Source organism: Caballeronia sp. LjRoot29 (assembly GCF_964252755.1).
GTDB lineage: Bacteria > Pseudomonadota > Gammaproteobacteria > Burkholderiales > Burkholderiaceae > Caballeronia.
On record NZ_CAXUPU020000021.1, the window covers coordinates 1 to 57,671 of the forward strand.

Consider the following 57,671-nt stretch of genomic DNA (forward strand, 5'->3'; position numbering starts at 1 on the left):
TTAAATTGGTTTATCGCAAGTCGGGGATGTTCTTGTTCAATGTCTTGCGCGAAACGCACTATATTAGAGGCTGGTATTTGTCACTCAAGGAGTCCGAGTATGAAAGTCCGTATGTATCGCCGCACTGTTGCAGGCATCGCAATTGCAATGTTGTTACCCTTTTCAGCCGCTCACGCGCAGCTCGGCAATTTGCTGAAGGGAGGCGGAAGCTCCGATGGTTCATCGTCTACGGGGCTCAGCAGCCTGGGGAGCATGAGCGGTATGACTGGCGGGTTGACCGGGTCATCGCTGACATCGGGTAGTACGAGCAATGTGGCCGGTGTGCTGCAGTTCTGTATCAAGAACAACTATCTCAGTGGGAACGGGGCGTCGTCGGTCAAGGACTCGTTGATGAGCAAGCTGGGCGGGACGTCGGCTGCGTCGTCGGATAGTGGGTATACCGCCGGGGCTGCGGGGCTGTTGAAAAGTGGCGATGGGAAGTCGGTGGATCTGAGCGGCGGTGGGTTGAAGCAGCAGGTTACAAAGCAGGTTTGTGACAAGATTCTTTCGCAAGGGAAGTCGCTGGTGGGTGGGGGGTAGGGGTTGGGTTGTTTGAATGGTTGGTTGATTGTTTGATACTGCTCGGGCAACTTGATGAGTTGTTTGGGTTGACTGTTTTTTGCTGTTTTTAACCTCGGTGGGTCCTGCGATTTTTGTAGGGCCTGTCGGGGGTTAGCTTGATGTATCGCCCTCCTCTTTGGTTCCGATTTTAATTTCAACTCCAGTTCCGATGAGCGACGCACTGCCCACGTTTGAGACTGGTCGTCTGTTGATCCGCCCGCGTACCATGACGGACTACGAAGCATGTCTGGCGATGGATCGTGATCCGCTGGCACTCAGTTTATCGATGGGCCTTGGCACGATGCTGAAGCGCATGAGCGGTTTTTGAAGCATCGTCTTCGGACATCGTTCGGTGATGGGTTGGGGTATTGGTCTATTTTCCGCAAAGACTCTCCGATGCGGTTCTTAGGATGGGTGCTTTTAATTCCCCGCGATGCGATTGGCCCGGAGATTGAGATTGGGTGGCGACTTTGTCGCGATGCTTGGGGTTATGGGTATGCGTCGGGGGGTGCGCGAGTGATTGTTGAGCACGCGTTTCGCTCGCTCGAATTGCAAAGAATTGTCCCGGATATTCGTCCGGGTAACGTTGCTTCGATGAAGGTGGCCGAGAGCATTGGAATGAGGTTCACCGATATCGACGGGCATGGCGACAGTCCGCGCACGTCTTACACGATGGGCCCCAAGGTTTTTTGGGGGAGCGGTGAACGGTCCGAGATAGGTGCGAGAACAGTTGCTGGGAGATTGTGGCCACCGGGACGCCGTCTACTACAATTGCCTATATTCCGTACTCTTACTGATCGGCTATCAGGAAATGACAATTAAACCGAACGTTAAACTCTTGAAGAACAATGATGAAAACGGATGAAATATTAGCGGATCTCGCTAGTTGCGAACCGTACAAGCTTGCGAAAGGTCCGTTCATGACTCGGTCACGAAAACTTTCATGGCTTCTACTTGGACTCGGTGGGTTATGTCTATGCATGCTTGCCGTATTCGGGTTTTGGTACAAGAAGGCTCCATCGACACCGTTGGCATACACCGGGATCGCGTTCTATGTTTCGACTATGCTACTGAGCGCATCCTCACTACTCGTTGAGCCTATCGCTGGATTTATGTTGATGCGTCACTGGAAGGAGGAAACGCTGAATACCATTACAAAGGAGATCGCGAATGACGAGTCGCATGTGCGACGTTTAATGCGCTATGACGATAACACGCTTAAGTATGTACAGCACTGGCTGCAAATCAAGGTAAGGCGTCTGGATGCTCGAATTGTGCTTTTCTTCGGTGGAAGTACGGCCGTTTATACGTTGCTCGCTCTGACTCTGTCCAACATCAAGGACGCAGGTGGCTTACCGTGGCTCAACCAAACATTCGCCAGCGGATTTGCCCCCGGCAACCTGATGAACACCATCATTCTCTGGGGGATTGCCCTGATATTCGGCGTATCAATTGGAGCAATGTTGATGAAGGTTGTCCAGGGACGTTACACCTATCATCTCGAACTGGTCGAACTATCAATGATGCGTAGATCGATCGAGCCGAAAGGCTAATCCGAAACCCATCAAAGACGCAGCACGAGTCGACTCAAGTTAGCCAACTTGAGAGTTGCGACTGTGCCAATACAGATCCATAACAGCTTTTTGAAATCGCACGAGTCCGGTCGAGCCGCCCCCATCCCCTTCTCCGAAGCAGATATTCGTTTGGATTGCAAGACCGGCTAGAATTATGATCAACAATCCGAGCATAGGACTAAGTCCGTCACCACCGATGAAGCTACGCCTATAAATGCGATTGTTAATCTCGCGTCTGCAGTCGCGCTATACCTGCCTCTCAGACCGTCGTGCTGTCTGCTATCGGGTTGCTACCAACCGAGGAGGTGCCTTAAAGCCGCAAACACCAAGCTAAGAAAGTGCCGGCGCAACGTCATACTCATGAATGTCTCGGTCATGAATGAACGTAATGAGTCATCGACGGATGAGGATCACGGGTGAAAATATCGGGCTTTATCGAGAACGTGTGTCCGCGAACATTAAAGTCGCGCTCGCGCAGGTAGTGTTCGTTAAGCAGGCAATAAAGTACGCGTTAGCCAGTGATTTGCGCCGCATGCCGGAACTGCACTAGGTTGACTGCCGATAAAACTTAAACCACACGCTTGAATCTATGAATCGGGACGTTTGCGCTACATATAAACCTGCGTTGCAACCGGTCCATTCGTCGACTGGCGTAAAGCGTTCTATCGATGCGATCAGAACGGAAAGCCCAGTATCGAACCCGGGCGGCAACCGCAGTAATCAGGCGTTAGGCAAGGCAGCGTTCACAACGCACGAAGAGGCTACGGGCTCCAATATTGGCACCGCACGGGTCACTACCCCCGTGCGAGCCGATGGCGAGCCGGCGCGCCACGACAAGTTGCGTGGTGCGCGTTGCACGGCACCGCGGGTTCATCCGGACAACAGAGCCACCCCGGCGAGCGCGCCGCTTCCTGCTCAGTCGGTTTTTCATGAAGCGTGGTGGCTCGACCTCGCGACCGACGGCAACTGGCGCGCGGCAACTGTACGGCGGGGTAACGAGATCGTCGGCGAGATGCCGTATTCGGTGGGACGCAAGGGACCGTGGCGCACGTCACAGATGCCGCCGCTCACGCGCACACTTGGACCCGCCCTAAAACCGTTCGCCGGCGATCCGGCGCACGCGATGCTCGAGCGTATCGACATCACCACGCAGCTCATCGAGCAGATTCCGGAAGTCGACAGCTTTTATCAAATCTTCGATCCGCGCGTGGAAGATGCCCTCGCGTTCGGGCTGAACGGCTTTACCGTATCGACGCGCTACACGCTGCAGTTCGGTCAGGAACGCGACATAGAGCAACTGTGGAAAGGATTGAACGGCAAGACCCGTAACGTGATCCGCACAGGACAAAAGTTTCTGCGGGTTGCGCCTATCGAGTCGCCTGCCGAATTCAACCGGTTCTACGATGCCAATCTCGCCGTGCGCCACCGCTCGAACATCTACGGCACGGAGCTGATGCAGCGGCTGGTCAGCGCGTTTGTCGAGCGTGACGCGGGATACCTGCTTGGCGCCTACGACACGAACGGTCATCTCGTGGCGGCGATTGGCGTGACCTTCGATTCGCACGCGGCGTACTACCTGCTGTCATCCCGCAGTCCGAGCGCTCATAGCGGCGCGATCAGCGTGCTGATCTGGGCGGCGATCCAGGATGCGATGAAGCGAAAACTCACCTTCGATTTCGACGGCATCCCCAACGCGAATACCTTGCGCTTTCTAAGTGGCTTCAATCCGACGCTTAAGCCGAGGCTCGTGGTCGAGCGGCATAAACCCGTCTGGTCGATGGCTAAAGCTGCCCGATGCTTAGTCATGCCAAGGAAACCCGGATGGTTCTTGTCGACTATGTGAGGGGTGGTGGGTAGGGGGTTTTTGGTGGCAGCCTTGCCGGGGCCTCTATCGCGATTGTCCCAAGCTGCCGTGAGCCGAGCGAAAGAGGCTTTTGCAGCCTGCTTCTCCGCTTCAGGCTTCGCCAAGTTCCGGCGCTTGCGCCATGGCGATTGACGGCCGTCTTTCAGCGATGTCTGGAGCAGCTGCCTTTGCAATCGCCGCGGCATTATCGGCGGCTTTGTCGGCGTTGGCTGACGCCCTCTCCGCGCGCATATCGACCAGCTTTTTCGCGAGACTCTTGGCGTGGAACGCCATTTTTCCCCACTGCGTCGTAGCAATCTGAAAGCTGGTGTTCGGCAGTACATTGCCCCGACTCCAGTACGCTTTGAAGTCTTCCGTGCCAACGCCGAGGTCGAGATCCATCCGATTTTCCCAGGCCCACTTGACGCAGCGTTCTATCATGATCGACCCGGGCGCAAACTTCGAAAACTTCGAGTCGAAGGCCCCGATCAAACCGTTCACGCACGTATGCCCCAACCCCACGATGTTGGCAGCGACCGGCATGCCGTCAAGCGTCATCACGAAGACTATTCCCATCGGCTGCGTGTGCGTACCGTCGACGAGACTGACCAGAAAGTCCCGATAACCCTGCGAATTGAGCCAAGGGCCGTCCTTTTCGACGCGTTCTGCCCACTCGCGTTTACGCGCGAGCATCCAGTCCACCCATTGGGCGTGCGCCTGCGTATCCCCAGCTTCAAGCGTGCGGATTTCCAGGACGCCCTCCTTTTCGAAACGCCTCTCGCGCGCGCCGGGCTTCTTCTTCGACAACGTGCCCAGCGTGCTGCAATAAGCCGACCAGTCCGGCTCCTTGCGCAGTAAAGCCGTCGCGGAGACATCCTGCCTCGCTGCAACCAAGCCCGCGTGTCGCGAGACCAGATCGTAGAGCCCGGCATCCTTTGCGACATACGGAACAGAGAAGATATCGGCGCGGCAATCTCGGGTCGCGGCGCGCCAGGCTGCATTAAGCGCTGCGCTCGCACCGGCGGCTGCGAGGATGCTCGTGTGTTCAGCGGTACCGGGCGTAAGTGGTTCTAGGACGCTGCAGAAGAACCGCCGATGGCTCACAAGCGGCCAGACGAGCACGAGTTCGCCGTCCTCCCTATACACAATGCAATGCAGCCGCTGACCGCGCGGCTTTGCCACCTGAGTCCAGCATTGCCAACAGACATCGAACGCTTGGTGATGGCGTCCATCGGCTTGCGACCAGAGCGCATTCCATTCGTCTCGAAGCGCGAGGAAAGCGTCCGCATCAGTGATGATCTCGAGGCCGGATTGCTGGTTGCTCGCGTTGTCTTCAGATCGCTTCATGGAGGTGCTCAGGCTGGTTCAAGTGGGCGGTCTCGCCGCTGTCCTCGCGGCATCGCTCGACGCGCTTGGGCGTGCGGGATAGCAGGCCCCGGATTCGCGGTCTGCCACACTTTGAGGCTTGAGACAGATAGCGTCGGTGCGGTGGTCAACACACCTTTTAGCGCGGCCGGCTGCTGCCGGTATCAGCGCAGCTGTAAGGTCCACGAAGTGTCGAACCTGACGACCGAGACCTGGCGAAGGTCGTGCCTCGATGGGCCGTATCGGTGTGGTCGGCACGGTTGTGAGTTAAACACCGTGAAGCAGGGCATCCGATTGTTGCAAGGCAGCTTTGCTTCGCTTCGCAACCGAACGCGTGCCTTTGACTCTGGCGCCAACTAAAAACCGGCTAACCTTGCGTACGGGTTTCCACCGAGCCAGATCGTTGTCGATTTCGCATCCCGTCGCGCGTCGTGTGGATGAAAACGAAATTATCATCTGGCATCGAAGCCACATCATTTGAAGCGCTGACGGAGACGTTTATGACGAAGATAAGAGTTGCAGGGTTTGGTGTGTCACTCGATGGCTTTTCCGCGGGAACCGATCAAGGTCTGGATCACCCGCTTGGTGTGCGAGGCGAGGAAATCTTCCAATGGTTTTTCCCGACGCGGACTTTCCGTCAGATGCTGGGAAAGGAAGACGGTGAAACTGGCCTTGACGACCAATTTGCCCGGCGAGCAATGGAAGGTTTCGGCGCATTCATCCTCGGGCGCAACATGTTCGGCCCTATTCGCGGGGAATGGCCGGACGATCAATGGAAAGGCTGGTGGGGTGACAATCCGCCGTACCATGCGCCAACCTTTGTACTCACGCATCATCCACGGCCGTCAATTGAGATGCTGGGCGGCACGACATTTCATTTCATTTCTGGCGGCATTGAGGAAGCGTTAAAAAAGGCGCGCGAAGCGGCGGGCGGAAAGGACGTCAAGATTGGCGGCGGTGTAGAGACTGTGAGGCAGTACGTCCAGGCCGGCTACGTGGATGAGATTCACCTCGCCTTTGCTCCCGTCGCGCTTGGCCAAGGGGAACCGCTCTTTAGCGGTCTGGATCTTCGCGCTCTGGGATATCGGACAGTCGAGCATGTACCAACGGACCGGGCCACGCACATTGTCTTAGCGAAGTAGCGTTGGGGATGGATTGATTGTGGCGCGCCAGAGCGCCACAAAGGAACTATCCCAGTCCGTTTGAATATGTCGTTTTAGTTAGTCTTCGATTTGAACCATAGGCTACTTTCCGATCTCAGCAAAAATAACCCTGCGACAGTTTCTGCGGCAATGCTTATTAGACCCACGACGTTGTTCCGCTCGGAGGACAGCCCGTCCGCAAACAGATGATAGAGGGCCGTCATGATGAGCAATGCCGTCAGAAAAAGCGCAACGTTTCTTGCCCACAGCTTTCCAGCTGAAAGCCGCATGATAGTAAATGCATAGAAGATCAAAATTGCGAAGAGCAGTCCAAACACCGTGATCGCCGCGCCCATTTCCCGGGGAGCACTGAAAGGCGGAACGCCCACTCCATGAATGATACGGACAAAAAAAACTGCAAACGTACTCCAATAAACTGCGATTGCGGCTCGAACCAAGTTGGGAGTATTGTTGCCCGGGAAAAAGATGAATTTGGTTTCCGCTCGCAAAGGAACCTCCGTAAATTTCGATTCAGAGCCGCCAGGTTTGCCGATCATAGTCCTGGTTCAACGCTATTTCTAGCAAGAAATGCGAATGTCGAGTCAGGAGAGAGTCGCATGGATCTACTCAGGCCCCTTCGCCTCCGCCCTCGCTCGCTCCACGACATGCAGCAACGTACGCGCAAAGAAACACCCCATCACCGCCGACAGAATAATGAAAATAGAGGCTGCATCGACCAGCAGTCCGAAGCGGATGAAGATAAAGAAGCAGCATAGAAGGTTCAGCAGATGCAGCACGACGCCCAAAATAGTAGAACCCTTAGGCACGTCTCTTAAGAACGCCGCAAACCTTGATTGCGTCCGTGGCACATACCAAATGATCAGTAATCCAAACATTATAATAAAGCCACTTTCCGCCCACTTCAACCAAGCTGGACGCCGCAGAAACCTTCCCTCAAAAATTGTCTCTATCACCTGCGCCTGAATCTCAATTCCGGGCACCAGTTCCCCCAACGGGGTCGTACGCATGTCCGTCACGCCAGTACCCGTCAGTCCGATCAACACCAATTTATTTCGAAACCGTTCTGGATCCACCGTTCCCTGCAGGATCTCGCGCGCCGACACATAGCGGCTCAGCGACGATCGAATAGAGGCGAAATGCAGCCAGATATCGCCGCCGGATTGGGTAGGCACTTGCACATCCGCGACACCCACCGCCTGCACGCTCGATGTATCGGCAAAGACAGAGATCGCCGATGAATCCGTGGCAACGCGGAACATTTCCATCGGCAGACCGGGAACCAGTTTGTCCCCCAATCCCATGATGAGGGGAATATGACGGACCACGCCTTGTTCGAGCGCCACGCTGAGCATCGCCTGCCCGTGGGCCGCCGCCTGCAATTCCGGCAGGCTCGCGAGCACATAGTCGAACCGTTGCACGCGGCCAAGAGGATCAGTGCCATGCACGAGGATCGGCGCGCTACGCATATCGGTGCTCGCGGCGAAGGTGGGATGGTCAAGTGCTGCAGCACCCAGTATGGTCGGCGCTGCGCGCAACGAACTCGCGAGAATAGCTTCATGACTGGGAAGCGTCCGCAAGCGGGCAGCAAGATCCCCGGCCGTTTCCGGTAGATTACCGGCCACCTTGTCGGGCGAAGTCTGGTCCGGCTCCGGCATGTAGATGTCGAGACCGATAGCCAGCGGTTTCAGCGCCGCAATGGCATCGACCAGACTGGCGAGCCGATTCCGCGGCCAGGGCCATTGCCCGACGGCTGCCAGTGTCGGGTCATCAATCTCGACAATGGTCACGGGCTGCGCGGTCGGTACTCGCGGAAAGCGACGTTGATACTGATCGAACAGAAGTTGCCGGGCCGTTTTGAAAGAATCCGGAAGTGCATCGTCGAGGTCGGCCACGAAAGCGGGACGCGCTATGTCGCTGGGCCATTCGCTGGACAGGTTGACGAGGCTCAGGCCGAACAACACCATCAGCGCCATCGGGCGCCCCTGGGCCGCCTTGTTCAGACGCTTGATCCGGGCACGCCATAGGTCGTAGAAGCGTTTCATCGAAGGGATAGGCCGTTCACCGTCGATGACTCGCGCGGATCATTGGATGGTGATGACGACGCGTCGGTTCAAGCGGTTGGGGACACCATCGGCAGTGTGGACCGCCGGCTCGCGCTTGCCTCGTGCAGCGATCTCTATCTGTTGGGCGGGAATGCCTTGCCTGACCAGGAATGCTGCCACCGTTTGCGCTCGACGCTTGGACAGGTTGTCATCGAAATCCTGCGAGCCGGCCAGATCAGTGTGACCGACCACTACAAGCTGCGGCGCAGGCCAGTTCGCCAGCACCGCTTTTAACTCTTTAACCGTAGCGAGCGATTCGGGAGCCAGGTCGGTGGCCGAGTCGAAGAGAAAGAAGATCGTAAACGTCCTGGGACGCGGAGGCCGGGCCGCGAGTAGCTGGCTGTATCGCGTCTCCACGCTGGACTGGCTATCCATCGTTTTTTCGATAGCGCCGCCCTGGCTGACGTCGACCCCGGCGTATGCCTTGTTGATGGTTTGCTGTCCGGTGGCGCTGTGGACGATGACAGCTCCGACCTTCCCCTCCGGATCCGGCAACAGAATGATTTTGTCCGGAGGCGTGCTGCACGCAGACAGCAAAACCAGCGTGGCGAATGACGCTGCAAATGCTCGCTCGTGACGTCGGAATGCGGCCTTCACCGGGCACCCTCCCCGCTACCGCCAACTTCGATAATAAACGCAGTGCCGCGCACGCCGAGCGTCGTAGTCGGCGTGCTGAAACGCACGGAATCCGGATTCGCCTTCGCCAGTTTTCCGGAGATCACTGCCAGGGAACCGCGTTTGATCGACGCATCGAGCACCCCGTCATGGGTCGTGGTATTGAACGCGAATTTGTTGAGCTCGAGGATGGAATTGGCGCCTGCGGAGAGTTGGGTGTCGTCACGCAGCGTGATCCCGACTGAGGACTCGGGGCCGGTCACTATGCGATCGCTGCCGTACACCTCGCTGCCAATGGCCGCGCCCGAACTTGCTCCCGCCCGCTCGACCTGCACCGTGCCCTTGACGGTCTTGACGACGCCGGCTGCATCGGCGGCAAGCGCGTCAACGGATGCCATGGACCCGCAGGCAAGAATCAAGGCATAGCTGATGGCTTGGAGACGCATCGGTGGCACCTGATTGCGTAAGCGTGTGTCAACGCTGCTTGCGCGCGGCAGCGTGGCTCCCCTGGCAATCCGACGTTGCGAGGGATCATTCCCCGATAGCTAGTGGAACTGAGGCTTTATGAAAGACTTACAGAAATGCGGCGCGTGACTCAGATCGAGACGGTTTTGCGCTAGCGAACAAAGTATGGTCCTCAGCCCAAATCTCTCTGTGCGCTTTCGCGCATATGGCCACGAGACACTTTTTTGGCAACTGGTTTGCGATTACAAAGGAAAAGATTCGGCATGCGATCCGCGGGACGACTGATGCACTCGCGTTTCATGCGCTGATGACCCAACGTGGAACGACATCGCGACAAATCAACCGGTACCGAGGTTGCCGAATGGATCAGGCAGCATGTCGCTTTGGTGGGCATACTACACTCCGCGATTTCGCCGAACCGTTCGTTTTGCTGCGGAAATCTTCTTCGCCGGAAAGCACGCTCGCTGAAGCCAGTCGTTTTGTGACAGGCCTCAGTCAAGCGCGGGATCAGTGACTTGCGCGACGCCAAGATGCACCACCATGGCCGTGCGGGACCGGCTCTTACCATCGACCAGCCCCGCTACGCCAGCTCACTCCTTAAGGGGCGAAAGTATCACCCAACACCACGCCCTCCCGGCGCGGGTCCGTGCCACCCTGCAGGACGCTCGACTGATTAATCCCCGTACGAAGGATCGTATTGACGCCACTCGCCTGAGCCGCCGTGGAAACGGTGTGACCCAAAGCAACCAGTCCCGTCAGCAAGGGATCGTTCGCGCCACCATTCGAACTGTTGATGTTCGGATGCTCGCCGCCGAGAGTCGTGACCGGGCTATTGCTCGCGCCAAAGTCGACCAGATTCGCGGATTGCTGCGCGTCCAGTCCCCAGTCAAGCACACCAACAATCGTCTTCACCACGTACTGCGGAATCGTGCCGCCGCCAGGTGAACCCGTTGCCATCACGAAGTCGCCCTTCGACCCATCGGCGGCGATCTTGAAGACTAAAGTAGGCGCCATCGAACTGCGCGGCCGCTTGCCAGGCTGCACGCGATTCGCAACCGGAGCGCCCGTGGTGTCGGTCGGATTCGCGGAGAAATCCGTGAGCTGGTTGTTCAGCAGGAAACCGTTCGTCATGTGGAACGAACCCATGCTCGACTCAACCGTCGTGGTGGCGGTCACCACGTTGCCGCTGCCGTCCACGATAGTGAACTGGTTCGTGCCATGCTCGATCAGCGTTTTATCCACGCCAAGCGGAACCGCGCCAAAGTTACCCGCAGCAGCCGTACCCATGCTCTTGTTGACGTTGATCAGGGCCGCCCTGCTCTGCAAATAAGGCTTGTTCAGCAACGTGTTCCAGGTGCCATTTGGCGGCGGAATGAAATCGGTATCGGCTACATATTTGTCGCGGTCCGCATACGCCATCCGTTCAGCTTCGGTAATCAGATGGACACCCTGAACGGTAGGCTTGCCGCCTTCGAGATCGATAGCCGTTGGCTTTTGCTGTTGAAGATTAAAGTTCTCGAGAATGCCCAGTGCGGACGCCACCGCAATTCCACCGGACGACGGCGGCGGCATGCCGCAAATCCAGTAGCTCCTGTAAGTCGTGCAAATGGGATCGCGCTGTTTCGCCTGATAGTTCGCGAGATCGGCGACCGTCGTTTTGCCCGGGGTGATTACTGAGCCATCGGCGCCCGTGGTCGTCGCAATCTTCGCCACAATGTCCTGTGCGATCTGGCCGGAATACAGTGCGTTGGCACCGTTGCTTGCCATCGCCTTCAGCGTATTCGCGTAAGCCGGATTTTTCAGCAGCGTGCCCAATGCCTTGGGCGAGCCGTCCGCGTTAAGAAAGTAAGCAGCGGCTTCGGGGTCGCGTTTCAGGCTGCTCGCATTCGACGCAATTGCACCAGCAAGCCGTCCACCGATTGGAAAGCCATTGGTTGACAGCGTGATCGCGTCACCAAACAGATCCTTCCACGCAAGCTTGCCGTGATCGCGCTGCAGCGCCTCAATAAGCCGCGGTACACCAATGGTGCCGATCGAGCGACCGCTCGCACGCGCGCTTGGCTGCGGCGCGGAACGGTCGTTTGTATCGTCGACATAACGAAGATAGTTTTCGGTCGCCGCGCTCGGTGCCGACTCGCGGCCGTCGTACGCCTGCACCGTCTTTTTCGATGCGTCGTAGTACATCAGCACGCCTCCTGACCCGAGCCCCGTTGCTTCGGGAACTGTCAGGCCAAGCACTGCCTGCACAGCGACTGCGGCATCGGCCGCGGTCCCGCCTTGCTTGAGCACGGCGCAGCCTGCGGCGCTCGCATACGCATTCGATGTGGTGACCATATAAGTCTTCGCGTACACGGGCTTCAGACCCGTGCGATAACCCGAAGCGGCTTCGGGGAGTGAAGGGTCGCCCGGGAGATTCGAGCCAATGACGACGCTCGACCCGCTGCTGTTCACCGCGAGGCAACTCGAGTCTTGCGCGGGGGTTGGGGAGGCGGACTGGTGGTCGTCTGAATCACCGCCGCAGGAAGCGAGCAGAAGCGTGGAGGCGGATATTGCCGCCACAAGTGTGAAGTAGGGGTTGCTTTTCATCGTGCTTTCTACAAGTCCTTTTATTGTCGAATTCTCATGACCGGGAAGCAGCGGCCCGGGGGATGCTTTAATCGGAGCCATGTGTGACCCGCATTAAGCCGACAAAATGCTATCTGAAATATTACTAAATATCTCTATAAAAATAATATTTGGAGATATTTTGAAAGAATGATCGGCACTTGGAACGGGATGAGAAATGGATGAAAAAGGATGAAAAACAGATGAGAGGCGGGAGGATTTGACTAGGAGCGGAGGCGTAGCAGAAGGGAATGCGATAAGTTGAGGAGTTGAAATCTAGGGGTATAGGCGCTTAAAGATTTGCGACGCGGCCAAGCGCCGGCCTAAGCGTCGCTTAGAAGCCGCAGCAACAAAACGACAGCGCTCGTAATAACCGACTAGCGCCAAAAACGCGTTCGAAAATCGACGCATTTCTTCATTTCAGCGTCGGGGAAAACTTCGACGAATGTTCATTGCCATTCCCCGCGCCTATCGCGATCCCGCTAAGCCCCATTCCAGACAACAGGAAAAAGTGGATGCTCCATCGGAGCGCCCTCAGGCAGCGTCTCCGCAAGCCCTGGAAACTCTGGTGAGGTATGCCAACGGCGCGGCGCATGCCGGACATCGTCGCCAATAAACCGAACCGAGAACGCACGCCGCCGTGTCTGTCCGCTCACACCACCTGACGCATGCAGCGTCAGCATGTTGAAGCAGACCATATCGCCCGGCTCAAGCGCCCACCCGATGATCGGATACGCACCCCTGTCGGCCTCAATATCCGGCAGATCCGTGAGGCTGCCTTCGGGAAACCACTTCGCCTGATTGTCCATGAACGTACGCGGCATCAACCACGGCCCAAGGTGCGAGCCCGCAACAAACTCCAGCCTCGACTCCTGCGAAACGGGATCAACGGGAATCCACATGCTGACGTTATCGTGGCCGGTGATGTTGTAGTAAGGCTGGTCCTGATGCCACGGCGTACGCTGCCGGGTACCCGGCTCTTTCACCAGCAGGTGATCGTGGTAAAGCCGTATGGTCTCGCTCCCCAGCAACGCTGCGGCAACCGCGGGTGCGGCCGAATGAAAAATAAACTGGCGATATGATTCGTTATCCTGCCAATTGCAGAAGTCTTCGAAGAACCAGCCCGGATCGTCGGGACGGCTCGCAACTTTTGCGCGCGGACTGGGCGCTTGCAGGTTGCTATCGATACCCTCACGCAGCAAAGCGACCTCTTCCTGCGTGAATATCTGGCGAATACAAACCGCGCCATCGCGATGAAAGTCTTCCATCAATTGCGGCGTGACGGCCCGTTCAAGACGGGCGGTGACGGTCTCCAACATACCTGTCTCCCTACGAGAAAAAATGAGCCAAGTCCTGACGCTCAGTCGCCATAAATATCGAAATTAAAGTACTTCGCGGCGACCTGTTGATACACGCCATTCTGACGTATCGCGGCAATGGCCTGGTTGATCTCAGTCTCCGTTGGCGTGTCGCCCTTTCGTATGCCAATGGCAACATCGCCCGCCACGCGACTATCTCCCACCGGCTTGCCCACCAGCCCAAAACCTTTACCTTGCGGCGTCTTCAGAAAACCGAAATCTGCTTGTACGGCGGCCTGGAATGCAGCATCGAGACGGTTCGTCACCAAGTCCTGATAAATCTGGTCCTGCGTCTGATACGACTCCACCGTCACGTTCTTCGGCGCCCACTCCGCTTTCGCATAGCTCTCTTGCGTCGAGCCCTGCACAACGCCCACGCGTTTACCCTGCAAAGCCTGCGCGGTCGGCTGAAGGTTCGAGCCCGTGCGCGCTATCAATGCCGAGCTGCTGTTGTAAAGACGGTGACTGAAATCGATCTGCTCACGCCGTGCCGGTGTAGCAGACATCGCTGAAAGTATGGCGTCGAACTTGCGTGCCTTGAGCGCCGGGATCATGCCGTCGAAGTTCTGCTCGACCCATACGCACTTCTGGTGGAGCTGCGCGCAGATCGCGTTGCCCAGGTCGATATCGAAACCCGTGAACGACCCATCCGGCGCCTTCGACTCGAACGGCGGATAGCTGGGATCAACGCCAAAGCGAATGGCTCCTTTATCCTGTGCGAGAACAGCAAGGGGCAACATCGCCAGTGCGCAAAGGGCTGAAAGCATTACGTGTTTCATGGAGTTCCCCGTCGGTATTGAATCGGTTTGAGCGGATGGTGAGCCAGCTTGCGTCATGCCATTTTTAGCGCTGCGATCGTCCGGAGCGCACACGAATGCGATGTCGCAACCGAATCGTTTCGTCGCGGCTGGCGAGCATGTCGATGGAAGCAGTCATTCGCGTGGCTCCGTGCATCGCGTTGGAACTTGATCGGGTGACGCTACCGTAGCGCGACAGAAAACGGGGCGGGAGAGCTAGAATCGTGAACGTGGCAACCAAAGGTGAACGCCCGGCGCGAACGCGTCTTTTCATTGAGAGCTTATGAAACTTCACCAACTCCGCACGCTCATCGCCATTGCCGAAGCCGGCGGCGTGCGCGGCGCTGCGCGCGTCTTGAAGGCTTCTCCGGCGGCTATTACCAAGAGCCTTCGCCAGCTTGAAGAAAGCGTGCAGATGTCGCTCGTGGTGCGCACATCGTCAGGCGTCACGCTCACGGAGAGCGGCCAGGCGCTCCTGGTTCACGCCCGATCAATCTACGGGCAGATGACACGCGCTCAAGACGCCATGAGCGCGCTGCGGGGCGCCGCGCAGGGCAAGCTCACGGTTGCTGTCACCCCATGGATCGCCATGACGTTCCTGGCGGACACGGTCACGCGTTTTTGCGAGCGCATGCCCGAAATCCGCCTGGAATTCTTCGAAGGATTGTTGTCAGTCGCTAATCCGCGTCTGCGCGACGGCAGCCTCGACTTCTTTATCGGCCGGCCGGAGCCTGGGGCATTTGGTGTCGAGTTTCAGTATCGGCCGCTGTTTTCATCGACTTGCGCGCTCGTCGCCCGTGAAGGACATCCGCGAGCGAACTGCCACTCGCTCGCGGATATGAGCGATCTGGACTGGATCCTCACGTGGGACCCGTTGAACGAAAACGCCCTTGTCGACAACGTCTTCACTCGATACAACGTGCCCGTTCCGCGAAAGATTCATCTGACGCATTCGCTTTCGATAGCCATCGCATTGCTCAAGAAGACCGACATGGTCAGCGTATTTCCGTGGCCGCTGGTCGAGGTCAGTGCAGCCAAGGAAGGGCTGTGTGCCATTCCGTTGCGCGAGCAACTCGACGACGCAATGGTCAGCGTCATCTCGCGCACGGGTCATCCCACGAGTGCCGCGGCTGAATGTTTTATTGAATGCATGATCGAAACAATCCGCGAGGGATGCGAATCGAGTCTGCCGGAAACACGCCACGTGTTGCAGTCAGTCGAACTGTTGATTTAAGAGCATGCCGCCACCATAAAAAAACGGCGCGCATCGTTAAGTGCGCGCCGCTCGTTCCGAAACGTCATGCCCGCATCAGAAGATGTTGCGAAGACCGATTGCAACGCCGGTCTGGTTGTTGCGACCCGGAAAGTCAGCTTGCGCCGCGCCCGTGCCACGGATGAAGTCGACCGTGCCATACACTTCCGTCCGCTTGGACAGCGAGTATTCGGCAAGCAGCACGCCTGAGTAACGAACGCCGCGGCTAAGCGTAGTTCCGTCCGCGTTCAGTGCGTTGCGTGAGTGATCGTAGTAAGCCGCCGCGGTCAGCAGCAACGGCGGCGTGACCTGCCACGTAGCACCCGTGTAGAAGCCATCGTCGATGCGGTTAGTATTCGTCACAGGCGTGAAATTGGAAGCCGGTGAGTTTGCCGCCGACATGAAGATGTCGACCATGCCGGTATTGTCTTGCGAATGCAGCCAGCCAGCGAAGGCCTTGACCGTGTTGAACGAATAAACCCCGCTCACGTTGACGACATTGAACTTGTTGTTGTGCAGGTCGCTGTTCTGCTGGAAGCCCGCATCGAGAGCCAAGCCGGCGAAGGTGTACGAAGCAGTCACGCCGTACATGTTGCTCGCGCCAGTGCTGCCGGCGACGTTGCCGAAGCCGTACATGGCTTCCACATTCAGGCCGCCGAACTGGCCGTTGTACTTCACGGAGTTATTCTGGCGCAGGCCGTAGCCGAGTGCGCCGGGCAGCCAGCCGTCCTGATCGTAGTTACCCACGGTCAACGGGTCGTAGACATTCCCTAACTGATCGAACAGCGGCGTGTTCTGGCGGCCCAAGGTCACGGTGCCGTACTGGTTGCTTGACAGCCCAACGTAAGCCATCCGATTGAACAGCGTATTCGCGCTGGCAAGCTGGCCGTTCCAGAGGTTGAAACCGTCTTCAAGCCGGAATACCGCAGACAAACCACCGCCCAGATCCTCGGATCCCTTCAAGCCCCACCGGCTGCCGGTGATCGGGCCGACGCCCATCGATACCTGGCTGTCATTGGTCGCATTGGCGTTGGTGAGATAACGGATGCTTGTGTCGACGATGCCGTACAGGGTGACCGAGCTTTGCGCGCAAGCGGATTGCGCAGCAATAGCGATCAGTGCGCCGCCGATTGCACCAATTGCGCTGGTAGTTTTCTTCACAGAGTGTCTCCCCCTATTGATTTGTTGGGCAACTACTGGCGTATGTGACGCTGGTAGTTCATGTGCGATTTTTGATCGCAAGCGGGATAATATTTCCTTCAAATTAATTCGGGATTGGTTTTCTATCGCCGTGTCTCCCGTTCGCAACATCGGATTGACTTTCGTGTCGCGGGATAGTCCATAAAATCCAGATTAATTGGATGTTTATTGAACTGCGCTTAAACAGCATTTCAATTGTCAGGCTTGAGGCGGCTAGTGAGCATCTGACGCGGTGCAGCACCTGCCGAGCTGGAATTCGAATCGGCCTTGGCAGTCGCAGTTAAAATCGGGGTTGGCGCACAACCCTGCGTCGCCGCCAACAGCTCTGCAGATTGTCTGCGCCGCGGTGATGCAATCAAACTTGAGGACCGATCTCCAAAATGCCTCTGCTCTCGGACGACGAATGGAACGAACTCAGCGGGATCCTTATATCCGATTCAATGTCGGATGAAACATTGACGGCCGAAAGTCTCGACGGTTATCTGACCGCGATAGCGATCGGTCCGATCACGCTGATGCCGAGTCAATGGCTACCGGGTATCTGGGGACCGGACCCGGAGGACGCGCCTGAATTCGAATCGAAGAAACAGGCCGAACGCGTCATGGGTCTTATCATCCGGCACTTCAACAGCATTATCGAGACCTTGGAGAGTGATCCATACTCGCTCGAACTGATCTTTCACGAAAGAGCGGCACCGGACGGTTCCGGCCCCTATCTCGACGCTGAAATTTGGGCGCATGGTTTCATGCGAGGTCTCAATTTGTGCCGGTCAGCGTGGCAATCGCTACTCGATCACCCCGATGGGCAGGCGTGGCTAAGACCGTTCCACTTGCTAGGCTCGTCAGGCCTGACTGAAGAAGAGATGTCACTCATCGTTCGTCCCGATCAACGTAAAAAACTTTCGGAACTGATTCCCGTCTACGTCGCCTCGATCTACGATTTCTGGTTCCCGTTCCGAGAAGCAATGTTTGCACGCGAGCTCGCGTCGACGATCCGGCGCACGGGCCCGAAGGTTGGCCGCAACGATCCGTGCCCATGCGGTTCCGGCAAGAAGTTCAAGAAGTGCTGTGGGACGGGAAGCGATCTTCACTGATCTTCGCTGATGGTCGCTAACGTGACAATCATTCAGATGACCGTGTACCTGCATTTCGAGTCGATCAACAGTCACTCGAAAGACGAATTATCCGGCAATCAGTTTTAATCCGGCAGGCAACGATTCTCCGAATACGCGCCCCGTGTCCGCGTTATCGAGTGTCACGACTTCACGAACCATATCAACCCACGCTGGCGGTGCATTGGCAGCCTCAAGCCGCCGCACGACGGTTTCACGGACCGGCTCTGCGAGATCCCTCGAACGATCGCCCGTCATGCGAGCGATTTGCGCGGCGGCGAACGCGGCAGGCTCAACCTTTTTCCAGTCCAGCGCGAGGATGACGTCCAGCCATCGCGTGGCTACGTCCGGCGGCACGACACCATGCGCGCTGCCATAAAACGGCCGGCGTGCGCCAATGCGACCAACCGCCCACCAACCTTGATGATTTTCCGATGGCCGCTGAAGCCGGACCAGAAGCTGTTCCGCGATTTCAACTTTTCGATCAACCGTGATGCGTTCAAGCGATGCCGAAAGGCGCAGCATGTCCGCGTTGCCCACCTTCGTGGGATCGAAGGGCAGTTTGTGCCGCTTCATGCCTGCGGCCGCCTGAAGCCAGGCCATTGCATCGAGCACCTGAAGCTGTGCGTCCTCGTGCAAGCCGCCCGCCGCGCGGCGCCATAACGTCCACCATTCCGACCACACCTGGCCCTCGTTGACATACTGGATGCCGTCGTCGAAGAGCGACCAAAGCTGTTCAATGCGCCATTCGTCAAGCGGATAACCGAACCCAGGCCGCAGACAATAGCCCGTCAGATTCAGCCATAGGCGTTCGTGATCCGCAGAGCGACGCCGACGGCCAGCGCGCTCCCACAGCGCTCCAAATAGTTCGCGCAGCAGCGCACTATCCCAACTTTGACGCGGCCCTAGCAACTGCTCAAGTCCCGCACGCAAGCGCTTCACTTCCTTGGGATCGACATTCGCCGAGCGCGCGCCGAACGTGCGGTCGATCAGTTCAATGGCCTTGTCGAGCGATGGATTTCTTATGGCCGCGGAGACGTCGTGTTCTGCATTGTCGCGTCGCAGCTGGAATTCGAGTAGCCATCGTTGCGATGCATCGCCGGTTGCGATGCAGTGCATCTCCAGCCTGCCAAGTTCCGTCAGCGATGTCGTGAGTCTGACCGGCCGCTCGCGAAGCCCGCTTGCATCCTGTTGCTGCACCACCGTTGCGACCGGCGGCAAGCGGACGAAGTCGCCCGTTGTGAGGTCGACAAGCTCGCCTGGTCTCCAGGCTGTATCGGCGACGGTGGATACCAGGTGGAAACGCACCGGATGTCCGAGTCGCAGCGCAAACACGCGATCCTCGAGATGGACCTCGAGACCTTCTTCGGTGCCACGTGGCAACAGGCAAACGCCCCGCGATGACCGAGCGTTGTCTTGCGCGCTGTCTTGCGCGTCCTCCTCAAGCACGAGGAAGTAGCTGCGTGGCGAGCCGCCGCCAATGCGCGGCGCGTGTCCCGCGCGGGCTAGTCCGTAAGCGACTGCACCACGTGCAACAGCCACGTCGGGATGGTCGTTTTGCAGCACATGCAAAGGCTGCTGCCGCCACGTACCGAGCGCATTCGCCAGACGACTGGAAAGCGCGTTCGCCCGGAACACGCCGCCGTTGAGCAGCAAGGTATCCGGCATCGATGTCTGTACCTCATGCGATACCCCCAACGCCTCACGCGACTGCGCATTGAGGCTCTGCAAAAACGCTGCGATGTGCCGCGTGATTGCCGCATCGGCCGCGTAGGGCAAGCCAAACTCGACGAGCGCGGCCCGTGATCGGCGAGGCAATTCGTCAACACCGCCATTCGGAAAGAACCCCTCCACGATGATCTGTTCGACTTCCTCCCGGCTCAATTCCGTCGTTCGCGCCCCGCCGACAAGCCGGGCTCCCGCACCCAGCAGCGTGATCGCGACCGAGTCAGGCGGCTGTGCGCCAAGCAGTTGTTCCTTCGCGGCGCGGCACCGTTCCACCAGTTGTGACAAGCTCGCCGCCGACAGACGTGTTTGCTCCTTCGCCAAACGCGTCTCGACCAGATGCGCCAGCGCGAGGTCCATGTTGTCGCCGCCAAGCATCAGATGATTGCCCACGCCGATGCGGGTCAGTTGCGGCTCTCCGTCCTCGAAATGCACCTTGATGAGTGTGAGGTCCGTCGTACCGCCGCCCACATCGCAGACCAGCACGAGGCGCGTCTGGGCGAGTTCGGCGGCAAGTGTCGCGCGATGATGGAACAGCCAGTCGTAGAAGGCGGCCTGAGGCTCTTCGAGCAAGCGCAATGCGGGCAGCTTCGCGATGCGCGCGGCCTCGAGCGTGAGCGCGCGCGCGCCGTCATCGAACGATGCCGGCACGGTGAGCACCACGTCCTGATCTTCGAGCAACGCATGCGGAAAACGATGGTTCCACGCGGCACGCACGTGAGCCAGATAGCTGGCGCTCGCGGTGACCGGCGAGACTTTGCTGACTTGATCGTCCGCGCCCCACGGCAAAATTGGCGCGAGGCGGTCGACGGACGCATGCGAGAGCCAGCTTTTCGCGCTGGTCACAAGCCGCCCGGGCACCTGCGCGCCCAGCGCGCGTGCGAGATGACCGATCACGGCCGGCTGCGCTTCTCGATCGTTAGGTATCCATGGCAATTGCAGATCGCCGGCCGCCAGCTCGCCCGGCGCCGAGTGATAGCGCACGGACGGCAACAGCTCTCGCGTGCCGACCTCGCCAAGACCCACGAGCTGATCGATATCGAAGATCCTGATCTCGTCAGTACCCGTCTCGACGTACGCTACGACCGTATTGCTCGTGCCGAGATCGATGCCGACGATGTATTGCTTCATCACACTCAGGCGTTCGCGCTGCCGCGCACATCGAATTCGACTTTCCAGCGCTCGTTCGTGCCGCGTGGCACTGCTTCGAGTTCCAGTGTGCCGGCTTCGGTGATCCGCGCATGCAGTTTTACCGGCACGACTTCACCGGGCGTGCGTCCTTCGGTCGGCAGCGTAGCCTGGATTTCCTCAAGCTCCTGCAACTCGTCGGGTGACCAATAGTCGAGCATGGTGCCCACGTGATCTTGTCGGCGTACCGATGAACCAAAGAAACGGAAGTGCACGGGTTCACCGACCACGAGGCCGAATTCCTGAGCCGGCAAGGCCGCGTCCGTGCCCTCTTCCATCCCGAAGGGCGCGACGCACAACGCCTGGACAGGCGGCTCCATGCCGGGCACGGCCGGCATGGCCGACTCGATAGCAATGTAGTAAGCCCGCGCCGTGCCGCCACGAATGCGCACGCCTTTGCCGCGTTTCACATAGCCGTAATACGCCGCGCCGCGTGCGACCGCGAGGTCGAGATCGGCGCCGCCCAACAGGCGCGCAGGCTCCGCGCCTTCGGCGGCGAGCCAGCCGTTGAGGCCATCGAGGATGCGCTCGACGAGCAGCATCGACTTGAACACGCCGCCGTTGAACAGGACCGCTGTGGGATGCAGGAAAGTCGCGTTCTCGGCCGGCTTTTTCTGCAATCCTTCGAGCTCGGCGAGCGCGGCGACTTGACGGCCGAGGAATGCTGCCAAGTGCCGCGTAATGCCAGCATCTTGCGCATACGGCAGGCCGAGTTGAGTCAGGCCGCCACGCGCCCGGCTCATTGGCCGCGCCGATGCATCGACTTGCGGAAAGAAGCCGTCGAGAATCGTCTGCGTGAGTTCGGTGCGGGTCAGTTCGGTGCGGATCGAGCCGCCAATCAGTTTCGATCCACGGCTCGGCACGACCAGCGGCACGGTGTCCACGCTGCGGTCGGTCAACAAGGTTTCCTTGGCCGCGCGGCATGCATAGGTGAGCGCGCGCAACTGCCACGGATCAGCCTGGGTTCCCTGTGCAGCCAGCTTGCGCGCGACCACGTGGGCCAATGCAAGGTCCATGTTGTCGCCGCCCAGCAGGATGTGTTCGCCAACTGCAACGCGATGCAACTCGAGATTGCCTTCACGTTCGATCACCGCGATCAACGACAGGTCGGTCGTGCCGCCGCCCACGTCCACGACCAGGATGATGTCGCCGACTTTCACTTGCTTGCGCCACGCGCCGGCGCTTTTCTGGATCCAGCTATAAAGCGCGGCTTGCGGTTCTTCCAGCAGCGTCATGCGGGTGTAGCCGGCCGCTTGCGCTGCCTCGGCCGTCAGTTCTCGTGCAGCCGGATCGAACGAAGCAGGAATGGTCACTGTGACTTCCTGCTCGCTGAACGGTGCGTCGGGATGCCCGTGGTCCCATGCTTCGCGCAAATGCGTGAGATAGCGAACCGAGCTTTCAAGTGGCGAAACGCGCGTCACTTCTGGCGGCGCATCGATTGGCAAGATCGCCGCGCGACGGTCCACGCCCGGATGACAGAGCCAGCTCTTGGCGCTCGACACCAGACGAATTGGCGTCGCTGCGCCTCGGCTGCGCGCCATTTCGCCGACTGCAAAGTCGCGCTCGGCGGTCCACGGCAAGGCCAGGTCACCCGGCGTTAATTCGCTCGGATGAGGCAGGTAGAGAAACGACGGCAACAACTCTGGCGCTTCGATAGCCCCCGGTGCGGTGAGCTGCGTGATCGGCAGCACGCCCTGAATGGTTTTCTCGCCATCGCTGGCGGAAAGATCGACGTATGAGAGGGCGCAGTGCGTAGTGCCCAGGTCGATGCCGATCGAATAACGCGGCTCGCTCATCTCGCTCATAGTTCCACCTCGGCCTGTGCGATCACGGTCGCGTCATGCGTCTTTGTCAGCATCGGGAGCCTGACCTCGGCCACTCGCCAGCCGCGATGACTGATATTGCCGCTGAACGGCGGCTTGCCGACGACGTTCCCTGTCAGGCGGATTGCCGTTGCGTCGAAGCCATCGGCGAGCGTCACACGGCTGCCTTCGGCCTCTTCGCGTACCGGACGAATCGTGAAATGCTCCCGCAATGTCGTGCGGCAACCGTCGTGCACGAGCCTCGCGGCGGCGCCGATGTCGGCATCGGAATAACCTGCAATGTCCTCTTCGACAAAGTCAACGAAGCGCGCGCCGCGCTGGAGAAGTCCCAGAAGCTGAAGCGCCGACTCCGGGCTGGCTTCCTTGGTCAGGGGAGCGGCCGCTGCCACGGGTTGGGGCGCCGTGACGGGCGCCACCACTGTCCCGTCGCGCAGCCGACGCACCTTCACGGCGAGTTCGCCGTCACCCAGGATGGCGAAAAACGTTCCGACGGCCAAAGAAAGTCTGCTGAGAAAACCCATGTTCGATTCGGTCATACAAAATTGCTCCTGTGGGCTCGCGTAAACAACGCGCTATCCTGCCGGCCGCGGCACAAGGCTTGTTGAAAGCATTGAAGGGCGTGCGCCGGCAATAAATTCGCGGGCCCGGCTGTGGGCTAAAACCGTATTTTGCCTTGATGTGACCGAGGGCCGTTCAGAATGCAAACGGCGGCAGTCTATTGTCGCGATTGCGTTGCCGCGTAAACGGGGGCATGTGGCATGCCTGAAAGCGCAGTCATGCCGCCCTCATGGCCGGCAGAAGCTCGTGTGGGACGGTCGTTCCGGTCGCGTTTGAAAGTCTGCTTGGGCGGCTACTGACGGCCCTGGAGGCGAATTGCCCGCTAGCGTGCGGTTTCAAGCCTAGTCGCTGTCGAAATCGTCTGCTGCCTTACGATTCCGCCGCTCTTCATTCGCACGGCGAGCACGCACACGCTGGCGCCACAGGACGGTAATGACCTCTCCCGTAGTCGCACCAGCGGGGATTTCGTTGCGGATGAGATTCGGCACCATCGGCAGGCCAAGGCGCTGCCTTCGCAGGGCCCGGGCGATGGCCGTGCGGCACTCCTGCCCGTGGCAATCCCATTCGTCACGCATTTTTCTGCAGTAACGGCACTCGTTCATGGCAAATAGTTTAACTGTAAACCCTGATGACCTCCCGGCATCGGGGCAAAACGCCCTTACTTTGCCAGGCTTTTTGCCAGGTCGCCTTAGTTCGCGTTCGTTAAAGTATTTACGTTTTTTGCCGATATTCAGACTAAGCACTGCCTCTGTTCAATTCGCCTTGTCTTTGCGATTTGCCGCGTCAGAGTCGCCACATGGTCATGCCTTCGGCTCTGTCGCGTGCAGGTTCCAACGGTTAGCTTTCAAGTAAGCCTATAGCGCCGACTGAAGCCGCGTCGTTCCATCCCGCAACCAAAAAGTAAATCCTCCAGTGCGACGAATTGAGCTTGCCTCCCTGCTATCTGTCCTGCTCATCGTCACTCTGATGTCGTTGTCCGGCTGTCACAAGCAAGACAATCCCTCGTCGAACGCCGCCGCGCCGGCCCGGACCACCATTACCGCGTTGATATGGGCGCCCGACTGGCCGGAGGAAATGCTTCAGATCGCCGCCGATTTCAGCAAGGCAAATCCCGACATACGCGTGAACGTGCAGTTCATGATCGGCAATTCAGTCGAAGAAAATATCAAGCCCCGGATCGCCTCCGGCAACTTGCCGGATCTGGTCAGTGTCAATCCGAACGCTTACGCCGCTGAACTTGCCGATCAAGGCATCCTCGCGGACGTCGGCGGGACATCGGCTTGGAACAACATGCTCGATGCGCTCAAAGGAGACTGGACGAGCCGGCAATCCAAGAAATTTGGAATCTCCGGCGGTGTTGCCACCACACTGATTTACTACAATCAGGCGATGTTCGCGAAGGCGGGAATCAAGCAACTGCCGACCAATTTCCAGGAGTTCCTGATTGTTTGCGACCAGTTGAAGCGGGCGGGCTTTACACCCATCATGTGGAACGGCGGCTTCCCGAACATGCTCGGCAACGGCCCCTTCAGTTTCGGCTTTGCCAACAATGTGGTCGCACGTGAACCGGATTGGAAAAATAAAATCTCGGACGGTACACTCGACCTGAACACGCCTCAGGTAGCCGATATCTTTGCCAAGATCCTGCTGATTGCGGACCGTGGATATGTCCAAGAGGGATTTATGTCGACGGATTACGATGAAGGCATACGTCTGTTCAAGGACGGCAAAGTGGCAATGGCTTTCCATGGCAGTTGGGCGGCCGGCCTTTTCCTGAACGGCAACCCTTTCGACGTTGGCGTGTTCATTCCACCCTGGAACGCGCCGGGCAAGCGAGTGGTACCCGTGATTGGCAGCGAAACCGGGTTTGCCGTGTGTGAAACGCAGAACAAAGTCGCGGCAACACGCTTCCTCGAGTTTATCGCCGGGAAGGGATTCTCCATTCTCCAAAGAAAACGTCAGAATATTCCGCCCTTCAAGCAAGTCGACGGAACGACAGTAAGCAATCTGAAGATTGCCGACTACACGAACAAGGTCAGTCACTTTCCGGTGACCTCCAGCCCTTACTATTCGGTTCTGCCCTCCAGTTCGATCGAGCGGCTGCATTCGTTGATGCAAGACGTGTTGTTCAAGAAGATCACGCCCAGGCAAGCGGCAAAACTCCTGGATGAATCAGTCAAGAACGAAGCAAAGATGCACTACAAATGAGCTCGATCATGGGTGCATTGCGACGCATTTTCGAATACCTGTCCCTGGATCTGCTGCGCCGGGTGGAGATTCGTTACCGGCTGATCTCTGCATTCATTCTGCTTTCACTGGTGCCCATACTTCTTTCGGGATACTTATCGTATGTGGAATCGACCGCAGCGATCAGGGAGAAAGCCGAGATATTTTCGAAAGAAGTAGTCAAGCAGCTCTCCAAGAATGTCTTGCTGAGAATGGAGCAGATCGAAACGGAAAGCAGCTTCCTTGTGCTCTCCGACCGGGTTCAAGGCGCGCTGACGCGCGTCACAAACGGCAACCCAACGGAGCAGAGCGAGGCGCGCCGGGACATGACCCGGTTGCTCCTGGAGCATTACGGATCGATTGATTTCATCAACCAGAAATATCTGCTCGACAAGCACAACCGGATCATGGACACCCAGGCGTTCGCGCAATTGACGCAGGGAGTGTCACGCCTGGTCGAGCAAGCTCCCGATCACAATGGACGCCCTTACTGGGGCAGTTACGACAATGGCGTCGGGCAACAAAACCTGGGAATGGTGCGGGCCATTATCAGCAAGAGCAACAATCGGCAGATCGGTAACCTGGTCCTGGTGATTCGCCCCGAATATTTCTCGACCATTTTTAATGATGTCGCGTTGGGGAGTGGAACGGAAATCTACGTCCTCGACGCCAGCAGCAACAAGCTGATTGTGCGTGCCGACGATGCCTCGACCATTACCAGCGAGACGGTTCAACCTGACCTGATCGATAAAATTACGCACAACCAGCCCTACGGCAAGGCGAGCGGTTTTGTCGCCTTCGAGGGCGAGCGCCGTGCGCATTACTTTGCCGCGTATTCGAGGATTCCCGGCACCACATGGTTCGTGGTCAGCACGATTCCCGAAGCGAAGTTAACGGCACAGGCGCAGACAGTGCGCAATCAGATCATCCTGGTCGGCATCTCGGGTTTCCTGCTGTCGATCTTCCTCGCGTACTTCATTTCCCATAGCATTTCGGCGCCGCTTAAGGAACTCGTGCGCAAGATGCACGACACCGGCAACGATGCGGGAGCCCCCGAAACGGGTACGCAAGTGCTCACCGATGCCGACAGTGAAGACGAGCTAGGCAGACTCGCGCAGCGTTTTGAAAGAATGCGCGAGGCGATCAAGCAGAAGATTCAGAAGATCAACGAGATCAACGCCTCGCTGGAACAGACCGTCATTGAGCGTACGGCAGAACTCGTTTCCAGGGAGCACGAGTCGCGCACGTTGATCGAGAATTCTCCCGACACGATTACCCGTTACGACCGGGACCTCCACCGGACTTACGCTAATCCCGCGTTCTGTAGTTCGGCGGGATGCAGCTTTAGTGAATCAATCGGCAAACGGCCTTCAGAAATCCCCGGTGGCCCTAACGCGCTGATCTACGAGATGAAGATCCTGGACGTCATTTCGAGCGGTGAAAGTTCGCAGTTCGAACTGAGATGGATCAGCCGGGACGGACAGGGACAGTGCACTCATATCCGCCTCACGCCGGAGATTGACCGGACGGGCAAGGTCAACTCGGTGCTGGCCGTTGGCCGCGATTTATCGGACCGGATGGCATTCGAGGCAACGATCTGGAAACAGGCCAATTTCGATGCACTGACGAATCTTCCGAACCGTCAAATGTTTCACGACCGTCTTGAGCATGAAGCCCGGTTGGCGCGTCGTTCCGGAAAGCGCATGGCCTTGATGCTGATCGACCTGGATCGATTCAAAGAGGTCAATGACTCGTTGGGACACGACACCGGCGACATCTTGTTGATCGAAGCCGCCAGGCGCATCACGATGAGCGTGCGCGAATCGGACACGGTCGCGCGTCTGGGTGGTGACGAGTTCACCGTCATCCTGCCCGATCTGGACGACATAGAAAGTATTGACCGGATTGCACAGACGATCATCGACAACCTGGCCGAACCCTTCAAGCTCGGCCCGGACGAGGCGTTCATTTCTGCCAGCGTCGGCGTCACCCTTTACCCCGACGACACCAACGAACTCGATGTCCTTTTCAAGAATGCCGACCAGGCCATGTATGCGGCCAAAAACGCTGGGCGTAACCGGTTCAGCTACTTCACGCCTGACCTGCAATTGGCCGCAGAAAAGCGCCGGCGTCTCACAAGTGACTTACGCGCCGCGCTGCCGGGCGAGCAGTTCCAGATCTATTACCAGCCCATCGTTGACCTGACGAACGGGGAAATCTATAAAGCCGAGGCGCTGATCCGCTGGCTGCATCCCGAGCGCGGCACGATCAGCCCGCTGGATTTCATTCCACTCGCCGAAGACACGGGGCTCATTGTTCCGATCGGTGACTGGATGTTCAAGCAGGCCGTGCAGCAGGCTCGTAAATGGCGCAACGGATTCCATCCGTCGTTCCAGATCAGCGTCAACGTGTCGCCGGTGCAGATCCGTCATGACAGTGTTCTGTGCGCCCAATGGCCCGACTATCTGATTCGGGAAGGGATGCCGGGAGAGAGTATTGCAGTCGAGATAACCGAGGGGCTGTTACTGCATGCCGAATCGAAGATTGACGAGAAATTGCTGACCTTCCGTGATGCGGGGATCCGGGTCTCGATCGACGACTTCGGGACGGGTTACTCGTCTCTCGCGTATCTCAGGCGCTTTGATATCGACTATCTCAAGATCGACCGTTCATTCGTCCAGAACCTCGCCTTCGATGGCGACAATCAGGCGCTCTGCGAAGCGATGGTCGTACTGGCTCACAAACTCGGATTGAAAGTCATTGCCGAAGGGGTTGAGACGACGGAGCAACGGGATTTCCTGATCTCCGTAGGCTGTGATTTCGCCCAAGGGTTTTTGTATTCCGAGCCGGTACCGTCTGATCGATTCGAGGCGTTGGTATGGCCGGGTTTCGACCAGGGCGGGGCTTATCATGCGCTTGCTACGACCAGCACGGTCGACGCCTAAAACATATGTACCCGGCAGCGATCGATAACGAATCGATCACTGCCGGGCTCGTGTCAGCTACCACCCGGGATCACGACAAATGATGCACTTGTTGTAAGCCGAACACTGGCGTTGGAATCCCTTCCATCCGCGCCTTGAGTTGCAGCGACAGATACTGCGAGTAGTGCCGCGACTGATGCAAATTCCCGCCATGGAACCACAACGCGTGCTGCTGCGTCGGTTTCCACATGTTGCGCTGCTCGCCCTCCCACGGCCCCGGGTCCTTGGTCGTATTCGATCCCAGGCCCCACACCTTCCCCACCTTGTCCGCGACTTCACGCGAGATCAGATCCGCGGCCCAGCCGTTCATCGACCCATATCCGGTCGCGTACACAACCAGATCTGCTTCAAGTTCGCTGCCGTCGCTGAGCACGACCGAATGCTCTTTCAACTCGACCACATCGACGCCGCTTTTCAGCTTGATCTTGCCGTCAGCGACGAGATCCGATGCGCCCACATCGATGTAATAACCCGAACCGCGCCGCAGATATTTCATGAAAAGGCCCGAGTCGTCATCGCCGAAATCGAGCATGAAGCCTCTCTTCTCCAGCCGGTCATAGAACTCCGCATCACGCTCCCGAATCGCGTTGTACACCGGGATCTGGAACTCGTGAAGGATCTTGTACGGAATGGATGCGAACGTCAGGTCTGCCTTCATCGTGGTCATGCCCGCCGCCACCGCGCGCTCGGAGTAAAGATCGCCCAGCGCCAAATCCATCAGCGAGTTCGACTTCACAATGTGCGTGGACGAACGCTGCACCATGGTCACATCCACGCCCGCTTCCCACAGCGCTCCGCAAATATCGTGGGCAGAATTATTCGCGCCAATCACCACGACCTTCTTGCCCTTGTATGCGTCCGGTCCCGGATGTTTCGACGAATGATGCTGCTCGCCCTTGAATACATTCATGCCCTTGAACTTCGGCAAATTCGGTTTGCCCGACATGCCGGTTGCAAGCACGAGTTGCTTCGGCCGCAGCGTCAGTTTTTCGCCGCCGCGCTCGACTTCCACGATCCATTCGCCCGCGGCTTCGTCATATTTCGCAGACGTACAGGTCGTCGCTCCCCAGTAGTTCAACTCCATGACCTTCGTGTACATTTCCAGCCAGTCGCCAATCTTGTCCTTCGGCGAAAACACCGGCCAGTTGTCCGGAAACGGCAGATACGGCATGTGGTCGTACCACACCGGATCGTGCAGGCACAGGGTTTTGTAACGCGCGCGCCATGCGTCACCGGGCCGCTCGTTCTTATCGATGATGATTGCCGGCACACCCAGTTGCCGCAGCCGTGCGCCTAGTGCAATTCCGCCCTGCCCGCCGCCGACGATCAGGCAATACGGCTGCTTCTCATAACCCAGTGTCTCCAGTTCCGCTTCGCGATTTTCCTTCCAGCTTGTGCGGTCGACGCGCGCGCCGTGTTCGGCGCCCATGGGCCGCTTGAACCCTTTCGCTTCTTCGTGGCCTTTGAGTTCGGTCATGGTCGTGAGCAGCGTCCAGATCTGTCCGTCCTTCACGCGGATAAAACCCGTACCGCGCGCAACGCCGGTCTCGAACGTGATCCACGCTTGCGTCACGCCGTCCGCTTCGGTTGCCGTTTCGTTATCGGCAATTTTCAGCCTCGACGGCTTGACCGAATCCAACTGCGAATTCAGCATGGCGGCAATCTGTTCGCGGCCTTCCATCGTCTTGATGTTCCAGGTGAACGCCACCAGGTCGCGCCAATAACCATCAGGTTGGAATAGCGCCACGGCGGCTGCCGTATCGCCGCTTTTAAGCGCGGCTTCGAATGTCTCCAGGATGTGGGTAATGGTTTGGTTCGGGTTCTGCTCAGACATGGTCGCTCCTCCATGAGATACGGATGACTAACTATCGATTGGTACCGATCAAGAAATGACGGGTTCTTTGCCCGTTAAATTAAACACGCTTATCTCTTGCTAGCGCCTGTGCGGCGCCACTATTCCAAACTTCGCTATGCGCCGATACAACGTCGCCCGCGACAAACCCAGCGCCAGCGCCGCCACAACGGGCCGCCATTTCGCATCGGACATCGCAGCGATTATGCGAGCGCGCTCCAGCGTTTCGCTTTCAGACAACGCGGGTTGTGCCGTCGGCCTATTGGCTTCGAGCGATGCCGTTGTTGATGTCGGCGTCGACCCCGCGCGTCGGGAAGCGCGCGCGACAGGCAGTCTCACACGCGCATGCAACGGCGAACCCGAGCCCACCAGCCTGAACGAAATGAGATCGCGTCCGGGGCGTACATCGAGCAGGCGTTCGGCGCGGATATCGAAGAGTTCGGAGACGTGGCGCGGCAATTGACCCAGCCCCGGCACACATTCCTTCGCGCGCCGGTTAGCGGCGATCGCGTAACCGCGTGCATCGAAGGCGATGAGTATTTCGGGCTGGGCCTCAACGTAATGCCGGCTGCGATGCGCGAGCAACACCCAGCAATGCGTGGTCGCGTTGAGAAAGAAACCGTCCTCTATCAGCAACGCGCTTTGCCGCACGATATGGTTGACGAGCCGCTGGCTCTCGCGCTCTTCGGGCGAGCGCACCGCGGACGCATCCAGCACGCCGATCAACTCGCCTTGCACGCCAAAGATAGGCGACGCGCTGCAGGTCAGCGTGGTGAACGCCGCGCGGAAATGGTCAGTCTTGTGGACGGTGATGGCCTCGGCGTCGAGCAGCACCGAAGCAACGCCGCATGTCCCCTCTTCGCGCTCGGACCAGCACGAACCGGGATACAAACCCGCACGCTTGAATTCGTGGCGGCGATCGCGATCCACCCGGTAGTCGATGGTCACGCCCGCAGCATCGGTCAGCATCACGCAGTAGTCGGCTTCGCGGACGGTTTCATGCAGTCGCGAAAGACATTGACCTGATGCGCGCAGCACGGTTTCTTCGCGTTGCTGGACATCGCGCAATTCGGGAACGGTCAGGATGCGCGGCCCAATGGTCGCGCCCGGGTCGAGATGATATTGCTCCAGCGACCGCCTGTACGATGACGCCAGCCGCGACGCATCCGCACCGGGGCTGCTCATGCGGCCTTCTATCACGCTGCGCACGCGATCGATGTGTCTGGTCGGCGAAACATACGGCATGAAGAGTCTCCGGCAGATTCGGTGCGCTCGCGCCAATCACTAATCGCGGCAACCCGAAAACTTAAACGCATGGTGACTTTTTAGCATGCGTGTTCCGGGAGATCACACCGCAGTGCACCATCGAAGTTACTGAGACAATCGTCTCAATCAACGGCGCCGCGTTTCATCGAGCGCAGCCATCTTCCGATAGAGCGTGTTACGCGATACGCCGAGCATTCGCGCCGCCGCCGAGACATTGCCGGCGTGTGTCTCAAGCGCTGCCGCCACCGCGGAGAGCGCGAGATCGTCGAGGCGCGCGCTGTCCTTCGCAGACGACGGCGCGGCTGCTTGCGCATTCGCGGCATCGCGGGCGTCATCGAAGAAATCTTGCGGGAGATGGTCCAGGCCGATGCACATCTCATCGTCGTCAAGCATCGCGCATGCAGTCCTCAACACATTCGCCAGTTGCCGGAAGTTTCCGGGCCACGGGTGGTGAGTGAATGCCGCCAGCGCCTCGGGTGAAACCCTGATGGGCTCACCACTCGGACGCTCGGCGCGCAGGATCTTCTCGACGGTCGCGGCAAGATCGGTCCGTTGGCGCAACGGTGGCAACGTCACCAGCAGACCGTTGATCCGGTAATAGAGATCTTCGCGGAATTCGCCAGCCGTGACGCGCTCGCGCAGATTGCGGTTGGTCGCGCAGATCAACGCGAAGTCCACGGGCACGGCGCGCGTGCTGCCGAGCGGCGTCACCGTGCGCTCTTGCAGCACGCGCAGCAAACGGCTTTGCAACGAGAACGGCATATCGCCAATTTCATCAAGAAACAACGTGCCGCCATCGGCTTGCAGGATCTTGCCGCAAGCGCCGCGTTTGGACGCGCCGGTGAACGCGCCTTCTTCATAGCCGAACAACTCTGCTTCAATCAGCGTGTCCGGGATCGACGCGCAATTCACCGCAACGAACGGCCCGTCGCTACGCGGCGAGTCGCGATGCACCGCGCTCGCGAGGACATCTTTTCCGGTACCGGTCTCACCGCCAATCAGGATCGGAATATTTTTACCGATCACCTTGCGCACCCGTTCAACAAGTGCCGCAACCTGCGCGTCGCCGGTCATCAGGTAGCGCAGGCCGGAGAGTTTCGGCTGCTGAGGCTGCGGTTCAGGGACGCGTTTGCGAGCGACGACGTCGATCACATCGCGGTTATCGGTTGCGAGTGCAACAGCCGAAGAACGCCTTAGGTCCACGCTGGCAAAAACATTAACGCCGCTGTGCAAGCACAGGGAAATCGTGCGATCAACGGGCGTGCCTGCGGCGCTGCGAATCCCGCTGCACACGCGGTCGAACAACTCGCCGCACGAGACGTTGAATAGCGACGACAAGGTATGCGCACGCAACGACGCAAGCGGCAAGCCGAACTGAAACTGCGCGCTTCGATTAGCCGACAGAAAACGCCCGTCAGCCCTGAACGCAACAATGCCTTCCATCAACGTGCCGATAAACTCGGGCCGCCCGTGGAAATGGATTCGTAGTGCTTCAGGAAAGGCGCTGGTGAACAAATGGTTCTCGATCATTTGCGCGGACATCTTCGCAAGCGCCATGGTGTGACGGCTGTGGCCGCGACAATCGCCGGTGACATCGAGAACGCCCAACAACTCGCCGAATGGATCGAGGATCGGCACGCTGGAACATGCAAGGAAGCGGTTCGCGCGCAGGTAATGCTGATCGCCGAGCACCATGGTGGCGTCGCCTTCGGCAATGGTCGTACCTATGGCGTTGGTGCCCTGCTGCTGCTCGCTCCATAACGCGCCCGGACGCAATGCGACGCGGTCCGCGCGGGCGAGAAAATCGTCGTCGCCTAGCGAATGCAGGATGAGTCCTTCGGCGTCGGTCAGGACGACCATGCTGTGCGTATTGGCGATCTGCCCGTAGAGCGTTTCTATGACGGGCAGCGCATGCGTGGAGAGCGCGCGATTCTGTTCGCGCTTGAGCCGGAGATCGGCTTCGCTGAGCACCCCGTAGTCGGGCCGCATGGTGTCCGACAGGCCGAAGCTGCGGGAACGTTCGTGCGATTGCCTGATGATATCCCGCCCTTTCAAATGGCTGGCATGATTGCTGGCCAGCAGCGCGGATCGGCTTGATCCGCTTGAACGGTCGATAGAAACCGGGTCCATAACCATTGTCTCCTTCGCCATCATTCGCGGAAGGAGTCGGTCGTCAGCTCCGCCCGTCGCGTGGTCGATCGAGACAATGTACCACCGCTACAGCATTCAATCCCGGCTTTGGCCGGGGTTTAGCCCCGGGTTTGGTTCGGGTCTAGTTCGTCACGCGCTCAACCGGATGGCTCTCGAGCCACGCAGATTCGGTGTCTTCGAAAAGACGCGATCGCGTGAGAAAACGCAACCCGCTTGGGCGTTCCAGCGAAAACATGCCGCCATTGCCCGGCACGCAATCAATGATCAATTGCGTGTGCTGCCAGTACTCGAATTGCGATTCGCTCATGTAGAACGGCACGCCGGCTATCTCGCCGAGCTTGACGTCCGACGAACCGACCATGAATTCGGCGACCGGGAAACACATGGGGGCGCTGCCGTCGCAGCAACCGCCCGACTGATGGAACAACACCTGCCCGTGTTCGGCCTTCAGCTTGTCGATCAACTCGATTGCCGCCGGCGTGGCGATCACGCGCGAAATTTCTTGGTCGGTCATAAGGGTTTCCACTGAACACAGACTATGGCGAGCCGCAGCGCGGCCCGCCATCCAGATCAGACAAGCACGTCGATCAGAAGAACCCGAGCGGCTTCTGGCTATAACTCACCAGCAGGTTTTTCGTCTGCTGATAGTGGTCGAGCATCATCTTATGATTCTCCCGGCCAATGCCTGACTGCTTATAACCGCCGAATGCCGCGTGCGCCGGGTAGGCGTGATAGCAATTGGTCCACACGCGTCCAGCCTGGATATCGCGGCCGAAACGGTAAGCCCGCGTACCATCGCGCGTCCACACGCCTGCGCCGAGGCCATACAGCGTGTCATTGGCGATTTCAAGCGCCTGCGCTTCGTCCTTGAACGTTGTCACGGACAGCACCGGCCCGAAGATTTCCTCCTGGAAGATGCGCATCTTGTTGTGACCGCGGAAGACCGTCGGCTTGATGTAGTAGCCGTTCTTCAGTTCGCCATCAAGCGCATTGCGTTCACCGCCGATCAGGCATTCAGCGCCTTCCTGCTTGCCGAGATCGATATACGACAGGATCTTTTCAAGCTGCTCTTGCGAGGCTTGCGCACCGATCATCGTCTTCGAGTCCAGCGGATGTCCCTGGCTGATTGCCGCCACCCGCTTGAGCGCGCGCTCCATGAAACGGTCGTAGATCGACTCTTCAATCAGTACGCGCGATGGGCACGTGCAGACCTCGCCCTGGTTCAGTGCGAACATGGCGAAGCCTTCGAGCGCCTTGTCGAAGTAGCTGTCGTCGGCGTTCATGACATCGGCGAAGAAAATATTCGGGCTCTTGCCGCCGAGTTCGAGCGTCACCGGAATCAGGTTTTGGCTCGCGTATTGCATGATCAGGCGACCAGTCGTCGTCTCGCCAGTGAACGCAATCTTCGCAATCCGCTTATTCGATGCCAGTGGTTTGCCTGCTTCCAGTCCAAAGCCGTTGACCACGTTCAGCACGCCTGCGGGCAACAGATCTTCGATCAACTCGAGCAGCACGAGTAGTGAAGCTGGCGTTTGTTCGGCCGGCTTTAGCACGACGCAATTGCCGGCAGCCAGCGCTGGTGCCAGTTTCCACACCGCCATCAGGATCGGGAAATTCCACGGAATGATCTGCCCCACCACGCCTAGCGGCTCGTGGAAATGGTACGCGACCGTGTCTTCATCGATTTGCGAAATCGAGCCTTCCTGAGCCCGCACGCAGCCCGCGAAATAGCGGAAATGATCGATTGCGAGCGGGATATCGGCGGCCATGGTTTCGCGTAGCGGCTTGCCGTTATCGATGGTTTCCGCCACCGCGATGCGCGTCAGGTTCGCTTCCATCCGGTCGGCGATCTTGTTCAGGATGTTGGCTCGCTCGGCGGGTGACGTCTTGCCCCAGGCGGTCTTGGCTTTGTGCGCTGCATCGAGCGCGAGTTCTATATCGGCTTCGCGCGAGCGCGGGATGGACGTGAACGCTTCGCCGGTGATCGGCGAAATATTATCGAAATACTCACCACCTACCGGCTTGACCCATTGACCACCGATGAAGTTTCCATACTGCTTTTTATACGGGAAGTCGGTGTTCAAAAATTGCATCTCGGCGTGATTCATGTGCGTGCTCCTCGCATGTCGGTGAGAATGACCGCCGCGGCTATGATTGCCGCGACCGGTGGGAACAAGCTTGCGAGATGCGTGCCAACGGGCGTCTTGCATGCGGGTAAAGGCCGTGGGCGATATTCGCTTGCGCACGCGGATGACCATGCGTTCCGTTTCGGAACACCTGTGCTGGAAATCGTGTTGAAACGGAACAGCGCAGTGGCGCAATGTCCGGTCACGACGCGCGGCGAATTTGTTGTGCAAACTACGGGTTACAGGTTCGGGCCGCGAATCACGGCGGTGATGTTCGTCATAGGTGGGACTAAAGGAAGGGACACGCGATGTCATTGATCGGCGTTAAGGCGTTGGTATTCGATGTATTCGGCACGGTCGTGGATTGGCGCAGCGGCGTAGCGCGCGACGCTGCGTTGTTTCTGGAGCAGCGAGGAATCAGCGGCATCGACCCGGCGCAATTCGCCGATGCCTGGCGTCGCCGATATGGCCCTGCCATGGAAGAGGTGCGCAGCGGCCGGAGCGCATTTGTCCGGCTCGATGTCTTGCACCGGGAGAACTTGCTGGCGGTGCTGGCGGACTATGGGATTGATCCCGCAAGTGTTCCGGCCGATGAAATCGATGCACTGAATCTGGCATGGCATCGGCTGGATCCGTGGCCCGATTCGCCGAGCGGCCTCACCCGGCTCAAGGCCACTCGCATCATTGCGCCGCTCTCGAATGGCAACATCGCGCTGATGCTCGATATGGCGAAACGCGCCGGCATTCCGTGGGACGCCATTCTGGGCGCGGAAGTCGTGCAGGCTTACAAGCCTATGCCTGAGGCGTATTTGCGAACTGCGGATGTATTAGGTTTGAAGCCGGAGCAAATGTGTTTGGTCGCCGCGCATAACAGCGACCTCGCGGCGGCGAGGCAATGCGGATACAAGACGGCGTTTGTGGCGCGCCCGACGGAACATGGGCCGGCGCAGGCCACGGATCTGAAGGCCGACGCGGACTGGGACGTGATCGCAAAAGACTTCAATGATCTGGCGGATAAAATGGGGGCTTAGGGAAGCTAACCAACCTCAAACCGTCTGCCGCTCCACAATATGAAACCCGACATCGACCACGTTTGTCTCCGTCACGCCTTTCAGTCGCTCTAACAAACAGCGCGCCGCGCTTACGCCAATACGCGTGCCGTCCACACCCACGGTCGTCAACTGCGGACTGGTTTCCGAGGCGAACTCCAGGTCGCCGAACCCGCAGATGGCGAGTTGCGACGGCACGTCGATACCCCGGCGTTTTGCCTCGCCAAGCACGCCTAATGCCAGCAGATCCGAGCCGCAGAAAACTGCATCGAGCGATGGCACCTGTTCAAGCAACAAAGGCAACGCAGCCTTTCCGGCAGCTACCGAACTGGGCGGTGCAACTATCACCTCGGCTATGTCGGGGATCCCTGCACGCGCCAGCCGTTCACGAAAACCGGTGATACGGGCAATCGCGCGGTCATCGTTGGCCGACACCAGACCCGGATGCAAAACGCCTCTGGCCAGGAAACGCTCCGCAACCGCAACACCCACCTGATAATGCGAAAAGCCGACGAGCATATCGATCGGCGTCTCAGTCATGTCCCACGTTTCAACAATCGGAATACCGACATTGCGCAGGCGTTCGCGCAACGACTCGGTGTGCGCCACGCCGGTCAACAACACGCCTTCAGGACGCCGGCTCAACACGGCATCAAGCAGCGTTTCTTCGCTTGAATCGCTGTAGCCGCTCAACGCAAGCAGCACCTGATAACCGGCCTTCGACATGGTCTCGCTGAACACCTGGATGGTCTCGGAGAACAACGAGTGCGCGATGGTCGGAACAATCGCCGCGATCAGCCGCGATTTCGACGACGACAACCCGCCCGCCAGCCGGTTAGGCACGTAACCCAGCTTCTGCACGACCTGCCGCACGCGCTCGAGCGTTTCCGGCGCGACCGATTCGGGATTGTTAAGAACACGCGAAACCGTGATGGGTGAGACGCCCGCGACCGCCGCAACGTCTGTGATACGCAGCCCTTTCGGACCGCCGCGCGAGCGCTTGGGCGAAGCGGGCAGAGCATCGTCCCGGGCATCGATGGTCGGTGCAATCGGCTTGTCGTTCGGCATGGTTCGCTTGGTCGCAGGAGGGCTTGACGCCGGTATTGTAGTCAACGCCGACCGGGCAGCGTCATAAGAACGATATCGCTGCGCCCTACGCCACTTCCACGCGTCGCCCATTAGCCGCATCCTGTGTACCATCGTGACGATTGCGACGAATCAAGATCAGCGTGACGACACCGAACGTAAAGAGACACGCCGCAGGAATCAGCATGGGCGCCTTCGTGCTGCCGCTCACTTGCCGGACCCATGGCACGAGATTCTGCGCAACAAAACCGCCCACATTACCCAGTGAATTGATCGCCGCGATCCCGGCGGCCGCGCGCGCGCCGGTCAGGAATTTCGATGGCAGCGTCCAGAAACACGGCAGCAGCAAATACATGCACGGCGCGCCAAGGCTCAACGCAATGAAACGCAACGTGTTGGTCGGCAGGAACACGCTGCCGAGAAAGAACATCACACCCAGCACCGACGCACATAGCATCGCGGTCATCGTGCGGTCGGCCGCGCGCAACTTCGACGGCAACCATGCGAGCACGATAGTTGCGAGCAGCCACGGCACGATATTGATCAGACCGTTGACGGTATTGCTGACACCGAACCCCTTGACGAGCGTCGGCAGCCAGTAGCTCACGCCATACACCGACATGGACAGCATCATGTAATACAGCGCCATGCCGATCACGCGCGGCTCCGTCAACACGCTAAGGAACCTGGTCTTGCCCGCTTCCGTTTGCGCTGTGAGCGCGCGTTCGTTATCGAGCGTATCGGCCAGCCATTTCTTTTCGGTATCCGACATGAATTTCGCTTTGAGCGGAGACTCCGGCAAATACAGCAGCACGACGGCGGTAAGAAGAATCGACGGGATGCCCGTGACAATAAACACGAGCTGCCAGCCCTGCAGACCAAGGAGTCCGCCCTTGTCCAGCAGCCAGCCGCAAATAGGCGCGCCCACCATGTTGCCAAGACTGCTGCCCACCGTGAAATACCCCAGCATCCGCACCCGATGCCGCGATGGAAACCACAACGTCAGGTAATAAATCACGCCGGGATAAAGCCCGGCTTCCGAAGCGCCGAGCAGGAAGCGCAGCACGTAAAACGTGGTGGCGTTTTTCGTGAACGCGAGCAACACGGTGACAATGCCCCACGTCAGCATGATGCGTGCGATCCAGCGCGGCGCGCCGTACTTGTGCAGGAGTACGTTGCTTGGCACTTCGAAGATCAGGTAACCGATGAAAAACAAGGACGCACCCAGCCCATAGGCCACTTCGCTCAAACCGAGGCTGCCCAGCATCTGCAGCTTGGCGAAGCTGATATTCGACCGGTCGATATACGCGATCAAATAGAGCAAGCCAAGCAGCGGCATCAGCCTGAATGCCAGCCGATTGATCAAGGGTGTCTCATCTATCGCTTGCGGAACAGTATTCACCGTGTCTCCTGCAGCCCGTTGTCCGGGTTGTTATTGTTTTTGTGCGCGCCATTGCGCGTAAGCCGCGAGCGTCTCTTCATTCGGCGGATACGTCCCGCGCAACGGCCTGCCTTCTTCAATCCGTTGCGAGATGAAAATTTCCAGTTGCTCCTGCTCGGTCGCATCGCGCGCCACTTCTTCCGCCATTTCGTGCGGCACGATCACGACACCGTCTACATCGGCGACCACAATATCGCCCGGATATACCGCCACGCCGCCGCACGCGATGGGCACGTTCATATCCACCGCATGATGTTTCGCGAGGTTCAACGGCGCGCTCGCGCCGGCGCACCACAGCGGCAGGCCGAGGTCGGAAATCGTGCCGCTGTCACGCACGGCGCCATCGGAGACCATGCCCGCCACGCCGCGCTTCGCCAGCCGGAGCGCGAGAATCGATCCCACCGATGCAACCGACCGGTCGCCCCGACAGTCCTGAACCAGCACGCTGCCCGGCGGCGCGCTCTCCACCGCCTTGCGCTGCGGATGGTCCGGGTCCTGGAAGACGCCCACGTGATCGAGGTCTTCACGCGCGGGAATATTGCGCAGCGTAAATGCCGGGCCAACGAGGTTCGGCGCACCCGGTGCAGGTTTGACGAGCGGCGCGACGCCTTGCAGGAATACGTTGCGCAAGCCGCGTTTGAACAACTGCGTGGTGAGCGTGGCCGTGCTGACGTGGCGCAATAATTCGAGCGCGGCGCTGCTGACAGAGGTGTCGGATGAATTCATATGGAGTGCTCTGTATACGGTTAGTGAATCTCGGGTTCGTCACGATGCGCGCTTGCCGCCGCTGCAACGGGTTCAGACGACGACGCGGTCACCGGTTCTTCCAAAAAGTCGAAATCGCAACCCTTGTTTGCCTGCGTGACGTGAAGCTGATGCATCACGCCAAAGCCGCGTTCGAACGGGCGTTTCGGCGCCTTCCACGCTTCTTTGCGAGCGGCGATTTCTGCGTCGCTGACATCGAGATGAAGGCGTCGGCCGGGGACATCGAGTTCGATCATGTCGCCGTCTTTCACCAGCGCAAGCGGACCGCCAACGAAAGATTCCGGCGCCACATGCAGTACACACGCGCCGTAGCTCGTGCCGCTCATGCGAGCGTCCGAGATCCGCACCATGTCTCTCACCCCTTGCTTCAGCAGCTTCTGCGGGATCGGCAACTGGCCCCACTCGGGCATGCCCGGCGCACCCACCGGACCCGCGTGTTGCAGCACGATCACGGACTCCGCGGTGATATCGAGTTCTTCGCTATCGATGCGCGCCGCCATGTCGGCGTAATCCTTGAACACGACAGCCGGCCCGCGCGCCTTCAGCAGATGCTGCTCCATGGCGGCCGGCTTGATCACGGCGCCATCCGGCGCGAGGTTGCCGGTCAGCACCGCGAGGCCATCGCGTTCAACCACCGGATTGGCACGCTTGCGGATCACGTCGTCGTCGAAGATCTCCGCGCCCGCGATGTTTTCGCCGAGCGTCGATCCGCTCACTGTCATCTGCGTGCCATCGATCAGGCTGCCCAGTTCCACGAGCAATGCGCGCAAACCGCCTGCATAGAAGAAGTCTTCCATCAGGTATTTGCCGGCCGGGCGCAGGTTCGCGAGCACCGGCGTGATACGCGCGAGTTCATCGAAGCGTGCGGTCGTCAGGTCGATGCCAGCACGGCGCGCGACCGCCACGAGGTGCACGATTGCGTTCGTGGAACCCGACATGGAGAGCACGGTGGTGACGGCGTTATCGAAGGATTTCGCGGTCAGGATGTCGGAGGGTTTCTGGTCGATCCAGACCATTTCCACAATCCGCTGGCCCGTCAGCGAGGCGAATTGCGCGTGGCGTGAGTCGACTGCGGGTATCGATGAAAAGCCGGGCAGCGTCAGGCCGAGCGATTCGGTGGCGGTGGTCATGGTCGACGCCGTGCCCATGGTCATGCAATGGCCCGGCGAGCGCGCGATGCCGCTTTCGATGCCTTTCCATTCCTCTTCCGTGATCTTGCCCGCGCGCAGTTCCGCCCAGTATTTCCAGGTGTCCGAACCGCTGCCGAGCGTGCGGCCGTTCCAGTTGCCGCGCAGCATCGGGCCGGCGGGCAGATAGATACTCGGCAAGTTCATGCTGATCGCACCCATCAGCAGGCCGGGCGTGGTCTTGTCGCAGCCACCCATCAGCACGCAGCCATCGAACTGGTACGACTTCAGCAACTCCTCGGTTTCCATCGCGAGGAAGTTTCTGTACAGCATGGTGGTCGGTTTCTGGAACGGCTCGGCGAGCGTCATCACGGGCATCTCGACGGGGAAACCGCCAGCCTGCCAGACACCGCGCTTGACCTCCTCCACGCGTTGCTTGAAGTGCGTATGGCACGAGTTGAGTTCGCTCCATGTATTGACGATGGCAATGACCGGCTTGCCCATGTAATCGGATGGGTGATAGCCCATTTGCGCCGTGCGTGAACGGTGGCCGAACGAGCGCAGATCGTTCACGCCATACCAGCGGTAGCTGCGTAATTGTTCGGGGGTCTTGCGAGGGGCGGTGGGTTTCGCGGGCAGATTCGAGGACAAGCTGGTTCTCCTTGATAGCGCTATCAACACGCTCTTGAATGAGCGAATGGTAACGCTATCATTGGCGAGCGTCCGTCAGGGATTTCACGCATAAGAGGGCGGCTGCGAGCGCAGATCGACGGGATTTCAGCCGCAGGAATGCAAGCGTAAAAACCCTTTGCTTCGACCCGACAGCCCCGTACAATACTGTATATATATACAGTAAAGCGCGGACGAAATGGAACTGCTCAAGAAGCTCGAAGTGCTGGCAGACGCGGCGAAATACGACGCGTCTTGCGCCAGCAGCAGCGCGCCGAAACGCAGTTCGCGAGGTGGACCCGGGCTGGGATCGAGCACGGGCGCCGGTATCTGTCACAGCTTCACGCCGGATGGCCGCTGCGTGTCGCTACTGAAAATCCTCCTGACCAATTTCTGCCTGTATGACTGTCAGTACTGTGTGAACCGTCGGTCCAGCAACGTACCGCGTGCGCGCTTCACGCCTGAAGAAGTGGTGGACCTGACACTGGATTTTTACCGGCGCAACTACATTGACGGCCTGTTTTTAAGTTCCGGCGTCATCCAGTCGTCGAACTACACCATGGAGCAACTCGTTCGCGTCGCGCAGTCATTGCGTGAGGACCACCAGTTCCGCGGCTACTTGCACCTGAAGACCATTCCCGACGCGGATCCGGGACTGATCGCACAGGCCGGAAAATATGCTGACCGGCTAAGTGTCAATATCGAACTTCCGACCGAGATCAGCCTCGAACAGCTCGCGCCTGAGAAGAGTGCGCGCACGATCAAGCTGGCCATGAGTTCAATCCGGCTTGGACAGGACGAAGCGCTCAGCGACAAAAAAGCGCCTAAATTCGCACCCGCTGGTCAAAGTACGCAGATGATCGTTGGTGCAGACGCTACGGACGACCGCACCATTTTGCGTACAGCCGAGACGCTATACGGGTCGTATAAGTTGAAGCGGGTTTACTACTCGGCGTTCAGCCCGATCCCCGACAGTCCTTCCGCCCTGCCCTCGCAGGCGCCGCCGCTGTTGCGCGAGCACAGGCTTTATCAGGCTGATTTCCTGATGCGCGGTTACGGCTTCAACGTGGCCGAACTGTTCGGTGAAGCCGGTTCGTTGTCGCTTGATATCGACCCGAAGCTTGCGTGGGCGCTGTCTCACCGGCATCAGTTTCCGGTCGACCTCAATCGTGCGCCGCTTCGCATGATTGCGCGCGTGCCAGGAATCGGCATGCGCAATGCCCAACGGCTGGTGGAGCTGCGTCGCTCGCGCGCGGTGCGTTACCAGGATCTCGTGCAGTTGCGCTGCTCGATGGCGAAGATCAAGCCGTTTATCGTCACGCAGGATTATCGGGCGCCATTGAAAGACGTGTCGTCGGAACAGTTGCGGCGAGTGCTGACGCCGCCACCTGTGCAGCTCGCGCTGCTGTGAGCGCGCATGTTAGCGAGCGGACATTCGATGCAAACCATCGCCATCGAGAATACGTATAGCGCGTGGCGCGCCGCCGCCCTGCGGATGCTCGCGGCAAACGTGTCCCCGGAAGCCATCGACTGGCGGGTCGACGACTTTGCGCATGGTGCTGCGAACGGTCATGTGGAGCCAACCAGCGGTTCGTTCAATTTCGACGCGAACCAGACCGGCAACGACGAGGCGGTGTCCGCGCCGCGTCCGTTCCAATCTGCCGTGCCGCCGCTGGTAGTGGGTATTTCGAAAACACTTGCGGCCCAACTCAGCGATGCCGCGTTATATCGGGATCCACGTCGCTGGGCGTTTTTGTATAAGGTCATTTGGCGATGGCACCAGGGCGATCGCGCCGTTGCATCGCCTGCCGACGTCGACGGTGCACGCCTGCAGCAAATGGCAAAAGCGGTTCGACGTGACAAACACGACATGATCGCGTACGTGCGCTTTCGCCAGTGCGCTCACCATGCCGCGGGCGAGCCGGAGTACGTCGCCTGGTACGAACCCGCGCACGACATCCTTGCGTGGGGCGCCGAGCGGTTCGCCCAGCGCATGGGCCGCTCGACCTGGCTGATCGCCACGCCGTCAGGCGCTGCGTCGTGGGACGGCGTCACATTGCACCTGAAATACGGTCACACAGAGCGCAGCGCGATTGCGCCCGACGCCGCCGAGGCGCTCTGGCTCGCGTATTACCGCAGCACCTTCAATCCGGCGCGGCTGAATGAGACGGCCCTGCATCAGCACATGCCGGTTCGTTACTGGAAGGGACTGCCTGAAGGCCTGCTGATTCCATCAATGATCAGCGAAGCGAAGAGTGGTGCTCGACGGCTTGCGCAAGCGAGCGGCGTCGGTGCGCTGGATGGGAAAGCCATTTCTGTCGAAGCCGAAGCGGCGCAGCCGTCGCGAACCGCGCCCAGTTCACTCGACGCGTGCCGCCGGTGCGAGCTGTGGCAGCACGCAACGCAGGCCGTGGAGGGCGAAGGTCCGGCGGATGCGCGCATCGTATTGCTGGGCGAACAGCCCGGGGACCAGGAGGACCTGAGCGGCAAACCATTTGTGGGACCCGCGGGGCAATTGCTTGACGAGGCCATTCAGCGTGCGGGGTTGCGTCGAAGCGATCTCTATCTGACGAACGCGGTCAAACATTTCAAGTGGACACCACGGGGCAAGCGCCGGCTGCACAAAACGCCGGCGCAGCGCGAAGTGCAGGCTTGCGCTGTCTGGCTCGAGCGTGAATTGCAACGCGTTCGCCCCGCTGTCATCGTCACGCTAGGTGCGACGGCGCTGGGCGCATTGCTTGGTGAAAAGGTCAGTCTGCAAGGGTATCTCGGCGATTCGTTCGAGCTGAATGGCATGCAGGTGATCGCGACCTATCATCCGTCGTTTGCACTACGTCGGGACGACGCGGGAGGACGTGAGCAGGTCACCCTGGCGATCAGCGACGCGTTGGCGCGCGCGAGAGACCTGACGAATCAGCGAGCCGACCGGCCCGTGGGCGATCAGAGAGGCTTGTGAAGGTGGCGCGGACCAAGGGCTTGTTTGCAAATAGCGGTGCGATCAGCCAGCATTGATGACAACCGGAATATCCCGCCGCATTTTGCGCTGCTATCCTCGCCAGATCCCGTTTGTGCCGGGCCGACGCCGTCCTGACCTCGACGCGTGTCAGGCGGATCCATTGCAAAGCCGGCCAGCGGTATGACACCCATTTAAACTTGCATGGGAGGTTCGCCATGCTGCGATCGTTCGACCAACTCTGTCACCCAGCCGACAAAGGCCTGCTGGTCGCCGCCGACCGCGGCCATGCGACGCTCACTGGCGGCGGCACCTACGCCATGCCGTGGCACTGGCACGATTGCCTGATGTTCATCCTGCCGAGCCACGGCGCCGTCGAGCTTCGGCACGAAGACCAGCGCGCCGGTACTTGGCTGTCGCAGGATCGCTTCGCGGTGGTTCCATCGGGACGGGCACATCAAACCCGGGCAGGGTTTGCCACGCACACGCACGTCGCCGTCTACGTGACCGACGACGCACTGCAACAACTCGACACCGGAATTGGCTCTCTCGGCGAATTCCGCCGGCGCACGCGCGTCCCGCTGCTCGTGCGCCGAACCGCCGCAATCCGTGCGCTGCAGGAAATCTCGCTGCGCAACGACATGGGCACCTACGGCGGCCCGACGATCCGCCAGGCCTTGTCGTCGGCATTGCTGATGCAGTGCATTGGCGAGGTTATCGCCGGCGAGACGGTGCCGGGGACTTCGCCCCGTGAGCACGGCATGGCGCTGGTCGCCGAACTCGAAGCCTTCATTACCCGTCATGCCGATCAGGACATCCCGCTCGACGACCTGGAACAACGCTTCGGCATTTCTCGCCGCCACATTACGCGACTGTTCCGCGAAGGCACGGGCCTCTCGATCGGCGAGTTCCAGCAGCGCGCGCGTTACGAGAATGCTTGCCGGCTGCTCGTCGATACGGACCTGCCGATCGGCGAAATAGCTTTTCGCGTCGGTTTCGAAAGCGGCGCGGCCCTCGCGCGCGCCATGCGCCGGATTGGCGACCATTCGCCCTCCGACCTGCGTAACGCGATGGCCCGTTCGGTCAAAAGGTAGGGCCCGTTCGAGCGCGCGGCGCCTTTTTGATCCCCGTAATCTGGCTGGATGGAAACACACTCCCCGGTCAGCGGGGTTCATCCGGTCATGCCTCAGCGCGACACAGTCAGCCCTGCAGTCCCACCCGCAGTCCGCCACGCAGTCGAACTCGTCAGCGTGTTCGCCGCCGGTCCCGGCGGCGGCAATCCAGCGCCTATCGTGGCCGATGCCGCCGGCATGTCCGACACCGAAATGCAGGCAGTGGCCCAGCGCTACGGCCACGAAAGCGGCTTCGTGCTGCCGGCCCCGCCCGGCTCTGAGTGCGACTACGAATTTCGCTTCTGGGTCCCCAACCACGAGATGCCGATGTGTGGACACGCCACGGTCGGCGCGGTCTGGCTACTCCATCAAAGCGGGCGATTGCAGCGCGACTTGCTCACCATCCACACCCATAGCGGCAAGGTCAGGGCCCGGATCACCGGGCACACGGCCGAGGGCGCCACGGTCGAGATTTCCCAACCCGCGGGTCGTATCGAAACATTGTCGGAGGCGCAACTCAGCCGCGGCGAGATCATCGATGTGCTCGGCATCAGTGCCGCGCAACTCGCGCCACTGCCGATCCAGAACGCCTGCACAAGCCGCGTCAAGACGCTGATTCCGCTCACCAGCACTGCTGACCTCGATAGCCTTCAGCCGCGCTTCGAGAAGATCGAGGCGCTGTGCGAGCGAATCGGCTCGACGGGCCTTTACCCCTACGCCACCTTCGACGCGGCCCAGCAAATCTTCGATGCCCGGCAGTTTCCGCGTGCCTCGGGTTATCCGGAAGATGCAGCCACCGGAATCGCGGCGTCTGCGCTGTCTTTTGGGCTCCTGACTAATGGCATGGTTGAAGCGTCCGAACGGACCATTACGATCCGCCAGGGACGCGCGATGAAACGTCCGTCGCAGATCTCAGTGCGCTTCAGTTCCGACGCGGGCCTCGACCCTAGCCGCCCGGACGGCTGCTGGCTCGGCGGTCCGGTTAGCTTCGAAGGACATGCCGGAGCCTCGTCATGACGATCGATATCGCCGGCCGGCTGGCGCAACTTGGCTTGACGCTCCCCGAGGCACCATCGCCGCGAGGTGTATACGTCGGCGCGGTGATCTACAACGGTATCGCTTATATCAGCGGGCAGGTCAGCCGTATCGGCGACGAGATCATCACCGGGCCGGTTGATCGCGATACGCCACCCAATGTCATCGGGCTCGCGGCACGGACCTGCGTACTACGCGCCCTGAGCGTGCTCGTTGCAACGCTGCCGGCCACGAGCGCAGTCGATCGCACCCTGTTTCTGCGTGGTTTCGTGAATGTTGCGCCCGGCTTCGCGAATCACAGCCAGGTCATGGATGAAGCCTCGACCCTGCTCCACGACATCTTCGGCGAAAGGGGCCGGCATGCGAGATCGGCAGTTGGCGTTGCAAGTCTGCCGGGCAACGGGTTGCTCGAAATCGAACTCACGGTCGCGTTGACTCCTGTGACGCCCGAACACACTGGCCCCAGCATCGACACTCAGCAATAAACACCAAGCCATAACAAACACCGGACCGTCCTGGAAACGGCAGGCCCGGCACGATTCACTTACCCGTGGAGGCATCACCATGAATCGCCGTCAACTGCTGCAACTGAGTCTGGCCGCCGCGCCCGCCCTCCTGCTATCCCGCGCCGTCCGCGCTGCCGACGCCGAACTGATCGTCGGTTCCAACGTCGGCGCGCCGCCGTTCGTGTTCAAGCAGGGCGACTCTTATAGCGGCTTCGACGTCGAAGTCTGGAACGAGATCGCAAAGGGCATGAACCGCAAATGGCGGCTGCAACCGATGGAGTTCGGCGCGCTGATCCCGGCGCTTCAAACTCGCAATATCGATGTGATCGTGTCGCAACTTTTCATCAAGCCCGAGCGCCAGCAAGTAATCGATTTTTCCGATCCGTACTATAAGAGCGGCCTGATCGCACTGACCCGCGCCGACAACACCACCATCCACACGCCGGCCGATCTTGCCGGCAAACACATCGGCACTGAAACGGGCACGCTCGCGGTCGGATACATCAAGGACCACATCAAGGACGCCACCGTCGAGCAGTTGCCCAGCATCAACAATGCGCTGCTCGCGCTGGAAGCCGGCCGTACCGACGCAGTCGTCTACGACAAACCCCAGATGCTTTACTACGCCAACAACGCCGGCAAGAACAAGGTCAGGGTCATACAACCGGCGCTGGAGGGTCTCGATGTTGGCATCGGCTTCCAGAAGGGTAGCCCGCTGGTCGCCGCGGTCAACGTTCAACTCGCCGCCATGAAGGCCGACGGGCGGCTGCAGGCACTCGGGCGCAAATGGTTCGGCGAGGCGTCGTCATGACCTTCGACTGGGCGGCCGTCATTGCCGCGCTGCCGGACCTGCTGCAAGGTCTTCAGCTTACCTTAATAATTGCTCTGGCCGGCCTCGCCGGAGGCATCGTGCTCGGCATTCTCGCGGGCGTGGCGCTGACCTACGGTGGCCGTCTCACGGTCTTGCCGGCCCAGCTCTACGTTGCATTGATCCGCGGCACGCCGATCGTGGTCCAGGTGATGTTCGTTTACTTCGCCTTGCCGATCATGATGAATATCCGGATCAGCGGGACGAGCGCCGCCATCATCACGCTGGTCGTCAACTCGGGCGCCTATAACGCGGAGATCATCCGCGGCGCGCTCGACGGTGTGCCGTTCGGATTGCGCGAAGCGGGCCTCGCGATGGGCCTGCCCTTTCGCAACGTGCTGCTTCATGTCATCACCCCGATCGCATTTCGACGCGCGTTGCCGGCGATGGGAAACCAGTTCGTCAACCTGGTCAAGGACACCTCGATATTTCTGGTTATCGGCGTCGGCGAACTGACCCGGCGAGGGCAGGAAATCATGGCCGCGAACTTCCGGGCGGTGGAAATCTGGACTGCGGTGGCGGTCATCTATCTGCTCGTGATCAGCGCGCTCGCGCTGGGTCTGCGAGTGCTTGAACGGAGAGTACGCCTGCCATGAGCATGATCGAATTCCAGCAAACCTCTAAGCATTTTGGCGCCAACGTGGTCCTGCATCCGCTCGATCTCGCGATCGAACGAGGAGAAGTCGCCGTGATCGTCGGCCCTTCCGGGTCCGGCAAGTCGACGATGCTACGTTGCATCAACGGCCTCGAAAAAATCAGCGGCGGTGATCTGCGCGTGGACGATATCAGCGTGCTGGGTTCCGCGCGCGACGTCAGGCGCATCAGGCTCGAAGCCGGCATGGTGTTCCAGCAGTTCAATCTCTTTCCGAACCTCACGGCAATGCAGAACGTCATGTTCGGGCCGATCCGGGCGCGCCGACAAACGCGCGCGGAAGCGCGCGAGATCGCCACCGCGCTGCTGCATAAAGTCGGTCTGTCGGAGCGGATGCAGCACTATCCGTCGCAGCTTTCCGGCGGTCAGCAGCAACGTGTCGCCATCGCGCGGGCGCTTGCCGTGCAGCCAAAGCTGATGCTGTTCGACGAGCCGACATCGGCGCTCGATCCGGAGCTGCGCCAGGAAGTCCTCAAGGTGATGCAAACGCTTGCGAGCGAGGGCATGACGATGGTCGTCGTCACGCACGAAATGGGCTTTGCGCAACGCGTGGGTTCCCGCCTGCTCTTCATGGAAGCGGGCCGCGTGGTGCACGACGGCAAGCCCGTCGAGATGCTGTCGACACCGCCGGGAGAACGCTTTCGTGACTTCCTGCAGCACGTTAATTGATGCCCTCGTTTTTCACGACCGCACGCCATAGGAATACGTAGCCAAGATGATTTCTCCACATTTCGAAAGCGACTACGGCTTTCGCCGGGACAGCGTCCGGCATGACAACTGGCGCGAAGCGCCGTGGAATGTCTGGGCCTTTCGCCATGTCCACGAGCTGATTCCAACGGCGCGAATCACGGCCACACCCGGGCTCATCGAAGAACCGAAGGTCGATGCCACCGCGCTGGCCGAACACGAATTCGTGCTCGACGGCGAACGCCGCACGGTTGCTTCAATTTTGCGGCAGACCTCGACCGATGCCATCACGGTAATGCGCGCCGGGCGTTTTATCGCGGATTTTCACGCGCCGAACTTCACGCTGCAGACTCGCCATATTTTATTTTCAGCGAGCAAGTCAGTCGCGGGCCTGCTCGCCGGCATACTCGTCGGCGATGGTCTTCTCGATCCTCAAGCCCCAGTCGCGCACTACGTGCCGGAGCTTGCGCAGTCGGCCTATGGCGACGCTCAGGTCAGGCACGTTCTGGATATGCGCACAAGCCTCGCATTCAACGAAGACTATCTCGATCCGAACGGCGTCTATGCGCGGTATCGCCGGGCCGGCCTGTGGGACCCGCGGCGAGACGGTGAGGAACCCGAAACAGTGATTGGCTTCCTTGCTTCGCTGCCCAAAGGCCCGGAGGAACACGGCGGTCCTTTCCATTACTGCTCACCCAACTCTGACGTGCTTGGCCTGGTGATCGAGCGCGCGTCGGGCACGCGTTACGCAGACTTCGCGGCCACGCGTCTATGGCAACCACTAGGGTTGCGACACGACGGCTGCGTCACCGTGGACCTCGCCGGCACCGCGCGTTCAGGCGGCGGCATGAGCATGACCGTGCGTGATCTGGCAAGGATCGGCGAATTGGTGCGCCTCGGCGGCGTGGTGGACGGACGCAGACTGATCAACGCGGAGTGGATGCAAGATACGCTCTCGGGCGGGAGCGCCGAGGCGTGGCGGCAAGGGTCCTTCTCAGCGTGGCTGCCGGAAGGAAAGTACCGCAACAAGTGGTATCAAGTTGGCAACGCCAACGGAGCCTGCTTCGCAATCGGCATCCATGGGCAATGGCTATACGTCGATCCGTTACGCGAGACCGTGATCGCGAAATTCTCGTCGCAACCTGAACCGACCAATAACGATCTCAAGCGCCTGAATCTTGCATTGCTCGAAGCGATTGCGGCGATGGCGTGAGGAAGGCCGGTCGAATCGACCGGCCTTCAATCAGCAAACGGTCAAATCAGGAAACCCTGCGACGTCCCAATCCATTGGTTACAACAGCGTCATCGCGCGCCGAGCCACCGCCTTCTTCAAACGGCGGTTGATGACGAAAACCCGCGCTGCCCGACACCACCGCGATGATCGCGCCCACCACCAGCGCCGCAAACGAGTACCACGTCGCGCGAGCGATGCCACGCGCGGCCGTGTGCGCCGCTTGCATCGCGTCCTGCTGCGCGTCGGCGCTGGACGTGGCCGATGCTGTGCCATCGAGCGCCGCCTGTGCCTGCTGCTTGGCGGAATCGGCAAGCGATCCGGTTGATTGATTAGCTTGATCACCTTGAGTGCTCGCCACCGCCCCGACGTTCGCCGTCGCCGCCGCCACATTGCCGGCCACGCTGACAGCGCCGCCAATAATCGATGTCATGCCGTAGAGCAACAGCAAGGTCATCACTGCCCACGCGAGCAAACCGTGCAGCCATCCGAGCACCGGCGCGCAACGTCCGGCGAAGTACGAACCGACAAATACGGCTAGCACGGTTGTAACAATCACCCACACGCCTGAGCCAAATCCAAACACGCGCCCGGGATTGGGCTGCGACATGGGCGCGAGAAGCGACGCGCCTATCGCGGTCCCCAGCACGCTCATGATCAGATAAACAATCAGCGACAAAATCACGCCGGCTATAACTGCGCCCCACGAGATACGGGGTAAGCCATCTTGAGTAGTCAGGAGTCGCATAGGTGTCCCCTTGGAATGGGTAGTCGATTGTCGAACGAAAGGCCGGCATTGGTGCGCCGTGCACCCGCTCAGTGCAATCGCCGTTCCCACACTGTGCGGCGATCAAAGCTGGCATCTTCGTTGCAAGGTGTTTAAAGCGAACGCGCGATCTCGTTCGGTTCATCAGCTTTCCAAATCATCAACATCTGCTTAATACCGAGGGAATCGTGCACATTCTGTTTATTGATGACCATAAAGATTCAGCCGACGCGTTTGGCGAGATAGCGTCCGGCCTGGGGCACAAGGTTCAAGTCGCGTACGACGGGCGCTCTGCGATGGTGTTGACGCAAGCGCAGAGCTTCGATGTCGTGTTCTTCGACATCGAATTACCCGACGCCGATGGCCGGGAGCTATGCCGTCAGGTGCGCAACGAAGGGGCATCCCGCGATGCGTGCGTGATCGCGGTGACCGGCAGGACCGATCTCAAGGACAAGGACCTGGAACCGTTCGACGGTTTTCTCCACAAGCCGATCAGTCCGGCGGCTTTGGAACACGCGCTGAAATTCTCGGAAGGCTGATCTAGCGCATGGCGTTCTTGCGACCCTCGGCGTTCGTCGCAACGGCGATCGCATCGAGGTTCTGCGGATACGGGAAGTTCAAGCCAAGCAATTGCCGCATGGTCGGGCTGGCGTTCTTGACGAACGTTTCGCCGACCATCGCGCGCAGGTCTTCCATCGGCTTGACGAATTTCGGCAGGTATTGAAGCAGCACCGCGCTGCGATCCTGCGTGCTGTGATTCGGCATGGCACAGTGCCACGTCGCGCCGAAGAAAACGATCGCGTCGCCGGGCTCCGCTTCCATGCGCTCGCATCGTTCAAAGAAGGCGTCGCCCTCGCCGGGATACCGCAATTCATGCTGCGTGTGCGGTACAAAAGCCGTCGCTCCGGTTTGCGCCGTGAACGGATCGAGAGGAATGGTGACCTGCGCGTTGAGCGGAAAGCTCGTGTTGATGCCGAGCGGGAAAGTTGTCGGAGAATGAAAATCCCAGTACGGGTAATCGATATGCGGTTCCTGTCCCGGACCATCCGGCAAAATCCGGTTCGCCGCGATTGACCCCATGATGAAGTCATCGCCGAGGAAAAGACGCATGGCTGCGACAATGTCGGGCTGCTCGGCCATCTCCGAAAACACATCGCCTTTCGCCAGCAGATTCCACACGCGCCGCTGCAAATGCAGCCGCTGATCTTCAGCCGCTTGTCCCTGGAAATGCGTGACCGTCTGCGCACGGTCCTGCGAATGATCCATCACGACACGCCGCGCTTCAGCCACTTGCGCCGCGCTGAACACGCCGCGAATGCGCACTGCGCCCGGACCGCGCAACAGCGCCTCGACTACACCTTCAGGCGTCACCGCGCCCAGTTCCATGCTGTTCACACCTGTCTCCTTGACGATCGATGCAGCACTCCGGCCGCTAGTGCAGACAAGCATAGAAGACCGGTCGCCCCAATGCAAAGAAAATTTCACTCGACGGTTTGGTGGAATTTAATTTCTATTTTGGAAAGCCATAGCCAATGTGGCCCGCAGCCGCGCTTGATGGAAATCCATCATTTTTTTGAGTGAGTGGCAAGCTGCGCTCATCTATCGTTCAGTCAACAAGAAGGCCACCCGGCGGTAATAAACTGACGGGAAGCGCTCAAAACATCGCTTAAACGTTGTTTGAACATAATTAAGCAGGAGACAACCCCATGTCCTCGACTCCCGATATCAGCGGCGGCGATGCGTCCAAACCCGCCCTCACCGATCCGTCTATCGACGAGCGTATTCACGAGCAGTGGTATCAGCCGCGCATTCCGCGCGCTGTGCTGAAAGAGCTGATGAAACGCAGTGATGCCGAAGGCCTGCGCAACTTCGTGCCTTGGTTGTTGCTGCTCGCCGCATCGGGTTGGGTGGCCGCGCTCTGCTGGGGGACCTGGTGGGCCGTGCCCGCATTCCTGGTCTACGGCACGATCTATTCGTCCAGCGACGCCCGCTGGCACGAACTCGCCCATGGCACACCGTTCAAGACCCGCTGGCTCAACGACGCCTTCTATCACCTGTCATCGTTCATGACGATCCGCGAAGGTTACTGGTGGCGCTGGAGTCACGCGCGGCATCACACCCACACGTACTTTCAAGCGCGTGATCCGGAAATTCAGGTTGCACGGCCGACGCAGGTCTGGCCGATCATCATCGATTTCTTCGGACTGCTGGGTACTTCGTTGGAGATCCGCAAGGTCGTCCGGCATGCGTTCGGCCGCGTCGATGCCGCCACCGATGTGTTCCTCCCCGCTACCGAAAAGCCGAAGATGATCTGGTCTTGCCGAATCTATCTGCTGGTGGTCATCGGCACGATAGGGCTTGCTATCGCACTCCGCAGTTTCCTGCCGCTGATGTTCGTGTGGACGCCCCGCTATTACGGCGGCTGGCTGCATCAGTTGCTCGGCCTCACGCAGCATGCGGGCCTCGCGGTCAACGTGAAGGATCATCGGCTCAACACACGCACGGTGTACATCAATCCGGTCTATCGCTTCCTGTACCTGAACATGAACTACCACCTTGAACATCATCTCCTGCCAATGGTGCCGTTTCATGCGTTGCCGCGTTTGCATGAAGTCATCAAGGATCAGTTGCCACCCGCTTATCCGAGCCTCTATGCGGTGTATCGCGAGATGGTGCCTGCGTTATGGAAACAGCGCGTCGAACCGGATCATGTGATCGAACGCAAGGTGCCGGGTGAAACCGCCCCGCAAGGAACATTTGCGACCCAGTCGGGCATCTGAAGCTAAACAACTCCAACAATCCGGAGGCTCTTGTGGCCGTTGAAACGAATGACATCGAATGGGTCGTGGCCTGCGCTGCCAGTGAGATTGCCGAAGAAGACGTGATCCGCTTCGATCACGCCGGCGCGAGTTACGCGGTGTATCGGATAGCCGAGGGTTTCTTTGCATCGGATGGGTGGTGCACGCACGAACGCGCGCATCTTGCGGATGGCTTCGTGCTCAATCGCGAGATTGAATGCCCGCTGCATCAGGGACGTTTCGATATCCCCACCGGCAAGCCAAAAAGCCCGCCCGTCTGCGTGCATTTGAAGACATACCCGGTGCGTATTGAAGGTGGTGAAGTGCTGCTCGGTGTTCCGCCGCAAATGAAGGCGGCGTCATGAAAAGCCGACCCGCGATGGTGATCATCGGTGCCGGGCAAAGCGGCGCACGCACAGCCCATGCGCTGCGTGACAACGGCTGGGACGGCGACATCACGCTGCTCGGCAATGAAGGCGTTGCGCCTTACGACAGGCCGCCGCTTTCAAAGGCCGTGCTGCTCGGTCAGAAAACCACCGCGCAATGCGCGCTGTATGACGAGGCGTTTTACGCCGAGCAGCGCATCGACCTGCGCGTTGATTCGGGTGTTAAACAGATCGATCGCGCCGCGCGCAAAGTGGTTTTAAACGATGGCCATACCGTGGCGTATCAGCGTCTGCTGATCGCGACCGGCGCGGCGCCTCGCCGCTTGAGCGTGCCAGGCGCAACGCTTGAAGGCGTGCATGTCTTGCGCACGGCTGCGGACGCATCCGGCGTGCTCAACGAATTACTGCCAGGGCGGAAGATCGCGATCGTGGGGGCGGGTTTTATCGGGCTGGAGATTGCGGCAACGGCCATTGCACGAGGATGTGAAGTAACCGTGATCGAAGCGGCAGCGCGTGCGCTCATGCGTGCCGTGCCGGAAATCGTCGCGGAGTATCTGGTGGAACGGCACAAGCAAATGGGCGTGGACGTGCGCTTCGCCGTGCAGGTCGACCGGATCATTGGAGCGTCCATGAAGCGCGCCACCGGCATGAAGCTCTCCGACGGGACCACCATAGAATGCGACTGCGTGATCGCAGGGATTGGCGTGAAGCCGCGCACCGAGCTGGCTGAAGCGGCGGGTATCGACGTAGCGGACGGCATCGCCGTGGACGACACGTTGCGCACCAATGATCCGCACATTTTCGCGGCAGGCGATGTCTGCTCGTTTCCGCATCGGCTATTCCGGCGACGCATGCGGCTCGAATGCTGGAAGAACGCCGAAGACCACGCGCGCATTGTCGCGCGCAACATGCTGGACCGCGGCGAAACCTATTCCGAAGTGCCGTGGTTCTGGTCCGATCAATACGACATGACCATCCAGATTGCCGGCATGCCCGCGTTCGGCGTCACTTCCGTCGTACGCGAGACGAGCGCTGCATCGCGAGTGTTTTTTGCACTGGATCGCGATGGCGTGCTGGTCGGCGCGAGCGGTGTTGGACAAGCAAGCGAGATTGCACGTGACGTACGAGTAGCGCAGGAGTTGATTGCGAGGCGCGCGTGTATTGAGCCTTCATTGCTCTCGGATCGAAGTGTCAAGCTCAAGCCCCTGCTTGCAGTGGAGGCGCTATGACGCAACGGCTCGACATCTATCAGTCGCTATGGGCAATGGAGCGTCGCCACACCGACGGTCATGAGCGCTCACTTGAAGACAACGTAACGATGATCGCGCAAGCGGGTTTCAACGGCGTGAGCGCGGGTTACGCATCGCGTGAAGACGTGCGCCGGCTTAGCGGTTTGCTAAAGCAATTCGATTTGAAAGCGGAAGGACAATGTTTTCCGCGCACGGTAGATGACCTGCAACCGATCCTTGAAATAGCCACCGAGTTCGGTGTGCATCACATCGACTTGCAGCCGGATGTACGGCCGCGTCGACTCGATGACGCGCTCAAGCTGATCGATGGATGGACGCGGCTCGCCGAGCAAGTGGACTTCCCGGTGTATATCGAAACACATCGGGACCGCATGACGACCGACCTGCATTTCACGCTCGATCTGCTCGATTCCCGGCCGGATTTGAAGTTGCTCGGGGACATCTCGCACTATCTCGTGGGACGTGAATTCGCGCTGCCCGTGTCCGACGAAAACCACGCGGATATGCATCGAATTCTGGATCAATCGTGGGCGTTTCACGGCCGCGTCGCGAGCCGTGAACAAGTGCAGATCGAGATCTCATTCGAGCCGCATCGTATTTGGGTGGACCTGTTTCTTGGCTGGTGGCAACACGGCTTTGCATCGTGGCAACGGCGCGCCGGTCCCGACGACACGTTGGTCTTCACGTGCGAACTCGGGCCCAAGCCTTACGCAATCATCGGCCGCGATGGCAACGACACAACCGACCGCTGGGCCGAATCATTGCTGATGCGCGACTGGATTCGAGAACTCTGGAATAACCTGAGCCGTGAAAAAAAGCCCCAAGCGTTGGCGCTTAATCGCTGAGCGGAAGGTTTTCACGCAACAACACCGTGACCGGAATCTGCTGCGGCAACGCCACGCCGGGATCACGATGATAGTGCCGCAAGATGATTTCGATAGAACGCATTGCTTCGGCGGCCGGGTTCTGGTCGAGTACGGCGTCGAGCGTTCCTTCAATGAGCAAGCGCCGCGAAATGTCGTTGAGTTCGTGGCCCACGAAGACGGTCGAACGAACGCGGTCGAGCGCTTGAAGCGCGGCGCCGACGCCTTCGTCGCCGACTGAAATGTTATAGATCCCGCGCAGGTCGGGATAGCGCCGGAAGGCGTCGCGAGTGAGCTTTTCGGTGAGCCCGGATTGCTCGCGGCTCTCGACTGTCTCCACGATGTCGCAGTTAGGAAAACGCCGCCTAAGTACTGAGCGGAAGCCGCTTTCGCGTTCTTCATGGCCGAGGAAATCATGCATGCCCGTCATCACGAGCACCTTGCCTCCCGCATCGCCGAGAAAGCGGCCCATCAGCTC

At 59.5% G+C, this 57,671-nt stretch carries 50 protein-coding genes (1 of these 50 running past the window's edge); 25 read left to right on the top strand and 25 right to left on the bottom strand.

All coding sequences use genetic code 11. The annotated features are described in order from the left end of the window. The first annotated feature begins 99 nt into the window (after positions 1–99). The 5 genes from ACSQ83_RS21605 to ACSQ83_RS21625 all read left to right on the top strand — a co-directional run bounded on the left by ACSQ83_RS21605 (position 100) and on the right by ACSQ83_RS21625 (position 4,017). Complete coding sequence (locus tag ACSQ83_RS21605; protein ID WP_414954679.1) at positions 100–579, top strand: DUF2501 domain-containing protein; 480 nt, start codon at positions 100–102, stop codon at positions 577–579. 190 nt (positions 580–769) lie between these two features. After that, entirely contained in the window at positions 770–928 is a 159-nt protein-coding gene (locus ACSQ83_RS21610; protein WP_436229563.1) for a hypothetical protein, read from the top strand. Next, entirely contained in the window at positions 925–1,422 is a 498-nt protein-coding gene (locus ACSQ83_RS21615; protein WP_436229564.1) for a GNAT family N-acetyltransferase, read from the top strand. Before ACSQ83_RS21610 ends, ACSQ83_RS21615 begins: the two co-directional genes overlap by 4 nt. A 296-nt stretch (positions 1,423–1,718) precedes the next feature. Then, positions 1,719–2,153 (top strand): hypothetical protein, encoded by a 435-nt coding sequence (locus ACSQ83_RS21620; protein WP_436229565.1) that lies wholly within the window; start codon positions 1,719–1,721, stop codon positions 2,151–2,153. Positions 2,154–2,763: 610 nt separating this feature from the next. Further along, positions 2,764–4,017: a GNAT family N-acetyltransferase gene (locus ACSQ83_RS21625; RefSeq protein WP_436229566.1), complete on the top strand. Its 1,254-nt coding sequence runs from the start codon at positions 2,764–2,766 to the stop codon at positions 4,015–4,017. Positions 4,018–4,128: 111 nt separating this feature from the next. Here the strand turns inward: ACSQ83_RS21625 and ACSQ83_RS21630 are convergent, their stop codons facing one another. Then, positions 4,129–5,364 carry a GNAT family N-acetyltransferase gene (locus tag ACSQ83_RS21630; RefSeq protein ID WP_436229567.1) on the bottom strand — a complete coding sequence of 412 codons (1,236 nt, stop codon included), beginning with the start codon at positions 5,362–5,364 and terminating at the stop codon, positions 4,129–4,131. A gap of 518 nt (positions 5,365–5,882) precedes the next feature. On the opposite strand from ACSQ83_RS21630, the gene ACSQ83_RS21635 reads away from it, so the two are divergent. After that, positions 5,883–6,524 carry a dihydrofolate reductase family protein gene (locus tag ACSQ83_RS21635; protein WP_436229628.1) on the top strand — a complete coding sequence of 214 codons (642 nt, stop codon included), beginning with the start codon at positions 5,883–5,885 and terminating at the stop codon, positions 6,522–6,524. Between the two features lie 74 nt (positions 6,525–6,598). On the opposite strand, the gene ACSQ83_RS21640 is transcribed toward ACSQ83_RS21635, so the two are convergent. The 7 genes from ACSQ83_RS21640 to ACSQ83_RS21670 all read right to left on the bottom strand — a co-directional run bounded on the left by ACSQ83_RS21640 (position 6,599) and on the right by ACSQ83_RS21670 (position 14,468). Further along, entirely contained in the window at positions 6,599–7,081 is a 483-nt protein-coding gene (locus ACSQ83_RS21640; protein WP_436229568.1) for a hypothetical protein, read from the bottom strand. Between the two features lie 66 nt (positions 7,082–7,147). Then, positions 7,148–8,587, bottom strand: coding sequence for a CHASE2 domain-containing protein (locus ACSQ83_RS21645; protein WP_436229569.1), 1,440 nt, complete (start codon positions 8,585–8,587; stop codon positions 7,148–7,150). 39 nt (positions 8,588–8,626) lie between these two features. Beyond that, positions 8,627–9,244, bottom strand: a complete 618-nt coding sequence (locus ACSQ83_RS21650) for an OmpA family protein (RefSeq protein ID WP_436229570.1) — start codon at positions 9,242–9,244, stop codon at positions 8,627–8,629. Next, complete coding sequence (locus tag ACSQ83_RS21655; protein WP_414955315.1) at positions 9,241–9,708, bottom strand: FecR family protein; 468 nt, start codon at positions 9,706–9,708, stop codon at positions 9,241–9,243. Before ACSQ83_RS21655 ends, ACSQ83_RS21650 begins: the two co-directional genes overlap by 4 nt. A gap of 616 nt (positions 9,709–10,324) precedes the next feature. Further along, complete coding sequence (locus ACSQ83_RS21660) at positions 10,325–12,313, bottom strand: gamma-glutamyltransferase family protein (protein WP_436229571.1); 1,989 nt, start codon at positions 12,311–12,313, stop codon at positions 10,325–10,327. A gap of 500 nt (positions 12,314–12,813) precedes the next feature. After that, positions 12,814–13,650, bottom strand: coding sequence for a phytanoyl-CoA dioxygenase family protein (locus ACSQ83_RS21665; protein ID WP_414953567.1), 837 nt, complete (start codon positions 13,648–13,650; stop codon positions 12,814–12,816). Positions 13,651–13,691: 41 nt separating this feature from the next. Continuing rightward, complete coding sequence (locus ACSQ83_RS21670; protein ID WP_436229572.1) at positions 13,692–14,468, bottom strand: ABC transporter substrate-binding protein; 777 nt, start codon at positions 14,466–14,468, stop codon at positions 13,692–13,694. 301 nt (positions 14,469–14,769) lie between these two features. On the opposite strand from ACSQ83_RS21670, the gene ACSQ83_RS21675 reads away from it, so the two are divergent. Further along, complete coding sequence (locus tag ACSQ83_RS21675; protein ID WP_414953569.1) at positions 14,770–15,720, top strand: LysR family transcriptional regulator; 951 nt, start codon at positions 14,770–14,772, stop codon at positions 15,718–15,720. A gap of 75 nt (positions 15,721–15,795) precedes the next feature. On the opposite strand, the gene ACSQ83_RS21680 is transcribed toward ACSQ83_RS21675, so the two are convergent. Continuing rightward, the gene (locus ACSQ83_RS21680; protein WP_414953570.1) at positions 15,796–16,899 is read right to left on the bottom strand and encodes a porin; all 1,104 of its coding nucleotides are present in this window, start codon (positions 16,897–16,899) and stop codon (positions 15,796–15,798) included. Positions 16,900–17,318: 419 nt separating this feature from the next. Here ACSQ83_RS21680 and ACSQ83_RS21685 point away from each other — a divergent pair, with 419 nt between their 5' ends. Continuing rightward, positions 17,319–18,032 (top strand): UPF0149 family protein, encoded by a 714-nt coding sequence (locus tag ACSQ83_RS21685; protein WP_414953571.1) that lies wholly within the window; start codon positions 17,319–17,321, stop codon positions 18,030–18,032. An 87-nt stretch (positions 18,033–18,119) separates the two neighbouring features. Here ACSQ83_RS21685 and ACSQ83_RS21690 read toward each other — a convergent pair whose 3' ends face one another. The 4 genes from ACSQ83_RS21690 to ACSQ83_RS21705 all read right to left on the bottom strand — a co-directional run bounded on the left by ACSQ83_RS21690 (position 18,120) and on the right by ACSQ83_RS21705 (position 23,946). Beyond that, positions 18,120–20,906: an Hsp70 family protein gene (locus ACSQ83_RS21690; RefSeq protein ID WP_436229573.1), complete on the bottom strand. Its 2,787-nt coding sequence runs from the start codon at positions 20,904–20,906 to the stop codon at positions 18,120–18,122. 5 nt (positions 20,907–20,911) lie between these two features. Further along, the gene (locus ACSQ83_RS21695) at positions 20,912–22,759 is read right to left on the bottom strand and encodes an Hsp70 family protein (RefSeq protein ID WP_436229629.1); all 1,848 of its coding nucleotides are present in this window, start codon (positions 22,757–22,759) and stop codon (positions 20,912–20,914) included. A gap of 5 nt (positions 22,760–22,764) precedes the next feature. After that, on the bottom strand, positions 22,765–23,322 hold the full coding sequence (locus ACSQ83_RS21700) for a DUF2760 domain-containing protein (RefSeq protein ID WP_436229574.1): 558 nt from the start codon (positions 23,320–23,322) through the stop codon (positions 22,765–22,767). A gap of 363 nt (positions 23,323–23,685) precedes the next feature. Further along, entirely contained in the window at positions 23,686–23,946 is a 261-nt protein-coding gene (locus ACSQ83_RS21705) for a hypothetical protein (protein ID WP_299718264.1), read from the bottom strand. A 364-nt stretch (positions 23,947–24,310) separates the two neighbouring features. Between ACSQ83_RS21705 and ACSQ83_RS21710 the strand changes: the two genes are divergently transcribed. Together ACSQ83_RS21710 and ACSQ83_RS21715 are read left to right on the top strand one after the other, a co-directional pair. Continuing rightward, positions 24,311–25,552 carry an ABC transporter substrate-binding protein gene (locus ACSQ83_RS21710; protein WP_414953627.1) on the top strand — a complete coding sequence of 414 codons (1,242 nt, stop codon included), beginning with the start codon at positions 24,311–24,313 and terminating at the stop codon, positions 25,550–25,552. Next, a complete protein-coding gene (locus ACSQ83_RS21715) occupies positions 25,549–28,515 on the top strand; it encodes a bifunctional diguanylate cyclase/phosphodiesterase (RefSeq protein WP_436229575.1) in 2,967 nt (988 codons plus the stop codon). Before ACSQ83_RS21710 ends, ACSQ83_RS21715 begins: the two co-directional genes overlap by 4 nt. 70 nt (positions 28,516–28,585) lie before the next feature. On the opposite strand, the gene ACSQ83_RS21720 is transcribed toward ACSQ83_RS21715, so the two are convergent. From ACSQ83_RS21720 to adh, 5 genes are all read right to left on the bottom strand, one after another. After that, positions 28,586–30,388, bottom strand: a complete 1,803-nt coding sequence (locus tag ACSQ83_RS21720) for an NAD(P)/FAD-dependent oxidoreductase (RefSeq protein WP_414953575.1) — start codon at positions 30,386–30,388, stop codon at positions 28,586–28,588. Between the two features lie 99 nt (positions 30,389–30,487). Beyond that, positions 30,488–31,651, bottom strand: a complete 1,164-nt coding sequence (locus ACSQ83_RS21725) for a GAF domain-containing protein (protein WP_436229576.1) — start codon at positions 31,649–31,651, stop codon at positions 30,488–30,490. Positions 31,652–31,798: 147 nt separating this feature from the next. Further along, the gene (locus tag ACSQ83_RS21730; protein WP_436229577.1) at positions 31,799–33,802 is read right to left on the bottom strand and encodes a sigma-54-dependent Fis family transcriptional regulator; all 2,004 of its coding nucleotides are present in this window, start codon (positions 33,800–33,802) and stop codon (positions 31,799–31,801) included. A 142-nt stretch (positions 33,803–33,944) separates the two neighbouring features. Continuing rightward, positions 33,945–34,337, bottom strand: coding sequence for a DUF779 domain-containing protein (locus tag ACSQ83_RS21735; RefSeq protein WP_436229578.1), 393 nt, complete (start codon positions 34,335–34,337; stop codon positions 33,945–33,947). A 73-nt stretch (positions 34,338–34,410) separates the two neighbouring features. Further along, positions 34,411–35,931, bottom strand: a complete 1,521-nt coding sequence (gene adh / locus ACSQ83_RS21740) for an aldehyde dehydrogenase (RefSeq protein WP_414953579.1) — start codon at positions 35,929–35,931, stop codon at positions 34,411–34,413. A gap of 326 nt (positions 35,932–36,257) precedes the next feature. Between adh and ACSQ83_RS21745 the strand changes: the two genes are divergently transcribed. Further along, on the top strand, positions 36,258–36,980 hold the full coding sequence (locus tag ACSQ83_RS21745; protein ID WP_436229579.1) for a haloacid dehalogenase type II: 723 nt from the start codon (positions 36,258–36,260) through the stop codon (positions 36,978–36,980). Positions 36,981–36,995: 15 nt separating this feature from the next. On the opposite strand, the gene ACSQ83_RS21750 is transcribed toward ACSQ83_RS21745, so the two are convergent. From ACSQ83_RS21750 to araD, 4 genes are all read right to left on the bottom strand, one after another. After that, complete coding sequence (locus ACSQ83_RS21750; protein ID WP_414953581.1) at positions 36,996–38,066, bottom strand: LacI family DNA-binding transcriptional regulator; 1,071 nt, start codon at positions 38,064–38,066, stop codon at positions 36,996–36,998. Positions 38,067–38,151: 85 nt separating this feature from the next. Then, a complete protein-coding gene (locus ACSQ83_RS21755; protein ID WP_414953582.1) occupies positions 38,152–39,486 on the bottom strand; it encodes an MFS transporter in 1,335 nt (444 codons plus the stop codon). A 30-nt stretch (positions 39,487–39,516) separates the two neighbouring features. After that, entirely contained in the window at positions 39,517–40,251 is a 735-nt protein-coding gene (locus ACSQ83_RS21760; RefSeq protein ID WP_436229580.1) for a ribonuclease activity regulator RraA, read from the bottom strand. 20 nt (positions 40,252–40,271) lie between these two features. Further along, complete coding sequence (araD, locus tag ACSQ83_RS21765; RefSeq protein ID WP_414953584.1) at positions 40,272–42,068, bottom strand: L-arabinonate dehydratase; 1,797 nt, start codon at positions 42,066–42,068, stop codon at positions 40,272–40,274. A gap of 217 nt (positions 42,069–42,285) precedes the next feature. Here araD and ACSQ83_RS21770 point away from each other — a divergent pair, with 217 nt between their 5' ends. From ACSQ83_RS21770 to ACSQ83_RS21810, 9 genes are all read left to right on the top strand, one after another. Continuing rightward, positions 42,286–43,497 (top strand): putative DNA modification/repair radical SAM protein, encoded by a 1,212-nt coding sequence (locus ACSQ83_RS21770; RefSeq protein ID WP_414953585.1) that lies wholly within the window; start codon positions 42,286–42,288, stop codon positions 43,495–43,497. A 27-nt stretch (positions 43,498–43,524) separates the two neighbouring features. After that, positions 43,525–45,042, top strand: a complete 1,518-nt coding sequence (locus ACSQ83_RS21775) for a UdgX family uracil-DNA binding protein (RefSeq protein ID WP_436229581.1) — start codon at positions 43,525–43,527, stop codon at positions 45,040–45,042. 215 nt (positions 45,043–45,257) lie between these two features. Continuing rightward, positions 45,258–46,133, top strand: a complete 876-nt coding sequence (locus ACSQ83_RS21780) for a helix-turn-helix domain-containing protein (RefSeq protein WP_436229582.1) — start codon at positions 45,258–45,260, stop codon at positions 46,131–46,133. A gap of 48 nt (positions 46,134–46,181) precedes the next feature. Beyond that, positions 46,182–47,168, top strand: coding sequence for a PhzF family phenazine biosynthesis protein (locus ACSQ83_RS21785; protein WP_436229583.1), 987 nt, complete (start codon positions 46,182–46,184; stop codon positions 47,166–47,168). Continuing rightward, positions 47,165–47,671: a RidA family protein gene (locus ACSQ83_RS21790; RefSeq protein ID WP_436229584.1), complete on the top strand. Its 507-nt coding sequence runs from the start codon at positions 47,165–47,167 to the stop codon at positions 47,669–47,671. The genes ACSQ83_RS21785 and ACSQ83_RS21790 overlap by 4 nt, the downstream gene beginning before the upstream one ends. A 79-nt stretch (positions 47,672–47,750) precedes the next feature. Continuing rightward, positions 47,751–48,503: a transporter substrate-binding domain-containing protein gene (locus ACSQ83_RS21795; protein ID WP_414953628.1), complete on the top strand. Its 753-nt coding sequence runs from the start codon at positions 47,751–47,753 to the stop codon at positions 48,501–48,503. Further along, entirely contained in the window at positions 48,500–49,156 is a 657-nt protein-coding gene (gene glnP / locus ACSQ83_RS21800; protein ID WP_414953589.1) for a glutamine ABC transporter permease GlnP, read from the top strand. Before ACSQ83_RS21795 ends, glnP begins: the two co-directional genes overlap by 4 nt. Further along, a complete protein-coding gene (glnQ, locus tag ACSQ83_RS21805) occupies positions 49,153–49,881 on the top strand; it encodes a glutamine ABC transporter ATP-binding protein GlnQ (protein WP_414953590.1) in 729 nt (242 codons plus the stop codon). Before glnP ends, glnQ begins: the two co-directional genes overlap by 4 nt. Positions 49,882–49,927: 46 nt before the next feature. Then, positions 49,928–51,112, top strand: a complete 1,185-nt coding sequence (locus ACSQ83_RS21810; protein ID WP_436229585.1) for a serine hydrolase domain-containing protein — start codon at positions 49,928–49,930, stop codon at positions 51,110–51,112. A gap of 46 nt (positions 51,113–51,158) precedes the next feature. Here the strand turns inward: ACSQ83_RS21810 and ACSQ83_RS21815 are convergent, their stop codons facing one another. Beyond that, the gene (locus tag ACSQ83_RS21815) at positions 51,159–51,878 is read right to left on the bottom strand and encodes a YrzE family protein (RefSeq protein WP_436229586.1); all 720 of its coding nucleotides are present in this window, start codon (positions 51,876–51,878) and stop codon (positions 51,159–51,161) included. Positions 51,879–52,084: 206 nt separating this feature from the next. Here ACSQ83_RS21815 and ACSQ83_RS21820 point away from each other — a divergent pair, with 206 nt between their 5' ends. Continuing rightward, positions 52,085–52,435, top strand: a complete 351-nt coding sequence (locus ACSQ83_RS21820; protein ID WP_414953593.1) for a response regulator — start codon at positions 52,085–52,087, stop codon at positions 52,433–52,435. Position 52,436: 1 nt separating this feature from the next. Here the strand turns inward: ACSQ83_RS21820 and ACSQ83_RS21825 are convergent, their stop codons facing one another. Further along, positions 52,437–53,282 carry a phytanoyl-CoA dioxygenase family protein gene (locus tag ACSQ83_RS21825; RefSeq protein WP_414953629.1) on the bottom strand — a complete coding sequence of 282 codons (846 nt, stop codon included), beginning with the start codon at positions 53,280–53,282 and terminating at the stop codon, positions 52,437–52,439. A 320-nt stretch (positions 53,283–53,602) separates the two neighbouring features. On the opposite strand from ACSQ83_RS21825, the gene ACSQ83_RS21830 reads away from it, so the two are divergent. From ACSQ83_RS21830 to ACSQ83_RS21845, 4 genes are read left to right on the top strand one after another with little or no spacing between them, the layout of a single operon-like run. After that, positions 53,603–54,676, top strand: coding sequence for a fatty acid desaturase (locus tag ACSQ83_RS21830; protein WP_436229587.1), 1,074 nt, complete (start codon positions 53,603–53,605; stop codon positions 54,674–54,676). A gap of 32 nt (positions 54,677–54,708) precedes the next feature. Further along, on the top strand, positions 54,709–55,059 hold the full coding sequence (locus tag ACSQ83_RS21835; protein ID WP_414953595.1) for a non-heme iron oxygenase ferredoxin subunit: 351 nt from the start codon (positions 54,709–54,711) through the stop codon (positions 55,057–55,059). Next, the gene (locus tag ACSQ83_RS21840; RefSeq protein ID WP_414953596.1) at positions 55,056–56,309 is read left to right on the top strand and encodes an NAD(P)/FAD-dependent oxidoreductase; all 1,254 of its coding nucleotides are present in this window, start codon (positions 55,056–55,058) and stop codon (positions 56,307–56,309) included. Before ACSQ83_RS21835 ends, ACSQ83_RS21840 begins: the two co-directional genes overlap by 4 nt. Continuing rightward, entirely contained in the window at positions 56,306–57,175 is an 870-nt protein-coding gene (locus ACSQ83_RS21845; RefSeq protein WP_414953597.1) for a sugar phosphate isomerase/epimerase family protein, read from the top strand. The genes ACSQ83_RS21840 and ACSQ83_RS21845 overlap by 4 nt, the downstream gene beginning before the upstream one ends. Here the strand turns inward: ACSQ83_RS21845 and ACSQ83_RS21850 are convergent. After that, positions 57,165–57,671 carry the end of a LacI family DNA-binding transcriptional regulator gene (locus ACSQ83_RS21850; RefSeq protein ID WP_414953598.1) on the bottom strand. The gene runs 534 nt beyond the window's last position, so 507 of the gene's 1,041 nt are visible here — the last part of the coding sequence; its start codon lies off the right edge, out of view; the stop codon is at positions 57,165–57,167. The two genes, ACSQ83_RS21845 and ACSQ83_RS21850, sit on opposite strands and share 11 nt — an antisense overlap.

What these genes read in the sequence shown, in the direction of transcription:
- ACSQ83_RS21605 (WP_414954679.1), top strand. Translation starts at nt 100, where the DNA reads ATGAAAGTCCGTATGTATCGCCGCACTGTTGCAGGCATCGCAATTGCA.
- ACSQ83_RS21610 (WP_436229563.1), top strand. Translation starts at nt 770, where the DNA reads ATGAGCGACGCACTGCCCACGTTTGAGACTGGTCGTCTGTTGATCCGC.
- ACSQ83_RS21620 (WP_436229565.1), top strand. Translation starts at nt 1,719, where the DNA reads ATGCGTCACTGGAAGGAGGAAACGCTGAATACCATTACAAAGGAGATC.
- ACSQ83_RS21625 (WP_436229566.1), top strand. Translation starts at nt 2,764, where the DNA reads ATGAATCGGGACGTTTGCGCTACATATAAACCTGCGTTGCAACCGGTC.
- ACSQ83_RS21630 (WP_436229567.1), bottom strand. Translation starts at nt 5,364, where the DNA reads ATGAAGCGATCTGAAGACAACGCGAGCAACCAGCAATCCGGCCTCGAG.
- ACSQ83_RS21635 (WP_436229628.1), top strand. Translation starts at nt 5,883, where the DNA reads ATGACGAAGATAAGAGTTGCAGGGTTTGGTGTGTCACTCGATGGCTTT.
- ACSQ83_RS21640 (WP_436229568.1), bottom strand. Translation starts at nt 7,081, where the DNA reads ATGATCGGCAAACCTGGCGGCTCTGAATCGAAATTTACGGAGGTTCCT.
- ACSQ83_RS21645 (WP_436229569.1), bottom strand. Translation starts at nt 8,587, where the DNA reads ATGAAACGCTTCTACGACCTATGGCGTGCCCGGATCAAGCGTCTGAAC.
- ACSQ83_RS21655 (WP_414955315.1), bottom strand. Translation starts at nt 9,708, where the DNA reads ATGCGTCTCCAAGCCATCAGCTATGCCTTGATTCTTGCCTGCGGGTCC.
- ACSQ83_RS21660 (WP_436229571.1), bottom strand. Translation starts at nt 12,313, where the DNA reads ATGAAAAGCAACCCCTACTTCACACTTGTGGCGGCAATATCCGCCTCC.
- ACSQ83_RS21665 (WP_414953567.1), bottom strand. Translation starts at nt 13,650, where the DNA reads ATGTTGGAGACCGTCACCGCCCGTCTTGAACGGGCCGTCACGCCGCAA.
- ACSQ83_RS21670 (WP_436229572.1), bottom strand. Translation starts at nt 14,468, where the DNA reads ATGAAACACGTAATGCTTTCAGCCCTTTGCGCACTGGCGATGTTGCCC.
- ACSQ83_RS21675 (WP_414953569.1), top strand. Translation starts at nt 14,770, where the DNA reads ATGAAACTTCACCAACTCCGCACGCTCATCGCCATTGCCGAAGCCGGC.
- ACSQ83_RS21685 (WP_414953571.1), top strand. Translation starts at nt 17,319, where the DNA reads ATGCCTCTGCTCTCGGACGACGAATGGAACGAACTCAGCGGGATCCTT.
- ACSQ83_RS21690 (WP_436229573.1), bottom strand. Translation starts at nt 20,906, where the DNA reads ATGAAGCAATACATCGTCGGCATCGATCTCGGCACGAGCAATACGGTC.
- ACSQ83_RS21695 (WP_436229629.1), bottom strand. Translation starts at nt 22,759, where the DNA reads ATGAGCGAGCCGCGTTATTCGATCGGCATCGACCTGGGCACTACGCAC.
- ACSQ83_RS21700 (WP_436229574.1), bottom strand. Translation starts at nt 23,322, where the DNA reads ATGACCGAATCGAACATGGGTTTTCTCAGCAGACTTTCTTTGGCCGTC.
- ACSQ83_RS21705 (WP_299718264.1), bottom strand. Translation starts at nt 23,946, where the DNA reads ATGAACGAGTGCCGTTACTGCAGAAAAATGCGTGACGAATGGGATTGC.
- ACSQ83_RS21710 (WP_414953627.1), top strand. Translation starts at nt 24,311, where the DNA reads ATGTCGTTGTCCGGCTGTCACAAGCAAGACAATCCCTCGTCGAACGCC.
- ACSQ83_RS21715 (WP_436229575.1), top strand. Translation starts at nt 25,549, where the DNA reads ATGAGCTCGATCATGGGTGCATTGCGACGCATTTTCGAATACCTGTCC.
- ACSQ83_RS21720 (WP_414953575.1), bottom strand. Translation starts at nt 30,388, where the DNA reads ATGTCTGAGCAGAACCCGAACCAAACCATTACCCACATCCTGGAGACA.
- ACSQ83_RS21725 (WP_436229576.1), bottom strand. Translation starts at nt 31,651, where the DNA reads ATGCCGTATGTTTCGCCGACCAGACACATCGATCGCGTGCGCAGCGTG.
- ACSQ83_RS21730 (WP_436229577.1), bottom strand. Translation starts at nt 33,802, where the DNA reads ATGGACCCGGTTTCTATCGACCGTTCAAGCGGATCAAGCCGATCCGCG.
- ACSQ83_RS21735 (WP_436229578.1), bottom strand. Translation starts at nt 34,337, where the DNA reads ATGACCGACCAAGAAATTTCGCGCGTGATCGCCACGCCGGCGGCAATC.
- adh (WP_414953579.1), bottom strand. Translation starts at nt 35,931, where the DNA reads ATGAATCACGCCGAGATGCAATTTTTGAACACCGACTTCCCGTATAAA.
- ACSQ83_RS21745 (WP_436229579.1), top strand. Translation starts at nt 36,258, where the DNA reads ATGTCATTGATCGGCGTTAAGGCGTTGGTATTCGATGTATTCGGCACG.
- ACSQ83_RS21750 (WP_414953581.1), bottom strand. Translation starts at nt 38,066, where the DNA reads ATGCCGAACGACAAGCCGATTGCACCGACCATCGATGCCCGGGACGAT.
- ACSQ83_RS21760 (WP_436229580.1), bottom strand. Translation starts at nt 40,251, where the DNA reads ATGAATTCATCCGACACCTCTGTCAGCAGCGCCGCGCTCGAATTATTG.
- ACSQ83_RS21770 (WP_414953585.1), top strand. Translation starts at nt 42,286, where the DNA reads ATGGAACTGCTCAAGAAGCTCGAAGTGCTGGCAGACGCGGCGAAATAC.
- ACSQ83_RS21775 (WP_436229581.1), top strand. Translation starts at nt 43,525, where the DNA reads ATGCAAACCATCGCCATCGAGAATACGTATAGCGCGTGGCGCGCCGCC.
- ACSQ83_RS21780 (WP_436229582.1), top strand. Translation starts at nt 45,258, where the DNA reads ATGCTGCGATCGTTCGACCAACTCTGTCACCCAGCCGACAAAGGCCTG.
- ACSQ83_RS21785 (WP_436229583.1), top strand. Translation starts at nt 46,182, where the DNA reads ATGGAAACACACTCCCCGGTCAGCGGGGTTCATCCGGTCATGCCTCAG.
- ACSQ83_RS21790 (WP_436229584.1), top strand. Translation starts at nt 47,165, where the DNA reads ATGACGATCGATATCGCCGGCCGGCTGGCGCAACTTGGCTTGACGCTC.
- ACSQ83_RS21795 (WP_414953628.1), top strand. Translation starts at nt 47,751, where the DNA reads ATGAATCGCCGTCAACTGCTGCAACTGAGTCTGGCCGCCGCGCCCGCC.
- glnP (WP_414953589.1), top strand. Translation starts at nt 48,500, where the DNA reads ATGACCTTCGACTGGGCGGCCGTCATTGCCGCGCTGCCGGACCTGCTG.
- glnQ (WP_414953590.1), top strand. Translation starts at nt 49,153, where the DNA reads ATGAGCATGATCGAATTCCAGCAAACCTCTAAGCATTTTGGCGCCAAC.
- ACSQ83_RS21810 (WP_436229585.1), top strand. Translation starts at nt 49,928, where the DNA reads ATGATTTCTCCACATTTCGAAAGCGACTACGGCTTTCGCCGGGACAGC.
- ACSQ83_RS21815 (WP_436229586.1), bottom strand. Translation starts at nt 51,878, where the DNA reads ATGCGACTCCTGACTACTCAAGATGGCTTACCCCGTATCTCGTGGGGC.
- ACSQ83_RS21825 (WP_414953629.1), bottom strand. Translation starts at nt 53,282, where the DNA reads ATGGAACTGGGCGCGGTGACGCCTGAAGGTGTAGTCGAGGCGCTGTTG.
- ACSQ83_RS21830 (WP_436229587.1), top strand. Translation starts at nt 53,603, where the DNA reads ATGTCCTCGACTCCCGATATCAGCGGCGGCGATGCGTCCAAACCCGCC.
- ACSQ83_RS21840 (WP_414953596.1), top strand. Translation starts at nt 55,056, where the DNA reads ATGAAAAGCCGACCCGCGATGGTGATCATCGGTGCCGGGCAAAGCGGC.
- ACSQ83_RS21845 (WP_414953597.1), top strand. Translation starts at nt 56,306, where the DNA reads ATGACGCAACGGCTCGACATCTATCAGTCGCTATGGGCAATGGAGCGT.